Raw genomic sequence first — 57187 nt, forward strand, 5'->3', positions numbered from 1 at the left:
CAGTCGGGGAACAGCTCGGTGATCGCGCGCGGGTCCATCACCGCGCCCGACAGGATGTGCGCGCCGATCTCGGAACCCTTCTCGAGCACGCACACGCCGATCTCGGCGCCTTTCTCGGCGGCCAGCTGCTTGAGCCGGATCGCCGCCGACAACCCGGCGGGGCCGCCGCCGACGATCACGACGTCGTATTCCATCGATTCGCGCGGGCCGTATTGCTCGATGAGGCTTGCGGGGGTCATTGGCGTTCCTCTAACCGTTAGAATGCTTTTATTCGGGAGCGTATTGTCTGCGAAACGAAACGCTTGCCGCAACAACATGCAGGCAGATTAGCACGATCGTTCTATTTTTGTGCTAGGGTAATGCCCCCCGGACTGTGCCGCCGGGGCTGGCGAAACGACATCGAAAGGGGATGGGCAAATGGGTCGATCGATCAATCTGGAAGGCAAGGTTGCGCTGGTCACGGGCGCGTCGAGCGGCCTGGGGCAGCGTTTTGCGCAGGTGCTGTCGCAGGCCGGCGCGAAGGTCGTGCTCGCGAGCCGCCGCGTCGAACGCCTGAAGGAACTGCGCGCGGAGATCGAGGCGGCGGGCGGTGCCGCGCACGTCGTGTCGCTCGACGTGACCGACGTGCAGAGCATCAAGGCGGCCGTCGCGCATGCGGAGACGGAAGCCGGCACGATCGACATCCTCGTGAACAATTCTGGCGTGTCGACGATGCAGAAGCTCGTCGACGTGACGCCGGCGGATTTCGAGTTCGTGTTCGATACGAACACGCGCGGCGCATTTTTCGTCGCGCAGGAAGTCGCGAAGCGGATGATCATGCGCGCGAACGGTGGCGGCAACGGCAAGCCGCCGTGCCGGATCATCAACATCGCGTCGGTGGCCGGGCTGCGCGTGTTCCCGCAGATCGGGCTGTACGCGATGAGCAAGGCCGCGGTCGTGCAGATGACGCGCGCGATGGCGCTGGAGTGGGGCCGCCACGGGATCAACGTGAACGCGATCTGTCCGGGCTATATCGATACCGAAATCAATCATTACCTGTGGGAAACCGAGCAGGGCCAGAAGCTGCAGTCGATGCTGCCGCGCCGGCGCGTCGGCAAGCCGCAGGATCTCGACGGGCTGTTGTTGCTGCTCGCGGCCGACGAGTCGCAGTTCATCAATGGCTCGATTATCTCCGCCGACGACGGTTTCGGCCTCGCGTGAGCGGATGACATTCCGCAACAAAGAAGACTGCAATGAGCGCAACAAGCGATTACTCACCCGTTTTTGAGATGTCGATGCCGATCCGCTGGGGCGACATGGACGCGTTCGGCCATGTGAACAACACGGTCTATTTCCGCTACATGGAGCAGGCGCGGATTTCGTGGTTCGAAGCGCTCGGCATCGCCGGCGGCAACGGCGAGGGGCAGGGGCCCGTCATCGTCACCGCGTCGATGGAATTCCTCAAGCAACTGCACTATCCGGGCGACGTGATCGCGAAGATGTCGGCCGCGAAGCCGGGCCGAAGCAGTTTCGACACCGGTTTCGAGCTCACGCGCGCGGACGATCCGCGGCATGTCTATGCACGCGGCAACGCGCGCTGCGTGTGGGTCGACTATGCGCTCGGCAAGTCGGTGCCGCTGCCGCAACTGCTGCGCGACACGATCGAGCAGGCGCTCGCGACGAAAGTCGGCTGAGCGCGGCTGCCGGCAGGCCGGCACCGGATCGCCGGTGGCGTGCCGTGCCCGGTTTTCCGATGTTCCCCCCGATCGGCCGCCATGCGCGGCCGATCGTCATCCGAGCGCCGTCACGCGATGCGCGTTCACTGCCCGAGCAGGCGCTGCAGCAGCTCCGGCGTATTGTTCGTCCCGTATTTGCGCATCAGCCGCGCGCGGTAGATGTCGACCGTGCGCGAGCTGATGTCGAGCACGCGCCCGATCTGCTTGCTGGTCTTGCCGGTCGCGAGCTGGGCGGCGATCTCGCGCTCGCGCGGGGTCAGCTCGACCGCGACGCGGCGCGTCGCGCTCAAATCCTCGAAGGTCCAGACGCCGGCCGCGAGCGGCGCGGTGCGGTCGAGTGCGCGTCCCGTCACGTGGCACCAGAACAGCTCGCCATCCGCGCGTTTCATGATTCTGTCATCCGAGTAGACGCCGTTCGCGACCATCACGCGTGCAATGCGCTCGCCGATTCGCTGGAATTCGTCCGTCGACGGGTAGAGCACCGCGTACGACTTCCCGATCAGGTCGGCCCGCGCGCAGCGGAAGATCGACGCGAGCGCGTCGTTGCAGTCCTCGATCACGCGATCGCGCGACAGCACGAGGCCGAGCGGCGCGAGGTGGAAGGCGGTCTGGTAATCGAGATCGGGCATGGCGCGGGCAGGCGGAGGCAAATGCTTATGTATTTTTGCGTATTGTGCCGCATCGGCGTCACATCGTACCCTTTCAGGCATCTCGCGGCGGTGTGTCGCGACATAAAAACAGCGTGCCTCGACGCAGGCATTGCCGCACATGCATAGAATGGTGCGGCGGGCTTGCGCCACGTGGCGCGTGAACCGGTTTTGCTGGTTTCCATAGAGGAAGGGACAACTGATGAACAAAGTCTATCCAAGCGCGGCTGCCGCGCTGGAGGGGATCGTCCGCGACGGACAGACCTTCGCGGTGGGCGGCTTCGGCCTGTGCGGGATTCCCGAGGCACTGATCGCGGCGTTGCGCGATTCGGCGGTCAAGGGCATCACCTGCATCAGCAACAACGCGGGCGTCGACGGTTTCGGCCTCGGCCTGCTGCTGGAAACGCGCCAGATCAAGAAGATGATCTCGTCGTACGTCGGCGAGAACAAGGAGTTCGAGCGCCAATACCTGGCCGGCGAACTCGAGCTCGAATTCACGCCGCAGGGCACGCTCGCCGAAAAGCTGCGCGCGGGCGGCGCGGGCATCCCCGCGTTCTTCACGAATACCGGCTACGGCACCGTGATCGCGGAAGGCAAGGAAACGCGCCAGTTCGGCGATCGCCACTACGTGCTCGAGCCGTCGCTGACGGCCGACGTCGCGCTCGTCAAGGCGTGGAAGGCCGACAAGTCGGGCAACCTCATCTACCGCCGCACCGCGCGCAACTTCAACCCGATGTGCGCGATGGCTGGCAAGATCACCGTGGCGGAGGTCGAGGAGATCGTCGAGAACGGCACGCTCGATCCGGACCAGGTTCATACGCCGGGGATCTTCGTGCAGCGCATCGTGCTGAACGCGACGCCTGAAAAACGCATCGAACAACGCGTCGTACGCGCGAAAGGAGACTGACATGGCCTGGAATCGTGACCAGATGGCCGCGCGCGCGGCGAAGGAACTGCAGGACGGCTTCTACGTGAACCTCGGCATCGGCCTGCCGACGCTCGTCGCGAACCACGTGCCGGCAGGCGTCGAGGTGTGGCTGCAGTCGGAGAACGGCCTGCTCGGCATCGGGCCGTCGCCGACCGAAGACGAAGTCGACGCCGATCTCATCAACGCCGGCAAGCAGACCGTCACGACGCTGCCGGGTTCGTCGATCTTCTCGTCGGCCGATTCGTTCGCGATGATTCGCGGCGGCCACATCAATCTCGCGATCCTCGGCGCGATGCAGGTCAGCAAGAAGGGCGACCTCGCGAACTGGATGATCCCGGGCAAGATGATCAAGGGGATGGGCGGCGCGATGGACCTCGTCGCGGGCGTGAAGCGCGTCGTCGTGCTGATGGAGCACGTCGCGAAGGGCGACCAGCACAAGATTCTCGACGAATGCAACCTGCCGCTGACGGGTGTCGGCGTGGTCGATCTGATCATCACCGACCTCGGCGTGATCGAAGTGACGCCGGACGGGCTGAAGGTGCTCGAACTCGCCGATGGCGTGAGTGCGGAAGAGATCCAGGCGAAGACGGGCGCGCCGCTCGACGTCAGCGCCGTGGCATAAGTTCACGCACGGGCGCGCATTCGACGCCCCGCATGCCGGACGACGGCGTGCGGGGCGTTTGTCATTGCGCATCGACGGCTAGCTTATTGGGTGCCCCCGATGGGCCGACCCGTCCGGCGGAAGCGGTTTACAATCGTTTGCATCGGGCGTCGCAAGCGTTGCCCCGCGCGTCGCCCCTCGTTCGACAGGATGCCAACGATGCCAACGACTTCAGCGAATTCCCCGGTTCCCCGTCAGCGACGCGTGCAGTGTGCGAGCGCCGCCGGCCTTCACCACGTTGCCTATACGGAATGGGGCGATCCCGCGAATCCGCGCGTGCTGGTCTGCGTGCACGGCCTGACGCGCTCGGGGCGCGATTTCGACCGGCTGGCCGCCGCGCTGTCCGATACGTATCGCGTCGTCTGCCCCGATGTCGCCGGGCGTGGCCGCTCCGACCGGCTGGCCGATCCGCGGCTCTACGCGATTCCGCAGTACGTGGCCGACATGGTGACGTTGATCGCACGGCTCGACGTGGAATCGGTCGACTGGTTCGGTACGTCGATGGGCGGCCTGATCGGCATGGCGCTCGCCGGGCTGCCCGGTTCGCCGCTGCGGCGGATGATCGTCAACGACGTCGGCCCGCGCATCGAGCCCGATTCGCTGACGCGCATCGGCGAGTATCTCGGCGTGCAGCCGCGCTTTGCGACCGAGCAGGAGGGGATCGACTATCTGACGTCGCTGTCGCTGCCGTTCGGTGCGCTGAGCGCCGACGAGTGGCGCGAGATCAACGGGCCGCTGCTGCACCAACTGCCCGAAGGCGACTGGACGATGCGCTACGATCCGCGCATCGCCGAGCCGTTCAAGGCGACGACGCCGGAGCTGGCCGCGCTCGGCGAGGCCGCGCTGTGGCGCGCGATCGAGACGACGGATGCGACGCTGCTCGTCGTGCGCGGCGAGACGTCCGACTTGCTGTCGCGCGAGACGGCGGCCGAAATGGTCCGTCGCGGCCGGCATGTGACGCAGGTCGAGATCCCGGGGGCGGGCCACGCGCCGGCGTTCGTCAGCGCCGACCAGATTGCGCTCGCGCGGCGGTTTTTCGTCGAAGGCGGCGCCTAAACGCGTCATAATATGCGGTTCGGCGGCACGCGGGCCGTGCCGCCCGATTCCTCACTCATCACGACCGGAACATTTCATGGCAGTCATTCGTCACCACGTCGGGGCCCGTCTCTCCGAAACCGCGATCCACAACGGCACCGTGTATCTGGCCGGCCAGATCGCCGAAGACACCACGCAGGACATCCGCGGCCAGACGCGCGAAGTGCTCGGCCACATCGACCGTCTGCTCGCCGAAGCGAACAGCGACAAGGCGCATCTGCTGTCGGTGCAGATCTACATCTCGGATCTCGCGAATTTCGAAGGCATGAATGCGGAGTGGGACGCATGGGTCGCGCAGGGCAACACGCCGCCGCGCGCCACCGTCGAGGCGAAGCTCGCGGATCCGGCGCTGCTCGTCGAGATCGTCGTCGTCGCCGCGCAGCGGAGCTGAGCGTTATCCGACGATGATCGTATTCCGGCAGGCCGTGCAATGACCGAATCCGTTTCCGCATCCTCCGTCGCGGCGCCGTCGTTCGACGACGTGCTCGCGTTCGTGCGCGAGCGGGCCGGCGATGCGCGCCTGTCGTCCGGCGAGCTGCTCGCCGATCACTCGGCGGGCACGGCGGCGATCATGCGCACGCTGAACGTCGATCCGTCCGCGATGCAGGCCGCCGCGCTGTTCGTGCTGACGCCGCACCTGAGCGACCCCGAACGCGAGCTGACCGAGCGTTTCGGCGACGAAGTCGCGCGGCTCGTATTCGACGTGCGCAAGCTGTTGCGGCTCGGCACCGTCAGCCTGCGCGTCGCGCAGAACGCGAAGCCCGACGCCGGGCGCGACGCGGCGCAGGAGCGGCGTACGCAGATCGAGGCGCTGCGCAAGATGCTGCTCGCATTCGCGCAGGACATCCGCGTGGTGCTGATCCGGCTCGCGTCGCGGTTGCAGTCGCTGCGCCACTACGCGGCCGCGAAGATCGACCCGCCGCCGGACGTTGCGCGCGAGACACTCGAGATCTATGCGCCGCTCGCGAATCGTCTCGGTATCTGGCAACTGAAGTGGGAGCTCGAGGATCTCGCGTTCCGCTTCGAGGATCCCGTCACCTACAAGCGGATCGCGAAGCTGCTCGACGAGAAGCGCATCGAGCGCGAGGCGTACGTCACGCAGGCGATCGCGCGGCTGCAGCACGAGCTCGCGGAGGCGAACATCCAGGCCGACGTCAGCGGCCGGCCGAAGCATATCTACAGCATCTGGCGCAAGATGCGCGGCAAGGAGCTCGATTTCTCCGAGCTGTACGACGTGCGCGCGTTTCGCGTGATCGTGCCGGACATCAAGGATTGCTACGCGGTGCTCGGCATCGTGCATCACCTGTGGCAGCCAGTGCCGAAGGAGTTCGACGACTACATCTCGCGGCCGAAGCCGAACGGCTACAAGTCGCTGCATACGGTCGTGATCGGCGACGACGGCCGTGCGTTCGAAGTGCAGATCCGCACGCAGGAGATGCATCGTTTCGCCGAGTATGGCGTCGCGGCACACTGGCGCTACAAGGAGGCCGGCGCGCGCGGCTATGGCGGCCAGTTCTCGGCGAGCGACAAGTACGACGAGAAGATCGCGTGGCTGCGCCAGTTGCTCGCGTGGAAGGACGACGTCGAGGACGGCGCCGAAGTGTCGGGCGACCAGGCGTGGGCGCAACTGCGCGAAACGTCGCTCGACGACGACCACATCTACGTGCTGACGCCGCAGGCGCGCGTGATCGCGCTGCCGCAAGGCGCGACGCCGGTCGATTTCGCGTATCACCTGCACAGCGAGCTCGGCCATCGCTGCCGTGGCGCGCGCGTCGACGGCGTGATGGTGCCGCTGAACACGTCGCTCGCGAACGGCCAGACGGTCGAGATCGTCGCGGTGAAGGAAGGCGGGCCGTCGCGCGACTGGCTGAACCTCCAGCTCGGTTACCTGAAGAGCTCGCGCGCGCGGCAGAAGGTGCGTGCGTGGTTCAACTCGATCGAGCAGGAAGAAAACGTCGCGCACGGCCGCGCGCTCGTCGAAAAGACGCTGCAGCGCGAGGGCAAGACGTCGGTCAATCTGGACCATCTCGCCGCGAAGCTCGGCTTCAAGTCGCCCGAGGAGCTGTTCTCGGTCGTCGGCAAGGAAGAATTCAGCCTGCGCAACGTCGAGCACGCGCTGTCCGATGCGCCGCCGCCGGAACCGGCGCCCGAGGCCCCGGCCGATTTCGAGAAGCGCAGCAGCGGCGCGAGCGTCGCGCATGGCGCGTCGACCGGCGTGCTGGTGGTGGGCGTCGACGCGCTGCTGACGCAACTGGCGCGTTGCTGCCGTCCGGCGCCGCCCGATCCGATCAGCGGTTTCGTCACGCGCGGCAAGGGGATGTCGATCCACCGCACCGACTGCCCGACGTTTCGCCGGATGGTCGAGCGCGCGCCGGAGCGCGTGCTGCAGACGACCTGGTCGGCCGACGTGCTGGGCGGGCGCGGCGCGTCCGTCTATCCGGTCGACCTGATGATCGAGGCGAGCGACCGGCAAGGGTTGCTGCGCGATATCTCCGAAGTGTTCGCGCGGGAAAAGATCAACGTCGTGGGCGTGAAGACGCAGAGCCGCCGCAATGCGGCATTCATGCAGTTCACGGTCGAGGTATCGAATTCGGCGCAGGTGCAGCGCGCATGCACGCTGCTCGGCGAGGTGCAGGGCGTCGTGCGGGCAGGACGAAAATCGTGATGGGGTTGGAACAGCGTTATTTTGCTGCAACCGCATAAAACGCTTGCCAAGCCGGTAGCAACTCCATATAATCTTAGCTTCTCTAGGCTCGTAGCTCAGCTGGTTAGAGCACCACCTTGACATGGTGGGGGTCGTTGGTTCGAGTCCAATCGAGCCTACCAACGAATTGAGAATGCCCGGCCTCCGGGCATTCTATGCAGTACACAACTCAACGCGAACAAGGCGAATACGGTTATGACACCGCGAACGTTGACCGAAACCACTTCGGAGCGACGCTAGTCGAGGAACGTTTTCGCCCTTTCAGTTGAGTGAAGTATCGAATGCGGCCCCTCGAAAGCGGGGCCGCATTTTTTTTGTCGCGAATTTTCCCGCGTGAGTTTGACTCGCGTACCTGGTCTGCCGCCCACTGTCGGCATCACGGAGATTGCTATGGTTTCGATACGCTTGCCTGACGGCTCAGTTCGACAATACGAGCATCCGGTGACAGTTGCCGAGGTTGCGGCCTCCATCGGTCCCGGCTTGGCGAAGGCTGCGCTGGGCGGCAAGCTCGACGGCGAGCTCGTCGATACGTCGACGGTGATCGATCGCGACGCGTCGCTCGCGATCGTCACGGACAAGGATGCCGACGGCCTCGACATCATCCGTCACTCGACCGCCCACTTGCTCGCATACGCGGTGAAGGAACTGTATCCGGACGCGCAGGTGACGATCGGCCCGGTGATCGACAACGGTTTCTATTACGACTTCTCGTACAACCGCCCGTTTACGCCGGAAGATCTGGAAAAGATCGAAAAGCGCATGCAGGAACTCGCGAAGAAGGACGAGCCGGTCACGCGCCGTGTCGTGTCGCGCGACGAGGCCGCCGGTTACTTCCGCAGCATCGGCGAGAAGTACAAGGCCGAGATCATCGAATCGATTCCGCAAAGCGACGAAATCAAGCTGTACTCGCACGGCGGCTTCACCGATCTGTGCCGCGGCCCGCACGTGCCGTCCACCGGCAAGCTGAAGGTCTTCAAGTTGATGAAGGTCGCGGGCGCGTACTGGCGCGGCGATTCGAAGAACGAGCAGCTGCAGCGCATCTACGGCACGGCCTGGACGAAGAAGGAAGACCAGGATCAGTACCTGCACATGCTCGAGGAAGCGGAAAAGCGCGACCACCGCAAGCTGGGCAAGCAGCTCGACCTGTTCCACATGCAGGAAGAGTCGCCGGGCATGGTGTTCTGGCATCCGAAGGGCTGGGCGCTGTGGCAGCAGGTCGAGCAGTACATGCGCCGCCGCGTCAACGAAGCCGGCTATCTCGAGATCAAGACGCCGATGATCATGGACCGTTCGCTGTGGGAGGCGTCGGGCCACTGGCAGAACTATCGCGAAAACATGTTCACGACGGAGTCGGAGAAGCGCGACTACGCGATCAAGCCGATGAACTGCCCGGGCCACGTCCAGGTGTTCAAGCATGGCCTGCGCTCGTACCGCGACCTGCCGCTGCGTTACGCGGAATTCGGTTCGTGCCACCGCAACGAGGCATCGGGCGCGCTGCACGGCCTGATGCGCGTGCGCGGCTTCGTGCAGGACGATGCGCACATCTTCTGTACGGAAGAGCAGTTCATCGCCGAGTCGATCGCGTTCAACACGCTGGCGATGAGCGTGTACAAGGATTTCGGGTTCGAGCACATCGACATCAAGCTGTCGCTGCGCCCCGAGCAGCGTGCGGGCACCGACGAAACGTGGGACCGCGCCGAGCAGGGCTTGCGCGACGCGCTCACGGCGTGCGGTCTGTCCTGGGAGGAACTGCCGGGCGAGGGCGCGTTCTATGGCCCGAAGATCGAGTACCACATCAAGGACGCGCTCGGCCGCTCGTGGCAATGCGGCACGCTGCAGCTCGACATGGTGCTGCCGGAGCGCCTCGGCGCCGAGTACGTGGCGGAAGACAACAGCCGCCGCCGGCCGGTGATGCTGCATCGCGCGATCGTCGGGTCGATGGAGCGGTTCCTCGGCATTTTGATCGAGCACCATGCTGGTGCAATGCCGGTCTGGCTCGCGCCGTACCAGGCAATTGTGCTCAATATCGCCGAAAGTCAGGCCGAATATGCGCAGTCTCTGGCCCAATCGTTGCAAAAACAAGGGGTTAGAGTGGCGGCCGATTTGCGCAACGAGAAGATTAGCTATAAAATACGCGAGCACACGCTGGAAAAGGTGCCTTATCTCCTCGTCGTGGGCGATAAGGAGCGTGATGCACAAACGGTAGCCGTGCGTGCCCGTGGCGGCGTCGACCTTGGCGTAATGCCGGTCGAAGCCTTCGTTGAGCGTCTGCAGGAAGACCTGCGCTCGTTCAAGTAACCGCCCTGGCAGCGCGGCTCGTTTTTTTAATTTTTAGAGGAAACGTAACATCGCTACTGATAAGTCGTCGCACCGCATCAACGGTGAAATCACTGCGCCGGAAGTGCGCCTGGTCGGGATCGAGAACGAACCGCTCGGTATCGTAAAACTCGCTGATGCTTTCCGTAAATCGGAAGAACTGGATGTTGACCTGGTGGAAATCGCGCCGCAAGCGGTGCCGCCGGTTTGCCGTCTGATGGATTACGGCAAGTTCAAGTACCAGGAATCGAAGAAGCAGCACGAAGCGAAGCTGAAGCAGAAGGTCATCCAGGTGAAGGAAGTCAAGTTCCGCCCGGGTACCGATGACGGGGATTACAACGTCAAGCTCCGCAATCTCGTGCGCTTCCTCGAAGAGGGCGACAAGACGAAGATCACGTTGCGTTTCCGCGGCCGCGAAATGGCTCACCAGGAAATCGGTATGCGGATGCTCGAGCGTCTGCGCACGGATCTCGAGGAAGTCGGCCAGGTCGAGCAGATGCCGAAGATGGAAGGGCGCCAGATGATCATGGTGCTCTCGCCGAAGAAAAAGAAGTAACGAGCCCGCGCGCATCGCGCGCAGGTTCGACAGTGGTTCGGCGCGCTGCCCGGTCGGGCAGCGCGCCAACAACGACGGCGGCTGCGCAAGCGGGTCGCCGTACACAAGTGGACTGGGTTTCGAAGGGCGGGTCAAGGGCGCAAGCCAACCGCACACCCATCGCCATCTAATAAACTGGAGTTGTTCGTCATGCCTAAGATGAAGACCAAGAAGAGCGCTGCAAAGCGCTTCGTGGTGCGTCCGGGCGGTACCGTCAAGCGCGGTCAAGCCTTCAAGCGCCACATCCTGACCAAGAAAACCACGAAGAACAAGCGCCATCTGCGCGGCGCAACGGCAGTTCACGATTCCGATCTGAACTCCGTCCGCGCGATGCTCCCGTTCGCGTAACCCCTCAACTGATACTCCAAGGAGAGAAACATGCCTCGAGTCAAACGTGGGGTAACCGCACGGGCCCGCCACAAGAAGATCATCAACCTGGCCAAGGGTTATCGCGGCCGCCGCAATAACGTCTACCGCATCGCCAAGCAGGCGGTGATGCGCGCTGGTCAGTACGCGTACCGCGATCGCCGCAACAAGAAGCGTGTGTTCCGCGCACTGTGGATCACGCGTATCAACGCGGCAGTTCGCCAGCACGACATGACCTACAGCGTGTTCATCAACGGCCTGAAGAAGGCGTCGATCGAACTCGACCGTAAGGTGCTGGCCGACATGGCGGTGTTCGACAAGGCTGCTTTTGCTGCGATCGTCAAGCAGGTGAAAGCCGCCGTTGCAGCCTAATTGCGAAATTAGCACTGCGTGGTTAGTTGCAGCGAGGTTCCGGTAGTCTCGGCCGCTGCAGCGAAAACGGGGCTCTTCCGAGCCCCTTTTTTGTTTGGTGGGCGGTTTCGCTCGCCAAGACCGAATGACGTTGGAAATGATGGGATCTATGGATCTGGACCAGATTGTCGCCGACGCGCAGCAGTCCTTCGAACAGGCTGCCGACATCACCACGCTCGAAAACGAGAAAGCGCGATTTCTCGGTAAATCGGGTGCGCTGACCGAGTTGCTGAAGGGCCTCGGCAAGCTCGATCCCGAAGCACGCAAGACCGAAGGCGCACGCATCAACGTCGCGAAGCAGCAGGTCGAAGCCGCGCTCACCGCCCGTCGCCAGGCACTGGCCGACGCGCTGCTGAATCAGCGCCTCACCGCCGAAGCGATCGACGTGACGTTGCCGGGCCGTGGCGCCGGCGCCGGCAGCCTGCACCCGGTGATGCGCACGTGGGAGCGTGTCGAACAGATTTTCGGCTCGATCGGTTTCGACGTGGCCGACGGCCCCGAAATCGAGACCGACTGGTACAACTTCACGTCGCTGAACAGCCCGGAGAACCATCCGGCGCGTTCGATGCAGGACACCTTCTACGTCGAAGGCAAGGATGCCGACGGCCGCCAGCTGCTGCTGCGCACGCACACGAGCCCGATGCAGGTGCGTTATGCGCGCATGAACCGTCCGCCGATCAAGGTGATCGCGCCGGGACGCACGTATCGCGTCGACAGCGATGCGACCCACTCGCCGATGTTCAATCAGGTCGAGGGGCTGTGGATCGACGAAAACATCAGCTTTGCCGATCTCAAGGGCGTCTATACCGACTTCCTGAAAAAATTCTTCGAGCGCGACGACATCCTCGTGCGCTTCCGTCCGTCGTATTTCCCGTTCACGGAACCGTCGGCCGAGATCGACATGATGTTCGAGCAAGGCAAGAACGCCGGCAAGTGGCTCGAAATTTCCGGCTCCGGGCAGGTGCATCCGACCGTGATCCGCAACATGGGCCTCGACCCCGAGCGCTACATCGGTTTCGCGTTCGGCAGCGGCCTCGAGCGCCTGACGATGCTGCGTTACGGCGTCCAGGATCTGCGGCTGTTCTTCGAGAACGACCTGCGTTTCCTGCGCCAGTTCGCATAACGCCGCTCGCCGCGCCGACCTGTGCCCGCGCACGCCCCGACGGACGTTTCCGAGGGGCCCGGGCGTCGATCTAACCTGTTTCGAACGTAGACATCCATGCAATTCCCTGAATCCTGGTTGAGAACCTTTGTCGACCCGCAGCTGACGACCGACGAACTGTCGCACGCGCTGACGATGGCGGGGCTCGAAGTCGAATCGCTGAGCAAGGCTGCGCCGCCGACGTCGAAGATCGTCGTCGGCCGCGTGCTCGAAGTCGTCAAGCATCCGGATGCGGACAAGCTCAATGTCTGCCAGGTCGACGCCGGCACCGGCGCGACGCTGAACATCGTCTGCGGCGCGCCGAACGTGGCGCCGGGCATCAAGGTGCCGGTCGCGCTGGTCGGCGCGGAACTGCCGCCGGCGGAAGAGGGCGGCAAGCCGTTCGCGATCAAGCTGTCGAAGCTGCGCGGCGTGGAAAGCCAGGGGATGCTGTGCTCGGCGCGCGAGCTGAAATTGTCCGAGGATCACAGCGGGCTGCTGATCCTGCCGGAAGACACGCCGGTCGGCCAGGACATCCGCGAAACCCTCAATCTCGACGACACGATCTTCGAAATCAAGCTGACGCCGAACAAGGCCGACTGCCTGTCGGTGTTCGGTATCGCCCGCGAGACGGCCGCGATCACCGGCGCGCCGCTGACGCCGGTCGATATTCGCCCGGTGCATGTCGAGCTCGACGAAACGCTGCCGGTGCGCATTGCCGCGCCCGATCTGTGCGGCCGCTTCTCGGGCCGCGTGATCCGCGGCGTGAACGCGCGCGCAAAGACGCCGCAATGGATGGTCGAGCGCCTCGAGCGCGCGGGCCAGCGCAGCGTGTCCGCGCTCGTCGACATCTCGAACTACGTGATGTTCGAACTCGGCCGCCCGTCGCACGTGTTCGATCTCGACAAGATCCACGGCGGCATCGAAGTGCGTTGGGGCAAGCGCGGCGAATCGCTGAAGCTGCTCAACGGAAACACGGTCGAACTCGACGAAACGGTCGGCGTGATTGCGGACGCCGCCCAGGTCGAAAGCCTGGCAGGCATCATGGGCGGCGACAGCACGGCCGTCACGCTCGATACGACCAACATCTACCTGGAAGCCGCGTTCTGGTGGCCGGACAGCATCCGCGGCCGCGCGCGCAAGTACAACTTCTCGACCGATGCGGCCCATCGCTTCGAGCGCGGCGTCGATTACGCGACGACCGTCGAGCACGTCGAGCGCATCACGCAACTGATCCTCGAGATCTGCGGCGGCAAGGCCGGCCCGGTCGACGATCAGGCGGTGAACCTGCCGCAGCGCGCGCCGGTGAAGATGCGCGTGTCGCGCGCGAACCGCATCATCGGCGTGAAGATCGATGCCGACGAGATCGCGAACATCTTCACGCGCCTCGGCCTGCCGTTCGAGCGTGAAGACGACGCGTTCCTCGTCACGCCGCCGTCGCACCGCTTCGACATCGAGATCGAGGAAGACCTGATCGAGGAAGTGGCGCGCATCTACGGCTTCGAGAAGATCCCGGCGCGGCCGCCGGTCGCGACGAGCGAAATGCGCGCGACCAACGAGACGCGGCGTTCGATCCACGATATCCGTCACGCGCTCGCCGCGCGCGACTACGCGGAAACCGTCAACTTCAGCTTCGTCGATGCGGAGTGGGAGCACGATTTCGCGGGCAACGACAACCCGATCCGGCTGCTGAACCCGATCGCGAGCCAGCTTTCGGTGATGCGCACGACGCTGTTCGGCAGCCTGATCGCCGTGCTGCGTCACAACCTGAACCGCCGCGCCGATCGTGTGCGCGTGTTCGAATCGGGGCGCGTGTTCGTCGCCGATCCGTCGGTGAAGGCCGGCGAGCTGGCGGTCGAAGGTCACGCGCAGCCGAAGCGCGTCGGCGCGCTGGCGTATGGTCCGGCACTCGACGAGCAATGGGGTGCGGCGACCCGCGCGGTCGATTTCTTCGACGTGAAGGGCGATCTCGAAGCGCTGCTCGCGCCGGCGGTTGCACGCTTCGTGAAGGCCGAGCATCCGGCCCTTCATCCGGGCCGCAGCGCACGCATCGAGGTCGATGGCCGCGCGGTCGGCTGGATCGGTGAGCTGCATCCGCGCCTGATGCAGAAGTACGAGCTGCCGCACGCGCCGGTGATGTTCGAGATCGATGCCGACGCGCTGACTACGCGTGCGCTGCCCGCGCCGACCGACGTGTCGAAATTCCCGCCGGTCCGTCGCGATATCGCGGTTGTCGTCGATCAGGCGGTCGAGGTTCAGGCACTTTTCGACGAAATGAAGAAGGCGCTTGCCGAAGAGGCCTGCCGATTCGTTCAGAAGGTTGTACTCTTCGACGAATTTCGTGCAAAATCAAACACTTCCGGTGGTCTTGCCGCGAACGAGAAGAGCCTTGCCTTCCGCGTGACGCTGCAGGACGCGGCCGGCACGCTGCAGGACGAGATCGTCGATCAGGCGATCCAGACGCTGGTCGCGCGGATGGCTCGTGCCGGCGCGCGCCTGCGCGGCTGAGGAGAGGGGCCGGCCCGTTCGCGGGCGGCTTGTTTCCATCGTAAGTTTTGATTCAACGCGCTGTATGGCAGATATGAACGACATGACCTCGAGTGAATTCGAAGCCCTCCTGACGGCGCAACGCAGCGCGATGAACCGCGACGCTTCGGCGCCGGCGTCCACCGAGACGCCGACGCTGACGAAGGCGGAGCTGGCGGAGCTGCTGTTCGACAGCGTCGGGCTGAACAAGCGTGAAGCGAAGGACATGGTCGAGGCGTTTTTCGAAGTGATCCGCGACGCGCTCGAAAACGGCGAAAGCGTCAAGCTGTCGGGGTTCGGCAATTTCCAGTTGCGCGACAAGCCGCAGCGTCCGGGCCGCAATCCGAAGACGGGCGAGGCGATTCCGATCGCGGCCCGCCGGGTGGTAACCTTCCACGCGAGCCAGAAGCTGAAGGCGCTGGTCGAAAACGGCGCGGAGTAATACGCGCGCCCACGCCCCGCGCGGCCGCCGCGCACCCTTTACCGACGGTTAACCGACGATGACCACCACGGTTGAGAAAGTCGTCTTGCCTCCGATTCCCGCGAAGCGCTACTTCACGATCGGCGAAGTCAGCGAACTGTGCGGGGTCAAACCACATGTGCTGCGTTACTGGGAACAGGAGTTCACTCAGTTGCGGCCGGTGAAGCGGCGCGGCAATCGTCGGTATTACCAGCATCACGAAGTGCTGCTGATCCGGCGGATTCGCGAGTTGCTGTACGAGCAGGGCTTCACGATCAACGGTGCGCGCAACCGGCTCGATTCGCCGGGCAGCGAGCGGGCCGCGGCGGAGCCGGTCGAACCCGATGCGCGGGCCGTCGATGCGCGCGGGGCGATCAAGCCGGGCGCGACCGTCGACGTCATCGCGTTGCGGCAGGCGTTGCTGGACGTGATCGACGGACTGAAACGCGATTGAGCGCACGGCGCGCAAGATGCATTGGAAAGCCCGGTTGGCGACCTGCCACCGGGCTTTTTTTCATGCGTGCCCTGCACGCGGATCAGCGCGACGCGAGCGGATTCTTTAGCCCCATGTCGACGACCAGCGTGCCGTCCGGCAGCATCCGCACCGAGCCTTGCGCGACCTGGCTGCGATACCCGTACAGGTCGAACCGCATCGGGCCGGCCTCGGCCGAATTCCGGATCAGCGCGCGCACGTTCAGTTCGAGCACGTTGAACATCTTCATGTCGCCGCCTTCCATCCACATGTAGCTCGGCGCGTCGATCTGCGGCCGCTTCGGCGCGGGCGCACTTGCGGCGCGCCGGAATGTGAGCCGCAATCCGTCGCGCTCGACCGTTGCCTGGCCGAGCTTGCCGTTCAGCACGGGCGGCGGGAACACCGTGTACTGGTCGAGCACGAGCGTGTCGCCGCGCAGTTCCGCGCCGCGCCGCTGCAACGGCGTCAGCGACGCGAGCTCGATGCCGAGCGAGCGCAGCAGCGTCGCCTGCGGGATGCCGAGCACCGACACCTGCGACGGCTTGAATGCGAGGTGGCGGTCGTCGAGCACCGTCAGCGAGCCCTTCATGTCGGTCGGCAGCCAGACGCCCGGCACATGATTCCACAGCTTGATGCCGCCCCGGACGCGCAGGTTCTGGCCGTCCGCGCTCAATTGCAGGTCGTTCAGCGAACGCGGCGAATAGTCGAGCAGATAGTCGTTGAAGAGCGCCGACATCGCCTTCCACGACTCGACGACCGTGCCGCCGAGAATGCGGATGTCGTATTGGTTGGGATCGTCGAGATCGACGGGTTCGCCCGGGCGCTTCGACACGAGCTCCACGTCGAGATCTTCGACATGAAAGCCGATATCGCCGGACAGGTTGAAGTCGACGTTGCGCAGGTGGATCGTCGGGTTGCGGTTCGACACGTGCCGTTCGTTGAACGGCGTCGTCGACGTGCGCCGCATCGCGACCTTCTGCATGCCGGGCCGCGCCGCGTCCGCCGCGAGCGCGTACGCTTCCCAGTGCTGCCGCACGTCGCGCAGCGTATTCTGCTGCGCGGCGAGGAAGCTGTCGTTCAGGCGCGCCGCGGCGTTGCCGAGCAGCGCGCCGCTCGCCGGGCCCGTATACGATGGCATCCGGATCGCCATCGCGCCGCTTTCGTCGAAGTTGAAGTAGCCGGCCGACACCTGGTCTCGATAGTGATACAGGTCGAACACGAACGTCTGGTCGCGCCTCGACGAGTCGATCGGACCGATCAGGATATCCGCGTTCATCGGCATCGAGCGCATGAATTTCACGTCGCCGCCGCGGATATACATCGCCTGCTGCGGGGCATTCGCGGGCATCGCGAAGCCGGCACGCGTGCCGTCGTCGAGCTTCAGGTCGAGGCCCGCCGGCGTCACGCGCACGGCGGTGATCGTGAGTTTCAGGCGCGGCGGCGGCATCAGCTTGTCGACCGCCATCACGAGATCGTCGCCGGCGAGTTGCGCGATCGGTGTCTGCACCTTCAGCAGGTCGGCCATTTTCACGTTGGCCGCGCGCATCACCGGCTGAGCGTCGATGCCCGACACGCGCACGCCGGTCGGGTGGAACACGAGCTGGCTGCCGTCGCGGATCGCGAGCGTGCCGGTCAGCGAGAACGGTACCCAGCCGTCGCGCTGCATCTCGCCTTGCAGATGGATCACGCCGTCGCCGGCCGACACCGCGAGCTTGCGCAGCGGCGCGTTGCGATAGCCGAAGATGTAGGTGTTGAAGAGGGCGGTCAGCTTCGCGTTGTCGAGCGTGACCGTGCCTTCGTGCACGTCGATCTCGAAGCTCGTCGGGTCGTCGAACACGATCGGCGCGCCGGCCTGCGTCGGTACGAGCGTGGCGGACAACTGATGGATGAAGAAGCCGAGGTTGTTGACGACGCGGAAATCGACGTCGCGCAGGAACGTCATCGCGCCGTTCTGGCCCGAGTCGCGCAGCGTGAACGGGCGCGATTGCGTGAGGCTGATCGATGCGAGCGACGGCACGGTACGCGCGATCTGCTGCTCGCGCGCGAGCCGCTCGGCCTTGGTGCGCTCGATCTTCGTCGACGCGATGGATGTATTGCTGTCGCGTTGCGCGGCCGATTCCGCGCAGCCGGTGCAAAGCAGCGCGAGCGCCAGCGCGCTGCAGCCGAACACGCGGGATGTCGTGCGCGACCCCGCGGCGGCCGTGCGTCGCAGGCCGGAAACCCAGTCGAAAATTGCCAAAGGCGAGCGATGGCCGTGTCGGACCGCATTCCGCATCGTCTGTCTCCATGTCTTGTCTTGATCGACGGCGACGCGCTACTGCACGGCGCGGGCGTCGATGCCGTGCAGTGTGTCATAGCGTGCTAGAGCGGCGTTACCAAACAACGGGCATACCGGTGCGGCGCGCCGGCGGGCGGCCAGACAATGGATTCGCGGGGGATGGACGGCTGGTTCAAACGGTCGTTTGGTTTGTCCGGCGCGGCGGTCTGCGTCTGTCGAAGCGGCCCTGAAAACCCGCGACCGGCCTTGGCCGGCGCGGGTTTCACCCGATGCCCGAGCGGCGCGGCCCCCGGGCATCGACGGATACGATCGACGCTGGCGGCGAGGTAAGATCGGCATCAATGGCTGGTTCGGCGTCACAACACGGCAGCCATCACGGGGAAGCGCCATGGACCTGAAGGAAGTCGACGTACTGGGTGCGGGGGTGGGCGACCACTGGTACTACGCGTCGAAGGCGAGCGCAATTCGCCGGTTCCTGGGCGCGTCGGGCGCGAACCGCATACTCGACGTCGGTGCGGGTTCCGGCTTTTTCTCGCAGCATCTGCTCGAGCGCACGCAGGCGACGGAAGCATGGTGCGTCGATACGAGCTACGCCGACGACAGCGACGGCGAGGCGGCCGGCAAGCCCATCCACTTTCGGCGGTCTGTCGATCGATTCGATGCCGATCTCGTGTTGCTGATGGACGTGCTCGAACATGTCGACGACGATGTCGGGCTGCTGATGCAGTATGTGAAGGGTGCGCCTCCGGGCAGCCGGTTCCTGATCACGGTGCCGGCGTTCCAGTTCCTGTGGAGCGGCCACGACGATTTCCTCGAGCACAAGCGCAGATATACGCTCGGCGGCCTCGAGGACGTGACCCGGCGTGCGGGGCTCGACGTCGAGCACGGCGCCTATTATTTCGGTCTCACGTTTCCGCTCGCGGCCGCGTTGCGGCTGGGCGAGCGCGCGCGTTCGCATCCGCGCGAGCCTGCGTCGCAATTGCGTCGTCATCATCCGTTCGTCAACGGCTTGCTCAAGACGATCTGCCGCATCGAGTTGCCGATGTTCCGCTTCAATCGCGTCGCCGGCCTGACGGTCATCTGCGTCGCACGCAAGCGGTGACGCAGGCGGGGAACCGGCGCCGCAGATTGCTTGCATCGGCACCGTCGCGCCAAAAAATTTCACGAGAACATTCACAAAATGCATGCGCCCCGTTCTAAATCGAGGAACTGTCTGTTATAATTTTTTTCTTTCGGGGCGTAGCGCAGCCTGGTAGCGTACCTGCATGGGGTGCAGGTGGTCGGAGGTTCAAATCCTCTCGCCCCGACCAGACAAGAACCCGCGTCAGCTCAGGCTGGCGCGGGTTTTTTCTTGGCCGTCGCTTTTTTGCACATCGCGGCGCGGCCCCGGTAAAATGCAAGGTTGATCCACGGAAAGCGCCGTGATTTAGCGGAAGAGGATTCCCCGAACATGACTGATCTTCGTCTTACCATGCGGTTCGCTGCAGTGCTCGCCACCGGCGCGCTCGTCGCCGGTTGCGGTACGTCGTCGCCCACGAAAGTGGACTACAAGAGCGATTCGAAATCGAAGGAAGCGTCGCTCGCAGTGCCGCCCAACATGCTCGACGAGACGGCCGATCAGCGTTCGCTGCCGCCCCAGGGCGGCGCGACTTCCCTGTCCGCGCTCAAGCAGGTCCAGCAGGCTGCGCCCGCGCTGGACACCGTCGCGCCGGCCGTGGCCGGCATGCATATCCAGCGCGACGGCACCGAAAGCTGGCTCGTGATCGACGGCAAGCAGCCGGCCGCGATCTGGCCGCAGGTTCGCCGTTTCTGGCAGGAGCAGGGCTTCCTGCTCGTCGTCGACCAGCGCGACAAGGGCGTGATGGAAACCGACTGGAACGAAACCCATCCGCAGATCAACGACGGCCTGATCCGCAGCGTGATCTCGAAGGCGATGGGCAATTCGTACGTGACGGCCGAGCGCAACAAGTACCGCACGCGTCTCGATTCGGCGCCGAACGGCGGCACTTACGTGTTCATCAGCCAGAAGGGGATGCGCGAGGCGATCACCGGCGCGAACAACGATTCGAGCAAATGGGAACCGAAGCCGAACGATCCCGCGCTCGAGACGGAATACCTGAAGCGGCTGATGGCCGTGCTCGCGCAGAACGAGCAACGCGCGAAGAACGGCGAACCGCCGATCGCGAACATCAAGGACAACGCGGTCCCGAACGACAAGAAGGCCGATGCCGATGCGTCGTCGAAGGCTGCCGCGGCGATCGCTGCGCAGAACGTCTCGCGCACGTCGGCGCAAGGCAATGACGCGGCCGAAGCGGCCGTGCCGTCCGAAGTCACGCTCGGCGAGCCGTACGACCGGTCGTGGCTGCATGTCGGTCTCGCGCTCGATCGCGCGAACTTCACGGTCGACGATCGCGATCGCTCGAAGGGCCTGTATTTCGTGCGCTACGTCGATCCGAAGGATTTGAGCTCGGCGGAGCAGGGTTTCTGGAGCCAGCTGTTCCACGGCAAGAAGGAAAAGCAGGCGAAGCAGTATCGCGTCAACGTGAAGGCGCTCACGGCCGATCAGACGCGCGTCGCGGTCGTCGACGATTCGGGCGCGATCGATACGTCGTCGCCGGCTCGTCAGATCATGGGGTTGCTCGTGAATCAGCTCCGCTGATCCCGGCGTTTCCCGCACCCTTGAAAAGCCCGCCTTCCGGCGGGCTTTTTTCATGGTCGCTCGCTGTCGCGTGCGGCGGGAGCGTGGTTCGACCCCGCCTCGTGACGTTACGTAACATCCGGGCGTTACGACGACAAAACAAGTGTCACATTGTCGCCGATCTAAAAAATTGTCCTTATAAATCAACGGAATGTCGGGTGTTCGACGCCTGGCACGCAACCTGCTTTATAGGTTGGAATCGTTAGAACAGGGAGGATGGCGTCAGAGCCCGGGGAATGCGCCGCGAGCGCCCGAACAACGGTCTCGACGCCTTCACATGCCGACGCGACAAGCGTCGGCACAACAGATGACGATCCGCGCCAGCGTGCGGATCTCGATGGCCCCGTCGCCTATCCTCGTAGGGCGACGGTTTCGCCCGCGCTTCTCTGAAGCGCGGGCTATTTTTTTTGGTGCCGTCGTCATGCCGTCTCGGCGTAGCCGATGCGCGGCGCGAGATTCGCGTATTCTCGGACTTTTTCGGAAGAGGGAGGCGGGAATGGCGGAAATTGCAGTCGTGGCGCTGATCGTGGCGAAGCCCGGCGCCGAGGAAAAACTGCGCGCCGCGCTCGAGGGAATCGTCGAGCCGACCCGAAACGAAGCCGGCGCATTGCAATACGACCTGCACAGGGATCTGAAGGAGCCCGCGCGGTTCGTATTCATCGAGCGTTGGGAGAGCGAGGAGGCGCTGGCCGCGCATGCGCGTTCCGCGCATATTCTCGCTTATCGCGAAGCGGCCGCGGACTGGATCGAACGTTCCGAAATCCGCGTGCTGTCGAAGCTCGTCTGAGTCGAGCCGGGTGGAGCGACCGGACGTGTCCGGTCGCGGCCGCGCGTCAGTGCGACGCGCTGGGTACGTCGAGGATCAGGATGATCGTCCAGTCGGCGTCGCCGTCATGGTGATACTGGCGCTCGGCAACGATGAACGGTTGCTGCTTGCCTTGCGGGCCGAGGAACAGCACGTCGCCCTCCATCGGCAGGCACTCGATCGGCGGCAGCGCGAGAAACGCGTCGTCCGAGCCGCGGGGCATCAGTTGCTTGATCCGGCGAGTGGCGGCTTCGGTCCACTCGATGTCGAGTTGAATGTTACTCATGCTGTCCTCCGCACCGGGGTGCGCACGGGTGGAAAATTTCGGTGCGCGACTTTAGCACAGCGCGGGCGCCGCAACCAAAAAAGCCGAACCCGGTTGCCCGGATTCGGCTTGTCGCTGGTACGGTGCCGCCGAACTTACTGGCTGGCAGCGTCTGCAGCCTTCGCCTTCTTGCCGGCCTTCTTCGCTGCCTTGTGATGCGCAGCCTTCTTGCCGTGGTGATGCTCTTCCTGCGCCGCCGGCTGAGCCGCTTCGGCCGCTTGCTGCTGTTGCAGCGCTTGTGCACGCTGCTCGATCTCGGCGATCTTGGCCGGATCGGTGATGGTCTGGATCTGCGTGCTCTCTTGCGCATACGCTGCGCCAGTCAGCGCCGACATCGCTACCAGGATAGCCAGGGACGTCTTCTTCATTGCTTTACCTCCGCTAAGTGGTGATGAACCCGAGTGTGCCGTTTTGTCTGGCGACTGCAATCGAGTGCGTGTCGAGTGTAACAAAAGTGACGGATCAATGTGCATCGGATCGGCGCACGACGCAAGGCCCCGTTGAAGTCGCGCAACACTTCGCGCACTGCGTCACGCATCTGCCATGCGGGGTGGTGCAGCGATTTTCGCGGTATCGTCAGAACCAGCCGAGCCAGCGATACACGTGGAATTGCGAGATTCCGACCAGCTCGTGCAGCGCCTGCTCGGCGTTCGCCACATTGCGCCAGCGCGGCAACCAGCCCGTTTGCGCACGTCGGAGGTTCGCATAAACGGGCTGCGGATCGATGCCGAAACGGCGGAAATCGAGCAGCGCCCGGCGCATCTGATACGACGACGTGACGAGAACGCGCGCGTCGTCATACTGTGAGCGTAGTATAGATGCAGTGAATTTCGCGTTTTCGTAGGTTGTGCGGCTGTTCGGTTCGAGCACGAGGTCGGCCGGCGCCACGCCCTGTGCGACGAGCTGGCGCCCGTAGACGGCCGCCTCGGTGTCGCCGTGATGCTGTGGGTCGCCGCCCGACATCACCACGGTGCAGCGTTCGGCCTGCTGCCGGCACGTGCGATAGAGCGCAGCAACCTTGTGGATGCGCGCGACGCCGTCGGGCGGCGGCTGCAATCCCGTGTCGGTGCGGCGCGTGCCGGCGCCAAGGAGGATCAGCGTGGTTCGCCCGTGCATGTCGGGGTGTTCGACCGGCGTGACGCCCGCCTCGGTCCAGGCGATGAGCGGCGCCGCGAGCCAGCCCGTCGCCAGTAGCCAGAACAGCGCGGCGGCGGCGATGGAAATGGTTCGACGCTGCTTGCGGCAGAGCATGAAACCGATGAAGAGAAGTACAAATGAATCGAACAGAATCAATTTGATTGGGGTATGGTGTCTTTTTATGGACGGCTGACGATACGGCCCTGACGCGACGCCGAACAACGTCGGCCTCCAGAATCGGTGGCGGTTTCGGCGGGCGGAGACCCCGCCCGGCTCGCCGCTTCGCATTGTCGCTGCACTTTAAGAAAGAATCGAGATGGCCACGTATTCCAACGAAGCGGTGCTCGACGCATTGAGACGAGTGCAGTACCGCCAGGTACCGTGGGCACGCCGCCCGGGCGTGTTCGAGTATCTCCGTTCGCTCGGCCTGATGGACACGGTCAGGCAGAAAACCGTTGCCCCCGCACCGGGCTTTCATGCACCGGTCGACATCGCCGTACTGACCGACAGCGGCCGCGCCGAATTCTCGCGCCTCGAGCGCGACGAGAAATTACTTTCCTGGACTGATCGCCGCATGGACGACTACGCATTGAGCGAAGCGAGCGCCGTGGCGATTCTTGAAAGTCGTCTTTAGCGGCTCTTCATCCCGTTCCGTGCATCGCCGCACGGGACGGCGATGCAAAAAAAAGCCCGTATCGCGAGGATACGGGCGTACCGGATACTTTTGCTGCTGCCACGCTGTGCTCATGGCAACGATGTGACTCGTCGCATGCGGCGCAGTTCCCGGATGCGGGCATTTTCTTTGGCGAAATCTCGAAATCGGCAGGGCTAAGGATGACGCGGCACGCCCGGCGGCTGTGAGCCGATTCGCGCCCGCGCATTGCTGGCTATGTCGCCGCGCAAGTCGCCGCGCGGCACGGTTTGCCGGCTGGACGGGTTCGCGGACGGCGGCTGTCGAAAGGTGTTCCTGTGATCCTGCTGGCGGTGGGGTGGCTTCGCGCGATCGTCGGCATGGACGGGAGTGCTCAGCGCCACGGAAACGACAATGCCGCATGCAACGAGCAGTGACATTGTTTTCATGGCGGGGCTCCCTTCAAGCCGTCAGTGCGGCCTGTTGATATGTCGCTAAGGTAAGCGTGGGAGTGCAGGCTTGCTGTAAATATTGGTAAATAGTTGTTTCGCGGCACGACAACGGTAATCGACGGCAAGGCATGCGTCGCGAAAAGGTCGCGTCACAGAAAGAAACCGGGCGGCCGAAGCCGCCCGATCGAGCATTCGTTACGCCATCTTGACGGGTGCGCGCCAGGATTCCGGGTTGGTCCAGAAGGCGCCGCGCAGCCGGTCGCGGCTCGGCGGGGCGGGCGGCTTTGCCGCGCTTGCGCCGATGCGTCCGCGCAGCGAGATCTGCCGGCCGCTCGTGCCGAGTCGCTTCACGATTTCGGCGAGCGTACCGTCCGCCTGCCATTCGTCGAAGCGGCGGCGGCAGGTCGGCGGGGACGGATAGCGGCCCGGCAGTTTCGACCAGCCTTCCCCCGTCGACAGCACCCACAGCACGGCGTTGACCACCGAGCGGGCTTCCACGCGGGGACGGCCGCGCCGCTCACTCCGTGCGGGCTCCGAGCAAAACAAACCCTCGACCAGCGCCCATTCGTTATCTCTCAAATCGTCGAACAGCATCATGTCCTCACCTCAGCGAAGCTAACTCCGGTGCGCTGCCCTGCGCCGCGCACTCTTCAAGCACTCGATCGTCGAGTGCCGGGTGGGGGCGTCCGGTTGGCCGGCAGCGGCGTTTCTGCTCTTCCGTCCGACGAAACCTGCACCCTGTGCGCAAGGTAATGCACGAAGCGTGCCATGTCGGAGGTGAATCCCTCGAGAGCCGCTTGGCAGCGAGCTAACGGCTAAGTCAGCTAGGGGCGTATAAGACGCCAAAATAACCCGTGAGCAAATCGGGACAATCACCAATCTTGTGCAATTCGCCCATGTCACGTGCGTTTGCGAATGTATTGCACCGCAGCGAAACATGGGCGGCGGGTGCCGATTCGTTCGCCGAAGCCGGTTTCGCACATTAGAATCCCGCATCGATATCGATGATTGATGAGGTCGGGACATGAACGTTACGCTGCGCCAGCTTCGCGTATTCATCGAAGTCGCGCGGCTCAAGAGCTTCAGCCGGGCGGGTGACGAGATCGGGCTCACCCAGTCCGCCGTCAGCCGTTGCGTGCGAGAGCTCGAGGCCGAACTCGGGCTGAAGCTGATCGACCGCACGACGCGCGACGTGCAACTGACCGACGTCGGTGCGAACCTGATCGCGAGCGTGTCGCGCTTGCTCGCCGATCTCGACGACACGCTGCGCGAGATTCGCGAGATCGGCGAGCAGCGCCGCGGGCGCGTGGTCGTCGCGGCAAGCCCGACGATCGCATGCAGGCTGATGCCGCGCGTGGTGGCGTCGTGCGAGCGCCAGTTCCCGTTCGTCACGCTCGGCCTGCGCGACGACGTGCAGAGCGACGTGCTGCGCAAGGTGAAATCGAGCGAAGTCGACTTCGGCGTCGTGATCGGGCCGCTGACGGTCGCCGATCTCGTCTGCGAGCCGCTGATGACCGATTCGTTCTGCCTTGTCGCGCGCGCCGACCATCCGCTCGCGGCACGGGCCGAGGTGCCGTGGACTGCGCTGGACGGCGAGCGCCTCGTATTGCTCGATCACGCATCGGGCAGCCGGCCGCTGATCGATGCGGCGCTGGTCACGCATCGCGTCAACGCGACGGTCATGCAGGAACTCGGGCATTCGGCGACCGTGTTCGGGCTGGTCGAGGCCGGTGTCGGCGTGAGCGTGCAGCCGTGGCTGTCGCTGCCGCTGCCGGCCGGCTCGACGCTCGTCGCGCGGCCGCTCACGCCGCGTACCGAACGCACCGTCGAACTGGTGCGCCGCCGCGACCGGTCGTTGTCGCCCGCCGCGCAGGCGATCTGGGAGCTCGTGCGGCAGATGCCGGCGAGGGCCGAGGATCTCGACTGACGTTGCGCCGGTCCGGCTTGCCGGCCGGTACACTACGCGGACCGTGTTCCTGGGGCGATGGTTCTCGATGACGCATTCCGCAGGTTTTTTCCCGGCGAACGATGAGCCGGCGGCGCGCGCCACGGTGCACGCGCTGCGTCCGTCGCTGATCCGCGAGGTCGCAAACGCCGGTTTCGGCGTGCCGGACATGCTGCCGTTCTGGTTCGGCGAATCCGACCGCGTGACACCGGATTTCATCCGCGACGCCGCGGCGGCGGCGCTGCGCGACGGTGCGACCTTCTACACGCACAATCTCGGCACGGCGGCGCTGCGCGACGCGATCGCCGCCTATGTCGGCGCGCGTCACGGTGCGACGGCGGCCGATACGGTGGCCGTGACGAGTTCGGGCGTGAGTGCGCTGATGCTGACTGCCCAGATGCTGGTCGGGCCGGGCGAGCGTGTCGTCGCGGTCACGCCGCTGTGGCCGAATCTCGTCGAGATTCCGAAGATCCTCGGCGCGCAGGTCGAGTGCGTGCCGCTCGGCTACGGCGATGCGGGATGGCGGCTCGATGTCGGACGGTTGCTCGCGGCGCTGACGCCCGATACGCGGATGCTGCTGATCAATTCGCCGAACAACCCGACCGGCTGGACGATGTCGCGCGACGATCAGCGGGCCGTGCTCGCCCATTGCCGTCGTCACGGCATCTGGCTGGTCGCCGACGAGGTGTACGAGCGGCTTGCATTCGACGAGGGCGGCGCGCCGTCGTTCCTCGATATCGCGTCTCGCGACGAGCGTGTCGTGGTCGTGAATTCATTCTCGAAGGCGTGGGCGATGACGGGCTGGCGGCTCGGATGGCTGGTTGCGCCGGCATCGGTGATGGCCGACCTGTCGAAGCTCGTCGAATACAACACGTCGTGTGCGCCGGGCTTCGTTCAGGCTGCGGCCGAGGTCGCGTTGCGAGACGGCGAGCCGTTCGTGCGGTCGTTCGTCACGGCGCTGCGCGACGCGCGCGATCACCTGGTCGCCGCGCTGCGGACGCTGCCGGGCGTCGACGTGCCGCCTCCGCCGGGCGCGATGTACCTGTTCCTGCGACTGCCGGGCGCGGCCGACAGCCTGGCGTTCTGCAAGACGCTGGTGCGCGACGCGGGGCTCGGCCTTGCGCCCGGTCGTGCGTTCGGCCCGGAGGGAGAGGGGTTCGTGCGCTGGTGTTATGCGTGCGATCCGGCGCGGCTCGACGCGGGCGTCGAGCGGCTACGCCGGTTCCTTGCGCACGGCGCGGGCGCCCGCTGAAGCAGGGACGGAGCGGGCGCCGCGCCGTGCGGCGGCCTGTTCCGCTCATCTTTACGCACCGGGCAATTTTGCGTAATATGGCGTTCAGTCACGCGGTTCCGTCGTTGAGCCGTGCTGTTCCGTCCGGTTTGGGCCTGGCCTGAAGTTGGTTCGCCGCCCCCGGTTCGTGCTCCCATCAATATGACCGATCAGAATCGGGCGAGCGCGTCTTCCGTTCCTTTCGTCTGTTTGTTGATCCGGTTCGTTTGACCACAGGGTCTGGCCTAGCTGCATGAATACCCAAGAGGCGAAGATCGTCCTCGAGACTGCTTTGATCTGTGCGCAGGAACCGCTGAAGCTCGGCGATTTGCGCAAGCTCTTTGCCGACGGCGTGTCGGCTGACACGGTCCGCACGTTGCTCGAAGATCTGAAACAGGATTGGTCCGGTCGCGGTGTCGAACTGGTGGCGCTGGCGACCGGATGGCGCTTTCAGAGCAAGCCGGCGATGCGTCATTATCTGGATCGGCTGCATCCTGAGAAGCCGCCGAAATATTCGCGCGCGGTGCTCGAAACGCTCGCGATCATTGCGTACCGGCAGCCCGTCACGCGCGGCGACATCGAGGAGATTCGCGGCGTCACGGTCAACACGCAGGTGGTCAAGCAGCTCGAGGATCGCGGCTGGATCGAGGTGATCGGTCATCGCGACGTGCCGGGGCGTCCGGCGCTGTATGCGACGACCAAGCAGTTTCTCGACGATCTCGGCCTGAAGGCGCTCGACGACCTGCCGGCGCTCGAAGAGCCGGCCGCGAACATCGAGGCCGCGCTGCTCGCGCAGCAGGCGATGGATTTCGACGGTGACATGCCGGTGGCCAGCGATGCGGCGGCCGACATGCCGCAGGCGCTTGCGGATGAAGCGCCCGACGGCCAGTCGGCCGAGGTGCCGGCCGACGTCGCGTCGACGCACGAAATTCCGAGTCGCGATACGCTCGACGCCGATCGCGGGCAAACGGAACATACGGAGCAGGTCGGCGCCGAAGCAGTGCCGACCGGTGTGCAGCCCGAGCCGCAGCGTGCGGATTGGAGCGAGGAAGATCGCAAGCCGGCCGCCGAAGCGGCTGCCGGAGACGGAGCGGAAGCGGCCGGCGACATGCCCGGCGAGGCCGATCGGGCCGACGCCTCCCGTTCCGGTCCCGCGGACGACGAGACGCTGGACGACACGTCCGACAGTCTCGCGGATGCCGTACGAAGCGCCAGTGCGCCCATCGGCGCCGACGCGCTGCCGGACGACGAAGCAGAACCCAAACAGCGTCGCGCCTGATCGCGGCCAACTTCTTGCCGCGCCCGCGCCGGGCGCGAGACCTGACATTTTGAGGTTGTTTTGACAGATATCCACGATATTGAATCGTCCGCGCCTGCCGTGCAGGCAGCGCGTGCCGACGATGCGCCGGAGCAGGATGCTTCGGCCGCGGGTGGCGACGAGCGTCCCCGCCGCGGTCTGCGGCGCGGCCCGCGCAGCCTGATCGCGCGGCGTCGCGCGGCGGCCAAGTCGAAGGGCGCCGAAGGCGAGCAGCAGGGCGCCGAGGGCGCGGATGCGCAGCCGGCCGACGCTGCCGACGCGCAGCCGGCGCGTGCGCCGCGCAAGGAAGGCGCGGCCAAGGGCGGCCGCAAGCCCGCCGGCAAGCGTGAAGGCGCGGCCAAGGGCGGCCAGGGCGGCCAGGGCCGTCGCGGTGCATCGAAGGCCGAAGGTGGCTCGGCGAAAGCCATGGAAGGCGATGCGTCCGAGGACGAACTGTTCGCGTACGTGACGTCGCCCGCGTTCGACGCGGACAACTCCGCGGGCGGTAGCGGCGTGCGAGCGCCGATGCTGCGCCGTGGCCGCAATCAGCCTGCGAACAAGCGTGTGCTGTCTCCGGACGACGATGCGCCGAAGCTCCACAAGGTGCTGGCGGAAGCCGGCATGGGTTCGCGCCGGGAAATGGAAGAACTGATCGTCGCCGGCCGCGTGTCGGTGAACGGCGAACCCGCGCACATCGGCCAGCGGATCATGCCGACCGACCAGGTGCGGATCAACGGCAAGCCGGTCAAGCGCAAGCTGCCGAACAAGCCGCCGCGCGTGCTGCTGTATCACAAGCCGACGGGCGAAATCGTCAGCCACGCGGATCCGGAAGGCCGTCCGTCGGTGTTTGACCGCCTGCCGCCGATGAAGACGGCGAAATGGCTTGCGGTGGGCCGTCTCGACTTCAATACCGAAGGTCTGCTGATGCTGACGACCTCCGGCGACCTCGCGAACCGCTTCATGCATCCGCGTTACAGCGTCGAGCGCGAGTACGCGGTGCGCGTCGTCGGCGAGCTGTCCGAAGGGATGCGGCAGAAGCTGCTGCACGGCGTCGAGCTCGACGACGGTCCGGCGAATTTCCTGCGCATCCGCGATGGCGGCGGCGAAGGCACGAACCACTGGTATCACGTCGCGCTGGCCGAAGGCCGCAACCGCGAAGTGCGCCGGATGTTCGAGGCGGTCGGCCTGATGGTGAGCCGGCTGATCCGTACGCGTCACGGCCCGATTCCGCTGCCGCGCGGCCTGAAGCGTGGCCGTTGGGAAGAGCTCGACGACGCGCAGGTGCGCAAGCTGATGGCGACCGTCGGCCTGAAGGCGCCGTCCGAGGAGAAGGGCAAGCGCGGCAGCGCCGGTCCGGCCGAGCGTCGCCAGCCCGATCCGATGCAGACGTCGATGGGTTTCATCAGCCGCGAGCCGGTGCTGACGACGCACGGGCAACTCGACCAGCCGCGTCGCGGCGGTGGCCGACGCGGCGCGCCGGGCCTGCCGGGCTTGAGCGGCTACGGTAGCCTGCCGGTTGCGCCGTCGGGCTACGGTAGTCGTCCGGGTGGCGGCCGTGATGGCAATCGCGTAGGTGGCGGGCGCGACGGCAATCGCACCGGCGGCGGTCGCGATGTCGACGGCAATCGCATGTCGTATGGCGCCGGCCCCAAGCGCGATGGCGCGGGCGGCAAGCGCGGCGGAAGCAAGGGTGGCGGCAATCGCAATCCGAACGGCAATCGCGCCGACGGCGGCAACGGCGGCGGCCCGCGCGGCGGTCAGCGTCCGCAGCGCAGTCGTACGCGTAGCCGCTAAGCGTCTATTGACTGGATTGGCGTGCGGCGGCGCGAGGCTGCCGGCTCGCCGGTCCGACCGGCGTTCGGCCGGTTTTGTCGACGCGACGCATTGCATTGATGGATTTCGGCTGCATCTATGATGTCGCGTACCGCGACAACGGCGATCACCGGTTCGATAGTTGGTTTCGGTCGATCGGGCGGCCCGATTTCGCATTTTCGGTCCGTAAAGGCGGCCGGCGCGCTGCTTTTACCGGCTGGCTTGGCGTTTGCGCCAAAAATCGCTATAATCGCGGAGTCGCTGGGCGTACGGATTCAATGTGCGGCTCAGGTGCGACCACCAGTAAGAAGATGGGCGTTCCGCCCATTTTTTTTTGCTGAAACGGTTAGGCATCTCGGGTAGCGCTTCCTGCGCCGGCTAAGGCGCGCGCCCGCGGGTGAATCGCGAGCGGCGGGCGCGAACACCTGAGAGGACACTGTGCAACTGACGGAACTGATAGAAACCACGGTCACCGGGCTCGGCTACGAGCTGGTGGATCTCGAGCGCACCGGGCGCGGCATGCTTTGCATCTATATCGATCAGCCTGCCGGCATCTCGCTCGAAGATTGCGAAAAGGTCACGCGTCAGCTCCAGCACGTCTTGACGGTCGAAAACATCGATTACGAACGGCTCGAAGTCTCGTCCCCGGGGCTCGACCGCCCGTTGAAGAAGCTGGCCGACTTCGAGCGCTTCGCCGGCAGCGAAGTTTCCGTGACCTTGAAAAAGCCGCTGGACGGGCGCAAGACGTACCGGGGCATTCTGCACGCGCCGAATGGCGAAACGATCGGTTTGGAATTTGAGGGGAAGAAGGGCGAGGCAGCCATGCTGGATTTCACGCTGGCCGATATCGACAAAGCCCGCCTGATTCCGCAAGTTGACTTTAGGAGCCGCAAATAATGAGTCGCGAAGTGTTGATGCTGGTGGATGCGCTGGCGCGCGAGAAAAACGTCGACAAGGATGTGGTGCTGGGCGCCCTCGAGGCTGCGCTCGCGTCCGCTTCCAAGAAGCTGTTCGACGAAGGCGCCGAAATCCGCGTCCATATCGATCGCGAAAGCGGCGAGCACGAAACCTTCCGTCGCTGGCTCGTCGTGCCCGACGAGGCAGGCTTGCAGGAGCCGGATCGCGAGATCCTGCTGTTCGAGGCTCGTGAGCAGAACCCCGACGTCGAAGTCGGCGAGTATGTCGAGGAACCCGTTCCGTCGATCGAGTTCGGTCGCATCGGCGCGCAGGCCGCGAAGCAGGTGATCCTGCAGAAGGTGCGCGACGCGGAGCGCGAGCAGATCCTGAGCGACTACCTCGAGCGTGGCGAAAAGATCATGACGGGTACGGTGAAACGCCTCGACAAGGGCAACTTCATCGTCGAATCGGGCCGTGTCGAGGCACTGCTGCGCCGCGATCAACTGATCCCGAAGGAAAACCTGCGCGTGGGCGACCGCGTGCGCGCCTACATCGCGAAGGTCGACCGCACCGCGCGCGGCCCGCAGATCGAGCTGTCGCGCACGGCGCCCGAATTCCTGATGAAGCTGTTCGAGATGGAAGTGCCGGAAATCGAGCAGGGCCTGCTCGAGATCAAGGCGGCTGCCCGCGATCCGGGCGTGCGCGCGAAGATCGGCGTCATCGCATACGACAAGCGGATCGATCCGATCGGCACCTGCGTCGGCATCCGCGGCTCGCGCGTGCAGGCCGTGCGCAACGAGCTCGGTGGCGAAAACATCGACATCGTGCTATGGTCGGAAGATCCCGCCCAGTTCGTGATCGGCGCGCTCGCGCCGGCTGCCGTCCAGTCGATCGTCGTCGATGAAGAAAAGCATTCGATGGACGTCGTCGTCGACGAAAACGAACTGGCTGTCGCGATCGGCCGCAGCGGTCAGAACGTTCGCCTTGCCGGCGAGCTGACCGGCTGGCAGATCAACATCATGACGCCGGACGAATCCGCCCTGAAGCAGGGTGAAGAGCGCGACCGGCTGCGTGCACTGTTCATGGCGCGTCTCGACGTCGACGAGGAAGTTGCCGACATCCTGATCGACGAAGGCTTCACGAGCCTCGAAGAGATCGCGTACGTGCCGCTCAACGAAATGCTCGAAATCGAAGCGTTCGACGAGGACACCGTGCACGAACTGCGCAACCGCGCACGCGACGCGCTGTTGACGATGGCGATCGCGAACGAAGAAAAGGTCGAGAACGCAGCGCTGGATCTCAAGAGCCTCGACGGCATCACGCCGGAGCTGCTCGCGAAGCTGGCCGAACACGGCGTGCAGACGCGCGACGATCTCGCCGAGCTGGCTGTAGATGAACTGGTCGACATGACCGGGATGGAAGAGGATGCCGCTAAGGCGTTGATCATGAAAGCACGTGAACATTGGTTCCAGTGAGAAATGACCATGGCGCACTGATTTGATGGCGGCCGTATGGCCTGACCCGATGCTAACCGCAAGGAATCGGTCCTTGCACTAAGAGGAATGAATGGCGAGTAACAACGTAGCCCAATTTGCCGCGGAACTGAAAATGCCTGCTGGTGTGCTGCTCGAGCAGCTGCAGGCAGCGGGCGTCCAGAAAGCGAGTGAAGACGATGCGCTGTCCGAAACGGACAAGGCGCGTCTGCTCGATCATTTGCGCAAGTCGCACGGCGCAACCGACGGCGACAAGCGCAAGATCACGCTGACCCGCAAGCATACGTCGGAGATCAAGCAATCTGACGCGACGGGCAAGGCTCGCACCATTCAGGTCGAGGTTCGCAAGAAGCGTACGTTCGTCAAGCGCGACGACGTGAGCGAAGGTGCGGAACAGGGTCAGGCGCAGGTCGCCGAAGCGGACGACGATGCGGAGCTGAAGCGTCGCGAGGAAGAAGCGCGCCGCGAGGCCGAGTTGCTCGAGAAGCAGGCGCAGGAGCTGCGCGAGCGTCAGGAGCGCCTCGAGCGCGAGGAAGCCGAACGTCGCGCCCGCGAGGAAGCGGCGGAAGCCGAGCGCCGTCGCGCCGAGGAAGAAGCGGCGGCGAAGCGTGCCGCGGCGGAAGCCGCTGCGGCACGGCAGCAGGCGGCCGCGCAACAGGCCGCCGCAGCCGAGTCGGAAGCACCGAGTGCGCAGTCCGCGCAGGACGAAGCGCGTGCGGCCGCCGAACGCGCGGCGCAGCGCGAAGCGGCGAAGAAGGCCGAGGATGCTGCTCGCGAGGCGGCCGACAAGGCGCGCGCCGAGCAGGAAGAGATCAGCAAGCGTCGCGCGGCGGCGGAAGCCGAAGCACGCGCGATTCGCGAAATGATGAACACGCCGCGCAAGGCCGTGGTCAAGGCACCCGAACCGCCGAAGCCGGTCGAGGCGCCGAAGCCGGCCGAAGCGAAGGGCACGCTGCACAAGCCGGCGAAGCCGGAGGGTGCGCAGGCGCGTCCGGCCGTGAAGAAGCCGGTCGGTGCCGCGGCACCGGCCACGACGCAGGCGCCGGCAGGCGCGGGCGACCGTAACAAGAAGCCGGGCGCAGGCAAGGGCGGCTGGCAGGATGACGCATCGAAGCGTCGCGGCATCAAGACGCGCGGCGACTCGAGCGGCGGTGTCGACCGCGGCTGGCGCGGTGGCCCGAAGGGTCGCGGCCGTCACCAGGACAGCGCATCGTCGTTCCAGGCGCCGACCGAACCGATCGTCCGTGAAGTGCACGTGCCGGAAACCGTGTCGGTTGCGGATCTCGCGCACAAGATGTCGATCAAGGCCTCCGAAGTCATCAAGGTGATGATGAAGATGGGCCAGATGGTCACGATCAACCAGGTGCTGGACCAGGAAACGGCGATGATCATCGTCGAGGAGCTGGGCCACCGCGCGGTTGCCGCGAAGCTGGACGATCCGGAAGCGCTGCTCGTCGAAGGCGAAACTGGTACCGATGCGGAGCAACTGCCGCGTCCGCCGGTCGTCACGGTGATGGGTCACGTCGACCACGGCAAGACCTCGTTGCTCGACCACATCCGCCGCGCGAAGGTTGCCGCGGGCGAAGCGGGCGGCATTACGCAGCACATCGGCGCGTATCATGTCGACACGCCGCGTGGCGTCATCACGTTCCTCGACACGCCGGGTCACGAAGCGTTCACGGCAATGCGTGCGCGCGGCGCGAAGGCGACCGACATCGTCGTGCTGGTGGTGGCGGCCGACGACGGCGTGATGCCGCAGACGAAGGAAGCCATCGCCCACGCGAAGGCGGGTGGCGTGCCGATCGTCGTCGCGATCAACAAGATCGACAAGCCGGAAGCGAACCCCGATCGCGTCAAGCAGGAACTGGTCGCGGAAGGCGTCGTGCCGGAAGAATACGGTGGCGATTCGCCGTTCGTGCCGGTGTCGGCAAAGACGGGCGCAGGTATCGACGATCTGCTCGAGAACGTGCTGCTGCAGGCCGAAGTGCTGGAACTGAAGGCACCGGTCGAAGCGCCGGCCAAGGGCATCGTGATCGAAGCGAAGCTCGACAAGGGTAAAGGCCCGGTCGCGACGATCCTCGTGCAGTCCGGTACGCTGAACCGCGGTGACATCGTGCTGGCGGGTACGGCCTACGGCCGCGTCCGTGCGATGCTCGACGAGAACGGCAAGCCGACGAAGGAAGCCGGCCCGTCGATCCCGGTCGAAATCCAGGGTCTGTCGGAAGTGCCGGGTGCGGGCGAGGAAGTGATCGTGCTGCCGGACGAGCGCAAGGCGCGTGAAATCGCGCTGTTCCGTCAGGGCAAGTTCCGCGACGTGAAGCTCGCGAAGCAGCAGGCCGCGAAGCTCGAAAGCATGCTCGAGCAGATGGGCGAAGGCGAAGTGCAGAACCTGCCGCTCATCATCAAGGCAGACGTGCAGGGTTCGCAGGAAGCGCTCGTGCAGTCGCTGCTCAAGCTGTCGACCGACGAAGTGCGCGTGCAGATCGTGCACAGCGCGGTGGGCGGCATCAGCGAAAACGACGTCAACCTCGCGACGGCATCGAAGGCGGTCATCATCGGCTTCAACACGCGTGCGGATGCTCAGGCACGCAAGCTGGCCGAGGCGAACGGCATCGATATCCGCTACTACAACATCATCTACGACGCAGTGGACGAGGTGAAGGCGGCGATGTCGGGCATGCTGGCGCCGGAGAAGCGCGAAGTCGTCACCGGCATGGTCGAGGTGCGCCAGGTCTTCAAGGTACCGAAGGTCGGCACGGTCGCAGGCTGTATGGTCACGGACGGCATCGTCAAGCGCTCGTCGTCGGTGCGCGTGCTGCGCAACAACGTCGTGATCTTCACGGGCGAACTCGAATCGCTGAAGCGCTTCAAGGACGACGTGAAGGAAGTGAAGCAAGGCTTCGAGTGCGGTATGTCGGTGAAGAACTTCAACGACATCATCGAAGGCGACCAGTTCGAAGTCTTCGAAGTGACCGAAGTCGCACGTACGCTGTAATCGTCGCGTATCGGCTCATGGGCGGGGCAGGCTTGGGCTTGCCCCGCCCATTTTCATGGTGGCGTGCCGAAAATGGCCGCCGCTTCATCCTGATAAACGGATCACGGATCGATCATGTCCAGGAAACGTACTTCCCCCAATCGCAACGTTCAGATCGCCGATCAGATTCAGCGCGATCTGTCCGAACTCATCATGCGCGAGGTCAAAGATCCGCGCATCGGCATCGTGACCATCCAGAGCGTGGAACTCACGCCGGACTATGCGCACGCGAAGGTCTACTTCACGGCGCTCACCGGCGATCCGGAGAAGACGCAGGAGGCGCTGAACCATGCGTCGGGTCACCTGCACAACCTGCTGTTCAAGCGCCTGCACATTCATACGGTGCCGACGCTGCATTTCCATTACGACCAGACGATCGAGAAGGCCGTCGAAATGTCGCGCCTGATCAAGGAAGCGAACTCCACGCGCGCGAAGGACGACGACGAGGCCGACGTGCCTGCCAAGGACGACTGAGCTCGACCGGCCTATGACGAATGCTGCACCCCAACGTCCGCGCGTGCCCCGGCGCGTGCTGGACGGCGTTCTTCTGCTCGACAAGCCGGTCGGCCTGTCGAGCAACGATGCGCTGATTCGTGCGAAGCGCCTGCTGCTCGCGAAGAAGGCCGGTCACACCGGCACGCTCGATCCGTTGGCCTCGGGCCTGCTGCCGCTGTGTTTCGGCGAAGCGACCAAGTTCTCGCAGGACTTGCTCGACGCCGACAAGACCTACGAAGCGACGATGCGTCTCGGCCAGCGCACGGCCACCGGCGACGCCGAAGGTGACGTGATCGACACACGCCCCGTCGAATGCGATCGTGCGGCGGTGGAAGCCGCGCTCGTGCGTTTCACCGGCGATATCGTGCAGGTGCCGCCGATGTATTCGGCGCTCAAGCGCGACGGCAAGCCGCTGTACGAATATGCGCGGGCCGGCCAGACCGTCGAGCGGGAAGGCCGCAACGTGACGATCCACGCGCTGGAACTGCTAGCCTGCGAGCTGCCCGACGTGACGTTTCGCGTGACCTGCAGCAAGGGCACGTATGTGCGCACGCTGGCGGAGGATATCGGCGAGGCGCTGGGTTGCGGCGCGCATCTGACGATGCTGCGTCGCACGGGCGTCGGTGCGCTGACGCTCGAGCACGCGGTGACGCTCGACGCACTGTCGGACGCTGCCGAATCGGTGCGCGATGCATGGCTTCAGCCGGTCGACGCGTTGCTGTCGACGTTTCCGGCCATTCGGCTCGACGACGCGTCCGCGAAGCGGTTCCTGCACGGCCAGCGCCTGCCGCTGTCGGCGCTCGAGTCGATCGACGCGGCCGACGGCGAGCGCGTGCGGGTGTACGACGCAACGCGATTGCTCGGCGTGGCACGCAAGGCGAATGGCGTGCTCGCACCGGAACGGCTCGTCGTGACGGCGCAATGACGCAGCGACGCACGCACGTGCACGCAGCGGAATGAAAAAGGCCCGGTCATTTTCGACCGGGCCTTTTGTTTGGCGTGATCGCGCCGTGATGCTGCTGCCGGGTGGCGCTCAGTGTGCCGCCGACGCCGCCGCACCGGCATCGCCGCCGCCCGCGCGTTCGGGCTTGGTGATCCAGATCAATCCGATCAGCAGCACGAAGATCGCGGCGGAAATGTAGAACAGATCGTTCACGCCGAGCTGCGCAGCCTGCTGCGTGGCCATGTTGTTGATCAGGCCGTGTGCCTGTTCCTGCGTGAGCCCGAGATTACCCATCTGAGTGACGGCCTGATTGAACGTCGGGTTGTACGGATTCGTCTGTTCGACCAGTTGCGCGTGGTGGAAGTTGTTCCGATGATCCCACGCGGTCTGGAAGATCGACGTACCGATGCCGCCGCACATGATCCGCACGAAGTTCGACAGGCCGGACGCCGCTGGAATGCGGTGGCCGGGCAGCCCGGACAACGTGATCGACACGAGCGGGATGAAGAAGCCCGCCATCGCGATACCCTGCACGAGCGTCGGCAGCGTCAGCGACCATTCGTCGACGCCGGTCGTGTAGCGCGAACGCATCCAGAAGCACAGCGCGAACGTGAGGAATGACGCCGTCGAGATGAAGCGCGGATCGGTGCGCGGCAGGTACTTCCCGGTGAGCGGCGACAACAGGATGGCGAACAACCCGACCGGCGCCATCACGAGGCCGGCGTCGGTTGCGGTGTAGCCGATTTGCGTCTGCAACCACAGCGGTAACAGCACGAGATTGCCGAAGTACAGGCCGTAGCCGATCGACAGCGCGACCGTGCCGCCGGTGAAGTTTCGTATGCGGAACAGCGACAGGTCGACGACCGGGTGCTCGGCGGTCAGTTCCCAGATCACGAAGAACGCGAACGCGATGACGGCGGTCAGCGCGAGCACGATGATCGTCGTCGACGCGAACCAGTCCAGATCCTTGCCTTTGTCGAGCATGATCTGCAGCGAGCCGACCCAGACGACCAGCAGCGCGAGACCCACGCCGTCGATCGGCGCACGGCGCACGGCCGACTCCCGACTCCGGTAGATCACCCACGTCGCGGCGGCGGCGGCGATGCCAACCGGGATGTTGACGTAGAAGATCCACGGCCACGAATAGTTGTCCGAGATCCAGCCGCCGAGAATCGGGCCCGCGACGGGGGCGATCAGCGTCGTCATCGCCCATAGTGCGAGCGCCATCGGCGCTTTCGCGCGTGGATAGCTCGACAGCAGGAGCGCTTGCGACAGCGGAATCATCGGGCCCGCGACGGCACCCTGGAGCACGCGCGACGCGAGCAGGAATGGCAGGCTCGGCGCCAGCCCGCACATCCACGACGAGATGACGAACAGGATGATCGACGCGAGGAACAGGCGGACTTGCCCGAAACGCTCGGTCAGCCAGCCGGTCAGCGGCACCGAGATTGCGTTCGCGACCGCGAACGACGTGATGACCCACGTGCCCTGATCGGACGACACGCCGAGGTCGCCCGAGATGGTCGGGATCGCGACGTTCGCGATGGACGTGTCGAGCACGTTCATGAACACCGCGAGCGATACCGCGATCGTCCCGAGCAGGAGTTGTCCGCCCTGCAGGGGCGGATGGGAGACAGGAGCCTGTGCCATGTCGGTTGTCTTTCCGGAGTCGGAACGGTTACATCATTTTCGCGGCGCTGCTCTGCTTCGCCGCGACCGGCGCCGACGCGTTGCCGCCTGCATTTTCGGCGATGATGCGCGCGATTTCGGCATCGGCTTCGTCGCCGTATTTCGCGAAAACGTTGGTCTCGTAGACGGTGTTCGGTGCGTTGACGAGCTGGTCGCCGCGTTCGTCCTTGATGTCCACGTCGACCTGCATCGACAGGCCGATGCGCAGCGGGTGCTTCTCGAGATCCTTCGGGTCGAGCTCGATCCGCACGGGCAGGCGCTGCACGACCTTGATCCAGTTGCCGGTCGCGTTCTGCGCGGGCAAGAGCGAGAACGCCGAGCCCGTGCCGGCCGAGAAGCCGACGACCTTGCCGTGGTACGTGACCGACGAGCCGTAGATGTCGGCCGTCATCTCGACCGGCTGGCCGATGCGCATGTGCTTCAACTGGACTTCCTTGAAGTTCGCGTCGACCCACACGGCATTGAGCGGCACCACCGACATCAGCGGGTTGCCGGGCGACACGCGCTGGCCGACCTGCACCGAGCGCTTCGCGACGTAGCCGGTGACCGGCGCCGGCAGCACGTTACGCGCGTTCGCGAGGTACGCGTCGCGCACCTTCGCGGCGGCGGCCATCACGTTCGGGTGCGATGCGATCGTCGTGTTCGCGGTCAATGCGCGATTCGATGCGAGCTGCTGTTGTGCGGCGTCGACCGATGCCTGCGCGGCCTTCACCGCGTCGCGGGCGTGCGAGATTTCTTCCTGCGATACGGCGCCCGTCTGCGCGACGGCCAGGCGGCGACGCAGGTCGTCCTGGGCCTTCGACAGGTCCGACTGGCGCAGCGCGACTTGCGCGCGGTACTGGTCGTCGTTGACGAACAGGCCGCGCACCTGGCGCACCGTCTGCGCGAGGTTGGCTTCCGCCTGCTGCAGCGCGACCTGCGAATCGGCCGGGTCGAGCACGACGAGCGGATCGCCGGCCTTGACCGTTTGCGTGTCGTCCGCCTTCACGGCGATCACGGTGCCGGTGACCTGCGGCGTGATCTGCACGACGTTGCCGTTTACGTACGCATCGTCGGTGTCTTCATGGAAGCGGGCGACGAGGAAGTAGTACAGGCCGTATGCGATGGCCGCGATCACGATGACCGCGACGAGCAGCGTCATCATTCGTTTGCGCTTGCCGTTGTTCTGCGGCTGCGCGCTGGCGGCGTTTTGTTGGTCGCTCATGGCGATTTTCTCCGTCCTTTATTTCGAGTGTCTGCGTAGTGGTGGCGCCGGATCAGTTGGCGGCCTGTTTGGTCGGCGTGGCCGCATCGGGCGCGGCGAGCGGCGTGCCGGTCGCGTCGAACCCGCCGCCGAGCGCCTTGATCAGGGCAAGCTGCATGTCGCGCCGGCGCATTTTCAGGTTGGTCACCGTCTGTTCCGATGCGAGGCGGTTGCTGTCCGCCGTCAGCACCTGCAGTTGCGGCGACAGGCCGGCCTTGTAGCGGATGACCGCGAGATCGTACGCACGCGTCGAGGCGTCGAGCGCACGCTGGGCGTCGCCCATCTGGCGATCGATCGCGCGGATCGACGCGACTTGCGTCGCGACGTCGTTCAGCGCGCTGATCAGCGTCTGGTTGTAGTTCGCGACCGACAGGTCGAAGTCGGCGTAGCGGCCCTTGAGCTGGGCGCGCAGCGCGCCGGCATCGAAGATCGGCAGGTGGATCGCGGGGCCGAATTGGGCCTGGCGACTCGCGAAGTTCAGGAATTTGCCCCAGCCGAACGCATCGAAGCCGAACCCGGCCGCGAGGTTCACGTCCGGGAAGAACTCGGCCTTCGCTTCCTTCACGTCGTGCATCGCGGCTTCGACCTGCCAGCGCGCGGCGACGATGTCGGGGCGGCGCGACACGAGATCGGCCGGCAGGTTGCCGGGCAGCGTGACGTTGCCGCTCGGGTTCATCACGGGCGCCGCGATCTGCAGCCCGCGATCCGGGCCCTTGCCGAGCAGCGCGGCGAGCTGGTAGCGCACCGTCGTGATCTGGCCGTCGAGGTCCGACAGAGAGGCCTGGGTGGTCGCGATGTTGCCGCGGGCCGTCTGGCGTTCGACGTTGGTATCGAGGCCGGCCGATACGCGGCCGTCGGTGATCTTGCCGACCGTCTCGCGGTTGGTGATCTCGCGTTGCGCGATGTCGCGCAGCGCATAGAGCTGTGCGAGCGAGTTGTAGGTGCGTGCGACCGACGACGCGAGCGTGATGCGCGCCTGTTGCATGTCGGCTTCGGCGGCCTTTTCCTGCGACACGGCCGTGTGCAGGCGCTCGCGGTTCTTGCCCCACAGGTCGAGTTCCCACGAGGCGCTCGCCAGCGCGTTGTTTTCGCTGTACCACTGGCCGCCGTACGGGGGCGGGAACAGGCCGTTCGACGAATACAGTTCACGCGTCCACGAATAGCTGGCTTCGGCCTTCGGCATCAGGTTCGAGCGCGACGATTCGATATACGACGACGCTTTCGCGATGCGCGCCTGCGCCTGCGCGATCGACGGGTTGCCCTGCAGCGCTTCGTCGATCAGCTTCGGCAATTGCGGATCGCCGAACTGGCTGGCCCAGTCGAGTGCCGGCCATTGGCCACCCTGGGCCGGCAGGCTCTGGGCGGATTCGAATTGCGACGCGGGGGCGATCTGCTTGTCGCTCTTGATGCCGATGTAATTCGCGCAGCCCGCCAGCGCCAGCGCGGCGACCGCGGCAGCGACGGCGGCGCGGCACGACCCGGCGCGCACGGACAACGGGGAGGATTTCATCGCGCTAACCCCTGACTCGGAATGAATGATGGACACTGCAAGGATTTCCTTACATTAATCTGTCAAAAGTAATTGTCATGGCAACTATTACGTGATGCTACCGCCGGCCGTCTCGCAATAGTTGCTGAGAATGCGGCGCAGCATGCTCTTCAGGAACCCGACTTCTTCCGGCGTAAACCCGTCCAGCACCTGGTCGAGCACGCTGCGAAAAATGGGCGGGAGCCGTTCGGCCAGCGCCCGGCCTTCGTCGGTGAGCTCGAGGCGCACGACGCGTCGGTCCTCGATGCTGCGCACGCGCGACAGCAGGCCGCGTTTCTCGACCCGGTCGAGCAAGCGCGTGACCGCGCTTGCGTCGATCCCGTATTCGCGCGCGAGTTCGGCGGCCGTCGAGCACTTGCCGACCGCGATCATGAACAGCATGCTCGCCTGTGTGCCCGTGATGCCGAGCTCTTCCTGCGTGCGCTGCGTGACGAGGTTGGTCATCACCGACTTCACGCGCGACATCAGATAACCGACGCTGTCGTTCATCTGATACGAAGACAACTGCGAAACGGGCGGAGGAGTAGGAGAATCCGACATAAAACCCTGAAGCTGCAATAGTTGACTAGGCAGCAGTATAGGCACAATTGCTTGCCGCGGCAAATGTTAATCGAACGGCAAAACCCGCGCTGTGTATCGCGAGAATCCCTTATCTCGATAAGGTTTTTGGGGCCGGCCGGCAAGGGTGAGGAAGCGGGTTCGTCTGTTCGGTAGAGGAAGGCGGAGCCGCCCGTTTTGCTGCATTGCAATGCGCGGGTCGGCTCTCGACACTCGCACGTGCTATAATTTGAGGCTTTCCAAGCTGCAACGCGCGCGCCCGTGAAAAACGAGCGCGCGCGTTTGCGCGTTCAAACGATTTCCAGGTTTCTATGACCCGCGCCCTTCGCAATATCGCCATCATCGCCCACGTCGACCACGGCAAAACCACGCTCGTCGACCAACTGCTCCGCCAGTCCGGCACCTTCCGCGAGAACCAGCAGATTGCGGAGCGGGTGATGGACTCGAACGACATCGAAAAAGAGCGCGGGATCACGATTCTCGCGAAGAACTGCGCGGTCGAATACGAAGGCACGCACATCAACATCGTCGACACGCCGGGGCACGCGGACTTCGGCGGCGAAGTCGAGCGCGTGCTGTCGATGGTCGACTCGGTGCTGCTGCTCGTCGATGCGGTCGAAGGCCCGATGCCGCAAACGCGCTTCGTCACGAAGAAGGCGCTCGCGCTCGGCCTGAAGCCGATCGTCGTCGTCAACAAGATCGATCGTCCGGGCGCGCGGATCGACTGGGTCATCAACCAGACCTTCGACCTGTTCGACAAGCTCGGCGCGACCGAAGAGCAGCTCGACTTCCCGATCGTGTACGCATCGGGCCTGAACGGCTACGCGTCGCTCGACCCGGCTGCTCGCGAAGGCGACATGCGCCCGCTGTTCGAGGCGATCCTCGCGCACGTGCCGGTTCGCCCGGCCGATCCGGAAGCGCCGCTGCAGCTCCAGATCACGTCGCTCGACTATTCGACGTACGTCGGCCGGATCGGCGTCGGTCGCATCACGCGCGGCCGCATCAAGCCGGGCCAGCCGGTCGCGATGCGTTTCGGCCCGGAAGGCGACGTGCTGAACCGCAAGATCAACCAGGTGCTGTCGTTCAAGGGCCTGGAGCGCGTGCAGGTCGAGTCGGCCGAGGCGGGCGACATCGTGCTGATCAACGGTATTGAAGACGTCGGCATCGGCGCGACGATCTGCGCGGTCGACACGCCGGAAGCGCTGCCGATGATCACCGTCGACGAGCCGACGCTGACGATGAACTTCCTCGTCAACTCGTCGCCGCTCGCCGGCCGCGAAGGCAAGTTCGTGACGAGCCGCCAGATCCGCGACCGCCTGATGAAGGAACTGAACCACAACGTCGCACTGCGCGTGAAGGATACCGGCGACGAAACGGTGTTCGAAGTGTCGGGTCGCGGCGAACTGCATCTGACGATTCTCGTCGAGAACATGCGCCGCGAAGGCTACGAGCTGGCCGTGTCGCGTCCGCGCGTCGTGATGCAGGAGATCGACGGCGTGCGTCACGAGCCGTACGAGCTGCTGACGGTGGACGTCGAGGACGAACACCAGGGCGGCGTGATGGAAGAGCTGGGCCGCCGCAAGGGCGAGATGCTCGACATGGCGTCGGACGGCCGCGGCCGCACGCGTCTGGAGTACAGGATCTCGGCGCGTGGCCTGATCGGCTTCCAGAGCGAATTCCTGACGCTCACGCGCGGCACGGGCCTGATGAGCCACATCTTCGACTCGTACGCACCGGTCAAGGACGGTTCGGTCTTCGAGCGCCGCAACGGCGTGCTGATCTCGCAGGACGATGGCGCCGCGGTGGCGTACGCACTGTGGAAGCTGCAGGATCGCGGCCGCATGTTCGTGAAGCCGGGCGATGCGCTGTATGAGGGCATGATCATCGGCATCCATAGCCGCGACAACGACCTCGTCGTGAACCCGATCAAGGGCAAGCAGTTGACCAACGTGCGCGCGTCGGGCACCGACGAAGCCGTGCGTCTCGTGCCGCCGGTCCAGATGTCGCTGGAGTACGCGGTCGAATTCATCGACGACGACGAACTCGTCGAAGTGACGCCGCAGTCGATCCGCCTGCGCAAGCGCTTCCTGAAGGAGCACGAGCGTCGCCGCGCGAGCCGCGAAGGCGCGGTCGACTAAGCATCGATCGTTCCCGCATCACGGAAAAGGCCGCCTTCGGGCGGCCTTTTTTGCATTCGCGCGACCGGCAACCGGGCCGGTTGCAAAACACTGTTCCCGCAGGCCGCGGCAATCCGGCAAAACCCCGCCGCGCGGTGCTTTCGCGCGCATTGCGCCGTGAACTCCGGTATCGGTTCTGTGATATGCTGCGCGCACGCAAGTTTTAGGTCCTTCCAAGCAAGACTTGATTCGCAATCCGCTAAACGGTCAGGCCGTGTCGCGGAAGGTTGAGTAACCCGCTATTTCTCGAGAAGCTCGAAGAAAGGTGAGCGTAAAATGTCAGATGTAATGAAGCAGTTTCAGCTGAACTCCTATCTGTTCGGCGGCAATGCTTCGTACGTTGAAGAACTGTACGATGCATACCTCAACAATCCGGCATCGGTGCCGGAGAACTGGCGAGAGTATTTCGACGCGCTGCAGAACGTGCCTGCGACGGACGGCTCGAATGCCAATGACGTCGCTCACTTCCCGATCGTCGAATCGTTCGCCGAGCGTGCGAAGGCCAATGCCTTCATTCCGCGCGAAAGCACCAGCAATCTCGCGACCGCACGCAAGCAGGTGCACGTCCAGTCGCTCATCAGCGCCTATCGCTTCCTCGGCTCGCAATGGGCCAACCTCGATCCGCTGAAGCGTCGCGAGCGTCCGGCCATTCCCGAGCTCGAACCCGCGTTCTACGATTTCTCCGAAGGCGACCTCGACCAGACGTACAGCGCAAGCAACTTGTACTTCGGTTTCGACCAGGCTTCGCTGCGCGACATCGTCAAGGGCCTGCGCGACACGTACTGCGGCACGATCGGCGCCGAGTACATGTACATCAGCGATCCGGAGCAGAAGCGCTGGTGGCAGGAGCGCCTGGAATCGACCCGCGCGACGCCGGCCTTCTCGGCCGACAAGAAGAAACACATTCTGAATCGCCTGACGGCCGCCGAAGGCCTCGAGCGCTACCTGCACACCAAGTACGTCGGCCAGAAGCGCTTCTCGCTCGAAGGCGGCGAAAGCTTCATCGCGGCGATGGACGAAGTCGTCCAGCACGCGGGCAAGCGCGGCGTGCAGGAAATCATCATCGGCATGGCTCACCGCGGCCGCCTGAACGTGCTGGTCAACACGCTGGGCAAGATGCCGGCCGACCTGTTCGCCGAATTCGAAGGCAAGCACGTCGACGACCTGCCGGCCGGCGACGTGAAATACCACAAGGGCTTCTCGTCGGACGTGTCGACGGAGGGCGGCCCGGTCCACCTGTCGCTCGCGTTCAACCCGTCGCACCTCGAAATCGTGAACCCGGTGGTCGAAGGTTCCGCGAAGGCGCGGATGGACCGTCGCGGCGACGAAGACGGCCTGCAAGTGCTGCCGGTGCAGATCCACGGCGACGCGGCGTTCGCCGGCCAGGGCGTCGTGATGGAAACGCTGAACCTCGCGCAGACGCGCGGTTACGGCACGCACGGCACGCTGCACATCGTCATCAACAACCAGATCGGCTTCACGACGTCCGACCCGCGCGACGCGCGCTCGACGCTGTACTGTACCGACGTCGTCAAGATGATCGAAGCGCCGGTGCTGCACGTGAACGGCGACGATCCGGAAGCCGTCGTGCTCGCGATCCAGATCGCGATCGACTACCGGATGCAGTTCCACAAGGATGTCGTGATCGACATCGTCTGCTTCCGCAAGCTGGGTCACAACGAGCAGGACACGCCGGCCGTCACGCAGCCGCTGATGTACAAGAAGATCGCGCAGCACCCGGGCACCCGTGCGCTGTATGCCGAGAAGCTCGTGCAGCAGGGCGTGATCACCGCGGAAGACGCCGACAACTACGTGAAGGCGTACCGCAAGGCGATGGACGACGGCCACCACACCGTCGATCCGGTGCTGTCGAACTACAAGAGCAAGTACGCGGTCGACTGGGTGCCGTTCCTGAACCGCAAGTGGACGGACGCAGCCGACACGGCCGTGCCGCTCGCCGAACTGAAGCGCCTGGGCGAACGCATCACGACGGTCCCGGAAAACTTCAAGGTTCACCCGCTCGTCGAGCGTGTGATCAACGACCGCCGCAACATGGCGCGCGGCGATCAGCCGCTCGACTGGGGCATGGGCGAACACCTCGCATTCGCGTCGCTCGTCGCATCGGGCTACTCGGTGCGCCTGACGGGCCAGGATTCGGGCCGCGGCACGTTCACGCACCGTCACGCGGTGCTGCACGACCAGAACCGCGAGCGCTGGAACGACGGCACGTACGTGCCGCTGCAGAACATCGCCGAAGGCCAGGCGAAGTTCACGGTGATCGACTCGGTGCTGTCGGAAGAAGCGGTGCTGGGCTTCGAATACGGTTACTCGACTGCCGAGCCGAACACGCTCGTGCTGTGGGAAGCGCAGTTCGGCGACTTCGTCAACGGCGCGCAGGTCGTGATCGACCAGTTCATCTCGTCGGGCGAAGTGAAGTGGGGCCGCGTGTCGGGCCTCACGATGCTGCTGCCGCACGGCTACGAAGGCCAGGGTCCGGAACACTCGTCCACGCGTATCGAGCGTTTCCTGCAACTGTGTGCCGACCACAACATGCAGGTCGTCCAGCCGACGACGCCGGCGCAGATCTTCCACCTGCTGCGTCGCCAGATGATCCGCCTGTTCCGCAAGCCGCTGATCGTCGCCACGCCGAAGTCGCTGCTGCGCCACAAGGAAGCGGTGTCGGACTTGTCGGAACTCGCGAAGGGTTCGTTCCAGCCGGTACTGGGCGAAACCGACGGCGGCATCGACGCGAAGAAGGTCAAGCGCGTGCTGGTGTGCTCGGGCCGCGTGTATTACGACCTCGTCGCGCATCGCCGCGAAGCGAAGGCGAACGACGTCGCGATCATCCGTATCGAGCAGCTGTATCCGTTCGCGCACAAGCAGTTCGAAGCCGAAATGAAGAAGTACGAGAACGCGACTGAAGTGGTCTGGGTGCAGGACGAGCCGCAGAACCAGGGCCCCTGGTTCTACGTCGAGCACCACCTGAAGGAAGGCATGAAGGAAGGGCAGAAGCTGGCATACAGCGGCCGTCCGGCTTCGGCCTCGCCGGCGGTTGGCTACTACGCGAAGCACTACGAGCAGCAGAAGGCCCTGATCGAAGGTGCATTCGGCCGCCTGAAGAGCGCATCGATCGCGAAATAATCGACGTCAAGCGAAACGGGAAGGCGCGCGGCGCTTTCCCGTTCCTTTTGGCCTGCCGGGCGCGTCGCGCGCCGCACCGGCCGAAGGAATCGCACGAACCTCGTCATACCCCAGATTAAGCATCCAGGAAAATCACATGGCTATCGTAGAAGTCAAAGTCCCCCAGCTTTCGGAGTCGGTGTCGGAAGCCACCATGCTGCAGTGGAAGAAGAAGCCGGGCGAAGCAGTCGCGCAGGACGAAATCCTGATCGAACTCGAGACCGACAAGGTCGTCCTCGAAGTGCCGGCGCCGGCCGCGGGCGTGCTCGCGCAAGTGCTGCAGAACGACGGTGACACGGTGGTCGCCGATCAGGTGATCGCGACGATCGACACCGAAGCGAAGGCAGGTGCTGCCGAAGCAGCGGCAGGTGCCGCCGAAGTCAAGCCGGCGGCAGCGCCTGCTGCAGCCGCACCGGCCGCACAGCCGGCCGCCGCGACCGCATCGAGCTCGGCCGCCGCATCGCCGGCCGCAGCGAAGCTGCTGGCCGAGAAGGGCCTGTCGACGGGCGACGTCGCAGGTTCGGGCCGCGACGGTCGCGTCACGAAGGGCGACGCGCTGGCCGCAGGCAGCGCACCGAAGGCCGCTCCGGCCGCCGCGCCGGCGAAGACCGCCGCTGCGAAGCCGGCGCTGCCGGAAGTGAAGGTGCCGGCGTCGGCGGCGACGTGGCTGAACGACCGTCCGGAGCAGCGCGTGCCGATGTCGCGCCTGCGTGCGCGTATCGCCGAGCGCCTGCTCGAATCGCAGCAGACCAACGCGATCCTGACGACGTTCAACGAAGTGAACATGGCTCCGGTCATGGAACTGCGTAACAAGTACAAGGACAAGTTCGAGAAGGAACACGGCGTGAAGCTCGGCTTCATGTCGTTCTTCGTGAAGGCGGCCGTCCATGCGCTGAAGAAGTTCCCGCTCGTGAACGCGTCGATCGACGGTAACGACATCGTCTACCACGGCTACTTCGACATCGGTATCGCGGTCGGTTCGCCGCGCGGCCTGGTCGTGCCGATCCTGCGCAACGCGGATCAGCTGAGCCTCGCCGAAATCGAGAAGAAGATTGCGGAATTCGGCCAGAAGGCGAAGGACGGCAAGCTGTCGATCGAGGAAATGACGGGCGGTACGTTCTCGATCTCGAACGGCGGCGTGTTCGGTTCGATGCTGTCGACCCCGATCATCAACCCGCCGCAGTCGGCCATTCTCGGCGTGCACGCGACGAAGGAGCGCCCGGTCGTCGAAAACGGCCAGATCGTGATCCGCCCGATCAACTACCTTGCGCTGTCGTACGACCACCGCATTATCGACGGCCGCGAAGCCGTGCTGTCGCTCGTCGCGATGAAGGATGCGCTGGAAGATCCGGCACGCCTGCTGCTCGACCTGTAAGCCGAGTCTCACTGCATCGACCCGTTCGCAGGTTCGCGCGCACGCGTGAACCTGCGGGCGTACAAGTAGAAAGGATTGTCATGTCCAAGGAATTTGACGTCGTCGTGATCGGCGCCGGCCCCGGCGGCTACATTGCCGCGATTCGCGCTGCGCAGCTCGGCAAGACCGTTGCCTGTATCGAGAAGTGGAAGAACCCGGCCGGCGCGCTGAAGCTCGGCGGCACCTGCCTGAACGTCGGCTGCATCCCGTCGAAGGCGCTGCTCGCGTCGTCGGAAGAGTTCGAGAACACGTCGCATCACCTGGCCGACCACGGCATCACGGTCGACGGCGTGAAGATCGACGTCGCGAAGATGCTCGGCCGCAAAGACGCGATCGTCGAGAAGATGACGAGCGGGATCGAGTTCCTGTTCAAGAAGAACAAGATCACCTGGCTGAAGGGCCATGGCAAGTTCACCGGCAAGACCGATGCCGGCGTGCAGATCGAAGTGAGCGGCGAGGGTGAAACCGAAGTCGTCACCGCGAAGAACGTGATCATCGCGACGGGTTCGAAGGCGCGTCACTTGCCGAACATCCCGGTCGACAACAAGATCGTGTCGGACAACGAAGGTGCGCTGACGTTCGATTCGGTGCCGAAGAAGCTCGCCGTGATCGGCGCGGGCGTGATCGGCCTCGAGCTCGGCTCGGTGTGGCGTCGCCTCGGCGCCGACGTGACGGTGCTCGAAGCGCTGCCGGCATTCCTCGGCGCAGCCGACGAAGCGCTTGCGAAGGAAGCGGCGAAGCTGTTCAAGAAGCAGGGCCTCGACATCCATCTCGGCGTGAAGATCGGCGACGTGAAGACGACCGCGAACGGCGTGTCGATCGCTTACACGGACAAGGACGGCAACGCGCAGACGCTCGACGCCGACCGCCTGATCGTGTCGGTCGGCCGCGTGCCGAACACCGACAACCTCGGCCTCGAGGCCATCGGCCTGAAGGCGAACGAGCGCGGCTTTATCGACGTGGACGACCACTGCCGCACCGCAGTGCCGAACGTGTACGCGATCGGCGACGTGGTGCGCGGCCCGATGCTCGCGCACAAGGCGGAAGACGAAGGCGTGCTGGTCGCGGAAGTGATCGACGGGCAGAAGCCGCACATCGACTACAACTGCATTCCTTGGGTGATCTACACGTACCCGGAAATCGCATGGGTCGGCAAGACGGAGCAGCAGCTGAAGGCCGAAGGCCGCGAGATCAAGACGGGCAAGTTCCCGTTCTCGATCAACGGCCGCGCGCTCGGCATGAATGCGCCGGACGGTTTCGTGAAGATGATCGCGGACGCGAAGACCGACGAACTGCTCGGCGTGCACGTGATCGCCGCGAACGCGTCGGACCTGATCGCGGAGGCCGTGGTGGCGATGGAGTTCAAGGCGGCGTCGGAAGACATCGCCCGCATCTGCCATCCGCACCCGTCGATGTCGGAAGTGATGCGCGAAGCGGCGCTCGCGGTCGACAAGCGCTCGCTGAACAGCTGAGCACGGTATAGCGCCTGCCGGCCGTCGGCCGGCGCAGCCGTCTCATGACGAAGGCGGGCGGGGTTTCCCGCTCGCCTTCGTTCTTTCCGGTTTGCCCGATGAACGTCACCGAATACTACACGCGCGAACTGACCACGCGCGGCTATCAGTCCGATCCCGCTCAGCGCGCGGCCGTCGATCGCCTGCAGCGCTGTTTCGACGAATGGGTCGACTACAAGGCGCGCCGCTCGAACGCTTTCAAGAAGCTCATCAATCACCCGGATCTCCCGCGCGGCGTCTACATGTGGGGCGGTGTCGGTCGCGGCAAGAGCTTCCTGATGGACAGCTTCTACGCAGTCGTACCCGTGCAGCGCAAGACGCGCCTGCATTTCCACGAATTCATGCGCGAAGTGCACCGCGAGCTGGAGGAACTGAAAGGGCAGGCCGATCCGCTCGACGAACTCGCGCGACGCATCGCGAAGCGTTACCGGCTGATCTGCTTCGACGAGTTCCACGTGTCGGACATCGCCGACGCGATGATCCTGTATCGCTTGCTCGATCGCCTGTTCAACAACGGCGTGCAGTTCGTGATGACGTCCAATTACGATCCCGACGACCTGTACCCGGACGGCCTGCATCGCGACCGCATGCTGCCGGCGATCGCGCTGATCAAGGAAAAGCTCGACGTGCTCAACGTCGACGCAGGGGTCGACTATCGCCAGCGCACGCTCGCGCAGGTGAAGATGTATCACACGCCGCTCGGCTCGGAAGCCGATCGCGAACTGCGCCATGCATTTGGCAAGCTGGCGGCCGTGCCCGACGAGAGCCCGATCCTGCATATCGAGAAGCGCGAACTGAAGGCGCTGCGCAAGGCGGACGGCGTCGTGTGGTTCGATTTCGCGACGCTGTGCGGCGGTCCGCGTTCGCAGAACGACTACCTCGAACTGGCGAGCCGTTTTCATGCGATCGTGCTGTCCGAGGTGCCGCAGATGTCGCCGCGGATGGCGTCCGAAGCGCGCCGCTTCACATGGCTCATCGACGTGCTCTACGATCACAAGGTCAAGCTGCTGATGTCCGCGGCGGTGCCGGCCGAAGCGTTGTACGTCGAAGGCCCGATGGCCAACGAATTCGCGCGTACGGTCTCGCGCATCGTCGAGATGCAGTCGAAGGAGTATCTCGAAACGCCGCGCCGCATCGTCGATACGTCGTTGACCTGAGCGGGTGGCGGGTGCTCGCAACCGGCGTAATTTAAACGTCAATTTCGGTTAGATTCAGGCAATCTTCGGGTATTTTCGGATTTGTCTTATATTCATCGTTGAGGTGAGCCGATATTGTGGTGTCATGGTTATTAAGGCTGGAGATGTCCATGACACCGTATCGCGATTTGACCGACCACGAATGGCGCTGCGTCGCGCCGCTTCTGCCCGAAATGCAGCCACGCACCGAATTGCGCGGCCGGCCGTTAGCCAATACGCGGGCCGTGCTGAACGGTGTGCTTTGGGTGATCTACAGTGGCGCAACATGGTCGGCCATGCCGCGCCGTTACCCGTCGTATCAGACATGCCATCGCCGCTTCAAGGTGTGGCACGAAACGGGCACGCTGATGAACGTGATGCGTGAGCTCTACGGCGACGCCGGCATGAATCTGTGCAACGAACTGTCCGCGCGGATGCGCAAGCATACGCAATCGAAGGCGGCAGAGGCGCGTAGCAACGCGGCGCCCGCGTATCGTGCACCGGGTAGCTATGCATCGGATGCGATGAAGCACGCGGCGTGAAGTCCATCGGTTTTCGTTGCGCACGCCCCAAAGGAAATCGGCCTGACGACGTCGTCGCAGGCCGATTTTTTTATTGAGCCGCGCGTTTCGGCGCGTGCTGCGTTATTGCTGGCGCACCCACGTCTGCGACCGGCCCAGCAGCGACACGCCGATGTACCCGCGCACCACGAGCTTCTGGCCGCCGTCTTCAAGCGTCATCTTGCACTTGTAAACCTTGCCGTTCTCCGGGTCGAGAATGTTGCCGCCGTCCCAGTGGTCGCCGTCCTTCTTCATCGCCTTGATGATCGTCATGCCCTTGATGAGCTGGTCCTTGCGCTCGTCCGTGCACGCGGTGCAGCGGCGATCGGGCGTATCGTTCGCACCGAGGCCCTTGACGACCTTGCCCGTCAGCGAGCCGTCGCCGTCCTCGGCGATTTGCACGAGTGCCTTCGGTTGATGGGTGTTGTCGTCGATCGTCTGCCACATGCCGACGGGGCTGTCGGCTTGCGCGAACGTGGGAGCTGCACACGCGAGCAGGGCGCCGGCAATGGCGATCGCACGCAACGGGCGGGTCAGTTGAATCATTGTCATCCTCCTTGTTTTGCATGTCTGTTCGATTTGCCCGCACGACCGTCTACATGGGGCGGGCCTGTTGCGAGCCTCGCCAGAATACGTGAAACCGTGCGCCACGTTTGATAGAGGGGACTCTAATCGAAACAGCCCGCGTGACGCGGGCTGTGGGGCGGCTTTGGTGACCGATCAGTTGAGCTGATACGAGAACGCGGCGTTGATGCGCGGGCTGCGTGACGCGCTTTCGACCGGTGCGTCGCCCACCGGTTTGGCGACGTTCAGGTCGAGACTGTAGTAGCGGCTGTCCGTGAGCCGCACGCCGATGCCGACCGACGACATGCGGTTCGGCGATGGCGTGCCCGAGTGCAGATACACGCGCGCCATGTCGTAGGCGATGTACGGCGTGATCGATTTCAGATACGTCCAGCCCGGTGTGAAACCGCGATTGACTTCGAGCGACATCCCCCAGCCCGAGTCGCCCGACGTTTCGCCCGGCTGGTAGCCGAGCGCGTAACGGGTCGAGCCGAACGAGATCTGTTCGGATGTCGGCAGCGAGTCGGGACTGTATTGCCCGGTCAGCGAAACCGACGTGCCGATCCGGAACGGCCATTCGTTCGTCTGCGTGAAGGTTGCGCCGGTGCGGACGAAGGTCAGCGAGATCGGGCTGTCTATCGAGGTCGTCGCCGTGCCGACGGTGATGTCTTGCGCTTTCGACGCGCCGAGGATGTTGAAGCCCTTTGCAACGTTGACGCTCAGCTTCTGTACCTGTTTCGGCTGGACACTCGTGTAGTCGAGCTGCATTTGCAGCACGCGGACCTGCGAGCGCGTGTCGATACTGTTGCCGTTGAGCTTGCTCTGATAGCGGTCTTCGTTGTGCGACGCATAGCCCGACACGGTACCGAGCAGGCTGCGCTGGTTGTTCAGCAGTATCGGATAGGATGCCGAAAGACCGAGTTTCTCGTTCTTGACGGTGCGCTCGACGGTCGACGGCAACCCCGGGTTATCGGTCGGTTTGCCGCGATACGTGCTGGCATCGAGGCGCGTGATCAGGCCGCTGCTGCCGACGGGCACCGCGCCGCTGAACGCGAAGTAGGTCTGCTTGTCGCGTCCCGGCGGCGCGAGCGCCGAGATGCTCAGTTGCTCGCCGAACCGCGTCAGGCCGTTTTCGGTTGCGGTGATGAGGCCCTGGACGCCCGGGTGGTTGAAGTCGATACCCGTGCTGACGTTGAACGGCTTGCGATCCACCGCAAGTTCGAGCGTCGTCGCGCCGTCGGTGGTTTGCGGCGGCGGGACATTCGCTTTCACCGTAAGGCCGGGCAGCAGGCCGAACGTGTTCACGTAGCGCTCGAACGTCGCGCGGCGCAGCGGTCGGTCTGCCGTGATGTGCGCGGCGATCGCGCGAATCTTCGGTTCCATCGCGCCGGGTTTGCCGGTGACCTTGACGTCCGCCACGTAGCCTTCGACCACCGTGATGCGCACGACACCGTTCTCGAACGTCTGCGCGGGAACGAACGCGAACGACAGCGCGTAGCCGCGTTCCTGGTACAGCTTCGTCACGCCGTTGGCGGTTTCGATCAGCTCGCCGATCGTGATGTCCTTGCCGACGAGCGGTGTGAAGCGGCGCGTGATTTCCTCGAACGGCACCGACTTCACGCCTTCGACCTGGAACGTCGTCGGCGTCAGGTGTCGCGACAGCAACTCCTGCAATTGCGGCGCCTGCGGTGCGACCTGAACGGTGACGTTCGGGCCCGTCTTCGGTGCGTTGATCTGGGGAAGGGAGTCGAGCGGATTGCCGCCGACGCGCGTTTGTGCCTGTGCCGTGCCTGCTGCCGCGATGGCGAGCAGCATCATCCATCTGTCGAGTCTGGATTTCATTGTTCTTCCTCGTAGGCCTTGCTTTTCGTCTTCTTCGTAATGCCGGCGCACGACACCAGGGTGTCGCGCGCCGCGTGCCGCAATGCCGGTTGTGTTTGTACGGCCGCGTCATTCGCTCCGGCTGCGATGACGCGACCGTCCTCCTTACTTGCCAACGCTACCCAACGTACCCAGCAACCCCGTGACCGGTGCCAGCAGGCCCGTCGAACCGCTGCCCGACGACGCCGTACCCGACACGCTGCCGACCAGCGACGTGACCGGCGCGAGCGGGCTCGAGCCCCCGGACCCTGCTGCACCGCCAACCGCTCCGGTGACAGTATTCAGCAAACCGGTGACGGGCGCGAGAGGGTTTGCACCGCCTGCGCCACCCGTTGCGCCGCCGAGCGTGCCGGTGACCGTCGAAACAAGATTCGTGACGGGCGCGAGCGGGCCGCTGCCCGAGCCGCCCGTTGCACCGCCGAGCGCACCCGTGAGCGAGCCGAGCGGCGTCGAGCCGAGACCCGACAGCAGGCCGCCGAGCGGGTTCGTCGAACCGGAACCCGACGACGAGCCGTTCTGGACGGTTGCCGTCGAGCCGCCGACGAGGCTCGTGATCAGGCCGGGGATCGGTGCTGCGCCGTTCGGGCCGTTCGGATTGACGAGGCCGCCCGCGTTGGTCACGGTATTGCCGACCGCGGTCACGAGTTGGCCGACGTCGCCGACGAGCGGCTGGCTCGACGTGCCGCCGACCTGTTTGCCGGCCGAGCTGATTGCGCCGCCGATCTGGCCGAGCAGGCCCGAGACGGGTTGGCCGAGGCCGGTCGTCGTGCCGACCTGCTGCGTGACCTGGCCGGCGGTGATCACGAGCGGCGTGATCGCCGAGCTGATCGGTTGCGTGACCTGCTGGACGGCGCCCGACGACAGCGTCGAGCCGATCGTCGTGCCGGCGGCCGTCAGGCCGTTGGCAACCGTATCGAGCACGGTGCCGACCGGCGTCGTGACCGGCGCGAGCGGTGCCAGCGGGCCGGTGCCCAGCGCCTTGACCGTCGAGCTCAGGCCGGACACCGTGTTGCTGGTCGCGCCGACGACGTTGCCGAGACCGGCAACCGTGGTGCCGACCGGGTCCTTCGTCGAGCCGATCTGCCCCAGCCCGTTGCTCACCGCATCGGCGGCCGCGCCGACGATCGTGCCGGTGCTGGACAGCGTGCTGCCGACGCCCTTCGTCACACCGTCGCCGAGGCCCGGCAGGCTGATGTTGCCGACCGTGCTGCCGAGGTCGGTAGCCGTCTGGCCGACCGTGCTGATGACGCCCTTGGTGCCGGTCGGCGAGCCGCTGGTGCCGCTCGTGCCGGGCGTGCCGCTCGTGCTCGGGTTGTTGTTGTCGTTGCTGCTGGTCGGCGGCGAGCTGACGCCGCCACCGCCGCAGGCGGCCAGCAGGCACGCTGCGGCGAAGGCGGTGAGGGGCACGCGCCAGTGGCGCAGGGCGACCGTCGTGATGGAACGTTGCTGGGACATGATGGACTCCTCGCTGTCTTTTCGATGAATGGGTGTCGGATTACTTGCCGTGCGTGCCGCCGAGCAGGCCGCCGATCAGCGACGTGACGGGTGCAAGCAGATTCGACGACGAGCCCGAGTTCGTGACGGCACCCGTGCCGCCGCTCAGTGCCGGTACGCCGACCGTGCTCGTGACCGTGGAGACGGCATTCGTCACCGGGGCGAGCGGGCTGCTGCCGCCTGCGCCACCCGTCGCGCCGCCGAGTGCGCCCGTGACTGCGCCGAGCAGACCGGTGACCGGTGCGAGCGGGCCGCCGCTGGTACCGCCCGTTGCGCCGCCGAGCGCGCCGGTGACCGTCGAGACGAGGCCCGTGACCGGTGCGAGCGGGCCGCCGCTGCCGCCTGCTGCGCCGCCGAGCGCGCCGGTAACCGTCGAGACGAGGCCGGTGACCGGTGCGAGCGGGCCGCCGCTGCCGCCCGCTGCGCCGCCGAGTGCGCCCGTGACAGTCGAGACGAGGCCGGTGACCGGTGCGAGCGGGCCGCTGCCGCCACCCGTTGCGCCGCCGAGTGTGCCGGTGACCGTCGAGACGAGACCGGTGAGCGGGGCGAGCGGGTTGGTCACGCCGCCGGTGCCGCCCGTGAGCAGGCCGCCGACGGCCTTCACGGTGTTGCCCGTCGACGAGACGGTGTTGCCGAGGCCGGT

The 57187-nt window shown here is 65.0% G+C and carries 49 protein-coding genes, 2 tRNA genes and 1 pseudogene (1 of these 52 cut by a window edge); 36 read left to right on the top strand and 16 right to left on the bottom strand.

All coding sequences use genetic code 11. The annotated features are described in order from the left end of the window. Positions 1-311 (bottom strand): NAD(P)/FAD-dependent oxidoreductase (locus WT97_RS27335; protein WP_373558483.1); only part of this gene is annotated, 311 nt, incomplete at its 3' end. Between the two features lie 106 nt (positions 312-417). Here WT97_RS27335 and WT97_RS27340 point away from each other — a divergent pair. Further along, positions 418-1200 carry an SDR family oxidoreductase gene (locus WT97_RS27340; RefSeq protein WP_011545236.1) on the top strand — a complete coding sequence of 261 codons (783 nt, stop codon included), beginning with the start codon at positions 418-420 and terminating at the stop codon, positions 1198-1200. Positions 1201-1232: 32 nt separating this feature from the next. Further along, positions 1233-1673: a thioesterase family protein gene (locus WT97_RS27345; protein WP_034207097.1), complete on the top strand. Its 441-nt coding sequence runs from the start codon at positions 1233-1235 to the stop codon at positions 1671-1673. A 125-nt stretch (positions 1674-1798) separates the two neighbouring features. Here WT97_RS27345 and WT97_RS27350 read toward each other — a convergent pair whose 3' ends face one another. Next, positions 1799-2344 carry a LuxR C-terminal-related transcriptional regulator gene (locus WT97_RS27350; RefSeq protein ID WP_012328362.1) on the bottom strand — a complete coding sequence of 182 codons (546 nt, stop codon included), beginning with the start codon at positions 2342-2344 and terminating at the stop codon, positions 1799-1801. A 220-nt stretch (positions 2345-2564) separates the two neighbouring features. Between WT97_RS27350 and WT97_RS27355 the strand changes: the two genes are divergently transcribed. The 14 genes from WT97_RS27355 to WT97_RS27420 all read left to right on the top strand — a co-directional run bounded on the left by WT97_RS27355 (position 2565) and on the right by WT97_RS27420 (position 16019). Next, positions 2565-3269, top strand: coding sequence for a CoA transferase subunit A (locus WT97_RS27355; protein ID WP_012363722.1), 705 nt, complete (start codon positions 2565-2567; stop codon positions 3267-3269). Between the two features lies 1 nt (position 3270). After that, a complete protein-coding gene (locus tag WT97_RS27360) occupies positions 3271-3912 on the top strand; it encodes a CoA transferase subunit B (protein WP_059785420.1) in 642 nt (213 codons plus the stop codon). A gap of 198 nt (positions 3913-4110) precedes the next feature. Then, positions 4111-5007: an alpha/beta fold hydrolase gene (locus tag WT97_RS27365; RefSeq protein ID WP_059499074.1), complete on the top strand. Its 897-nt coding sequence runs from the start codon at positions 4111-4113 to the stop codon at positions 5005-5007. Between the two features lie 76 nt (positions 5008-5083). After that, entirely contained in the window at positions 5084-5437 is a 354-nt protein-coding gene (locus WT97_RS27370) for a RidA family protein (protein WP_027784253.1), read from the top strand. A 39-nt stretch (positions 5438-5476) separates the two neighbouring features. After that, entirely contained in the window at positions 5477-7711 is a 2235-nt protein-coding gene (locus tag WT97_RS27375) for a bifunctional (p)ppGpp synthetase/guanosine-3',5'-bis(diphosphate) 3'-pyrophosphohydrolase (protein WP_059499073.1), read from the top strand. 84 nt (positions 7712-7795) lie between these two features. Then, positions 7796-7872: transfer RNA gene (locus WT97_RS27380), tRNA-Val, on the top strand. Between the two features lie 268 nt (positions 7873-8140). Further along, complete coding sequence (gene thrS, locus WT97_RS27385) at positions 8141-10048, top strand: threonine--tRNA ligase (protein WP_059789756.1); 1908 nt, start codon at positions 8141-8143, stop codon at positions 10046-10048. Between the two features lie 49 nt (positions 10049-10097). Then, on the top strand, positions 10098-10622 hold the full coding sequence (gene infC, locus WT97_RS27390) for a translation initiation factor IF-3 (protein WP_071734130.1): 525 nt from the start codon (positions 10098-10100) through the stop codon (positions 10620-10622). A gap of 189 nt (positions 10623-10811) precedes the next feature. Beyond that, on the top strand, positions 10812-11009 hold the full coding sequence (gene rpmI / locus WT97_RS27395; RefSeq protein ID WP_004191477.1) for a 50S ribosomal protein L35: 198 nt from the start codon (positions 10812-10814) through the stop codon (positions 11007-11009). 30 nt (positions 11010-11039) lie between these two features. Next, positions 11040-11399, top strand: coding sequence for a 50S ribosomal protein L20 (gene rplT / locus WT97_RS27400; RefSeq protein WP_004192938.1), 360 nt, complete (start codon positions 11040-11042; stop codon positions 11397-11399). Positions 11400-11547: 148 nt separating this feature from the next. Next, on the top strand, positions 11548-12561 hold the full coding sequence (gene pheS, locus WT97_RS27405; RefSeq protein WP_006486107.1) for a phenylalanine--tRNA ligase subunit alpha: 1014 nt from the start codon (positions 11548-11550) through the stop codon (positions 12559-12561). A gap of 96 nt (positions 12562-12657) precedes the next feature. Further along, on the top strand, positions 12658-15087 hold the full coding sequence (gene pheT / locus WT97_RS27410) for a phenylalanine--tRNA ligase subunit beta (RefSeq protein WP_060354770.1): 2430 nt from the start codon (positions 12658-12660) through the stop codon (positions 15085-15087). A gap of 73 nt (positions 15088-15160) precedes the next feature. Beyond that, complete coding sequence (locus WT97_RS27415) at positions 15161-15547, top strand: integration host factor subunit alpha (protein WP_006486093.1); 387 nt, start codon at positions 15161-15163, stop codon at positions 15545-15547. Positions 15548-15605: 58 nt separating this feature from the next. Then, on the top strand, positions 15606-16019 hold the full coding sequence (locus tag WT97_RS27420) for a MerR family transcriptional regulator (protein WP_059499070.1): 414 nt from the start codon (positions 15606-15608) through the stop codon (positions 16017-16019). Positions 16020-16101: 82 nt separating this feature from the next. Here WT97_RS27420 and WT97_RS27425 read toward each other — a convergent pair whose 3' ends face one another. After that, positions 16102-18312, bottom strand: a complete 2211-nt coding sequence (locus WT97_RS27425) for a hypothetical protein (protein ID WP_060354771.1) — start codon at positions 18310-18312, stop codon at positions 16102-16104. A gap of 391 nt (positions 18313-18703) precedes the next feature. On the opposite strand from WT97_RS27425, the gene WT97_RS27430 reads away from it, so the two are divergent. The 4 genes from WT97_RS27430 to WT97_RS27445 all read left to right on the top strand — a co-directional run bounded on the left by WT97_RS27430 (position 18704) and on the right by WT97_RS27445 (position 21800). Next, positions 18704-19417, top strand: coding sequence for a bifunctional 2-polyprenyl-6-hydroxyphenol methylase/3-demethylubiquinol 3-O-methyltransferase UbiG (locus WT97_RS27430; RefSeq protein WP_059789759.1), 714 nt, complete (start codon positions 18704-18706; stop codon positions 19415-19417). 131 nt (positions 19418-19548) lie between these two features. Continuing rightward, positions 19549-19625: transfer RNA gene (locus tag WT97_RS27435), tRNA-Pro, on the top strand. Positions 19626-19765: 140 nt separating this feature from the next. Beyond that, a complete protein-coding gene (bamC, locus tag WT97_RS27440; protein ID WP_059499067.1) occupies positions 19766-20974 on the top strand; it encodes an outer membrane protein assembly factor BamC in 1209 nt (402 codons plus the stop codon). 535 nt (positions 20975-21509) lie between these two features. After that, positions 21510-21800, top strand: a complete 291-nt coding sequence (locus tag WT97_RS27445) for a putative quinol monooxygenase (protein ID WP_059499066.1) — start codon at positions 21510-21512, stop codon at positions 21798-21800. Between the two features lie 46 nt (positions 21801-21846). On the opposite strand, the gene WT97_RS27450 is transcribed toward WT97_RS27445, so the two are convergent. The 3 genes from WT97_RS27450 to WT97_RS27460 all read right to left on the bottom strand — a co-directional run bounded on the left by WT97_RS27450 (position 21847) and on the right by WT97_RS27460 (position 23436). Then, positions 21847-22104, bottom strand: a complete 258-nt coding sequence (locus WT97_RS27450) for a hypothetical protein (RefSeq protein ID WP_059499065.1) — start codon at positions 22102-22104, stop codon at positions 21847-21849. Between the two features lie 134 nt (positions 22105-22238). Then, entirely contained in the window at positions 22239-22511 is a 273-nt protein-coding gene (locus WT97_RS27455; protein WP_034207109.1) for a hypothetical protein, read from the bottom strand. 208 nt (positions 22512-22719) lie between these two features. After that, complete coding sequence (locus tag WT97_RS27460; RefSeq protein ID WP_060354772.1) at positions 22720-23436, bottom strand: YdcF family protein; 717 nt, start codon at positions 23434-23436, stop codon at positions 22720-22722. Positions 23437-23596: 160 nt separating this feature from the next. Between WT97_RS27460 and WT97_RS27465 the strand changes: the two genes are divergently transcribed. Then, the gene (locus WT97_RS27465; protein ID WP_006495354.1) at positions 23597-23914 is read left to right on the top strand and encodes a hypothetical protein; all 318 of its coding nucleotides are present in this window, start codon (positions 23597-23599) and stop codon (positions 23912-23914) included. Positions 23915-24108: 194 nt separating this feature from the next. On the opposite strand, the gene WT97_RS35020 is transcribed toward WT97_RS27465, so the two are convergent. Further along, positions 24109-24360 carry a hypothetical protein gene (locus WT97_RS35020; RefSeq protein ID WP_027784266.1) on the bottom strand — a complete coding sequence of 84 codons (252 nt, stop codon included), beginning with the start codon at positions 24358-24360 and terminating at the stop codon, positions 24109-24111. Between the two features lie 201 nt (positions 24361-24561). After that, positions 24562-24957 (bottom strand): annotated as a pseudogene (locus WT97_RS27470) (transposase); the annotation flags it as partial. A gap of 430 nt (positions 24958-25387) precedes the next feature. Between WT97_RS27470 and WT97_RS27475 the strand changes: the two are divergent. The 9 genes from WT97_RS27475 to truB all read left to right on the top strand — a co-directional run bounded on the left by WT97_RS27475 (position 25388) and on the right by truB (position 37531). Continuing rightward, positions 25388-26290: a LysR family transcriptional regulator gene (locus tag WT97_RS27475; RefSeq protein ID WP_060354773.1), complete on the top strand. Its 903-nt coding sequence runs from the start codon at positions 25388-25390 to the stop codon at positions 26288-26290. A gap of 67 nt (positions 26291-26357) precedes the next feature. Then, entirely contained in the window at positions 26358-27560 is a 1203-nt protein-coding gene (locus WT97_RS27480) for a pyridoxal phosphate-dependent aminotransferase (protein WP_060354774.1), read from the top strand. 271 nt (positions 27561-27831) lie between these two features. Continuing rightward, positions 27832-28857, top strand: coding sequence for an SMC-Scp complex subunit ScpB (gene scpB / locus WT97_RS27485; RefSeq protein ID WP_060354775.1), 1026 nt, complete (start codon positions 27832-27834; stop codon positions 28855-28857). 60 nt (positions 28858-28917) lie between these two features. After that, on the top strand, positions 28918-30669 hold the full coding sequence (gene rluB, locus WT97_RS27490) for a 23S rRNA pseudouridine(2605) synthase RluB (RefSeq protein WP_060354776.1): 1752 nt from the start codon (positions 28918-28920) through the stop codon (positions 30667-30669). A gap of 456 nt (positions 30670-31125) precedes the next feature. Further along, positions 31126-31584, top strand: coding sequence for a ribosome maturation factor RimP (gene rimP / locus WT97_RS27495; RefSeq protein WP_011351796.1), 459 nt, complete (start codon positions 31126-31128; stop codon positions 31582-31584). Then, positions 31584-33059, top strand: a complete 1476-nt coding sequence (nusA, locus tag WT97_RS27500; protein WP_060354777.1) for a transcription termination factor NusA — start codon at positions 31584-31586, stop codon at positions 33057-33059. The genes rimP and nusA overlap by 1 nt, the downstream gene beginning before the upstream one ends. A 91-nt stretch (positions 33060-33150) precedes the next feature. Continuing rightward, positions 33151-36072, top strand: a complete 2922-nt coding sequence (infB, locus tag WT97_RS27505) for a translation initiation factor IF-2 (RefSeq protein ID WP_059499057.1) — start codon at positions 33151-33153, stop codon at positions 36070-36072. Positions 36073-36186: 114 nt separating this feature from the next. Next, the gene (gene rbfA / locus WT97_RS27510; protein ID WP_053525271.1) at positions 36187-36585 is read left to right on the top strand and encodes a 30S ribosome-binding factor RbfA; all 399 of its coding nucleotides are present in this window, start codon (positions 36187-36189) and stop codon (positions 36583-36585) included. Between the two features lie 13 nt (positions 36586-36598). Further along, a complete protein-coding gene (gene truB, locus WT97_RS27515) occupies positions 36599-37531 on the top strand; it encodes a tRNA pseudouridine(55) synthase TruB (protein ID WP_060354778.1) in 933 nt (310 codons plus the stop codon). 108 nt (positions 37532-37639) lie between these two features. Here the strand turns inward: truB and WT97_RS27520 are convergent, their stop codons facing one another. The 4 genes from WT97_RS27520 to WT97_RS27535 all read right to left on the bottom strand — a co-directional run bounded on the left by WT97_RS27520 (position 37640) and on the right by WT97_RS27535 (position 42570). Continuing rightward, entirely contained in the window at positions 37640-39199 is a 1560-nt protein-coding gene (locus tag WT97_RS27520; protein ID WP_060354779.1) for a DHA2 family efflux MFS transporter permease subunit, read from the bottom strand. A gap of 28 nt (positions 39200-39227) precedes the next feature. Beyond that, the gene (locus WT97_RS27525) at positions 39228-40442 is read right to left on the bottom strand and encodes an HlyD family secretion protein (protein ID WP_059789765.1); all 1215 of its coding nucleotides are present in this window, start codon (positions 40440-40442) and stop codon (positions 39228-39230) included. 52 nt (positions 40443-40494) lie between these two features. After that, positions 40495-41991, bottom strand: a complete 1497-nt coding sequence (locus WT97_RS27530) for an efflux transporter outer membrane subunit (protein WP_060354780.1) — start codon at positions 41989-41991, stop codon at positions 40495-40497. Between the two features lie 87 nt (positions 41992-42078). Further along, a complete protein-coding gene (locus WT97_RS27535; RefSeq protein WP_059499052.1) occupies positions 42079-42570 on the bottom strand; it encodes a MarR family winged helix-turn-helix transcriptional regulator in 492 nt (163 codons plus the stop codon). A gap of 329 nt (positions 42571-42899) precedes the next feature. Between WT97_RS27535 and typA the strand changes: the two genes are divergently transcribed. From typA to WT97_RS27565, 6 genes are all read left to right on the top strand, one after another. Then, positions 42900-44726 (top strand): translational GTPase TypA, encoded by a 1827-nt coding sequence (typA, locus tag WT97_RS27540; RefSeq protein ID WP_059499051.1) that lies wholly within the window; start codon positions 42900-42902, stop codon positions 44724-44726. A gap of 315 nt (positions 44727-45041) precedes the next feature. Then, positions 45042-47906, top strand: a complete 2865-nt coding sequence (locus tag WT97_RS27545) for a 2-oxoglutarate dehydrogenase E1 component (RefSeq protein ID WP_059499050.1) — start codon at positions 45042-45044, stop codon at positions 47904-47906. 136 nt (positions 47907-48042) lie between these two features. Then, on the top strand, positions 48043-49320 hold the full coding sequence (gene odhB / locus WT97_RS27550; protein ID WP_059785457.1) for a 2-oxoglutarate dehydrogenase complex dihydrolipoyllysine-residue succinyltransferase: 1278 nt from the start codon (positions 48043-48045) through the stop codon (positions 49318-49320). An 80-nt stretch (positions 49321-49400) separates the two neighbouring features. After that, a complete protein-coding gene (gene lpdA, locus WT97_RS27555; protein ID WP_059499048.1) occupies positions 49401-50831 on the top strand; it encodes a dihydrolipoyl dehydrogenase in 1431 nt (476 codons plus the stop codon). 98 nt (positions 50832-50929) lie between these two features. After that, positions 50930-52027 carry a cell division protein ZapE gene (gene zapE / locus WT97_RS27560; RefSeq protein ID WP_060354781.1) on the top strand — a complete coding sequence of 366 codons (1098 nt, stop codon included), beginning with the start codon at positions 50930-50932 and terminating at the stop codon, positions 52025-52027. 149 nt (positions 52028-52176) lie between these two features. Beyond that, positions 52177-52587 (top strand): transposase, encoded by a 411-nt coding sequence (locus tag WT97_RS27565; RefSeq protein ID WP_034207126.1) that lies wholly within the window; start codon positions 52177-52179, stop codon positions 52585-52587. Positions 52588-52689: 102 nt separating this feature from the next. Here the strand turns inward: WT97_RS27565 and WT97_RS27570 are convergent, their stop codons facing one another. The 4 genes from WT97_RS27570 to WT97_RS27585 all read right to left on the bottom strand — a co-directional run. Next, a complete protein-coding gene (locus WT97_RS27570; protein ID WP_059499045.1) occupies positions 52690-53151 on the bottom strand; it encodes a DUF2147 domain-containing protein in 462 nt (153 codons plus the stop codon). 174 nt (positions 53152-53325) lie between these two features. Continuing rightward, the gene (locus WT97_RS27575) at positions 53326-55011 is read right to left on the bottom strand and encodes a ShlB/FhaC/HecB family hemolysin secretion/activation protein (RefSeq protein ID WP_059499044.1); all 1686 of its coding nucleotides are present in this window, start codon (positions 55009-55011) and stop codon (positions 53326-53328) included. 144 nt (positions 55012-55155) lie between these two features. After that, positions 55156-56505: a collagen-like triple helix repeat-containing protein gene (locus WT97_RS27580; RefSeq protein ID WP_059499043.1), complete on the bottom strand. Its 1350-nt coding sequence runs from the start codon at positions 56503-56505 to the stop codon at positions 55156-55158. A gap of 40 nt (positions 56506-56545) precedes the next feature. After that, positions 56546-57187, bottom strand: the 3' end of a protein-coding gene (locus WT97_RS27585) for a collagen-like triple helix repeat-containing protein (protein ID WP_060354782.1). Its footprint extends 963 nt past the window's final position; only the last 642 of its 1605 coding nucleotides appear in the window; its start codon lies off the right edge, out of view; its stop codon occupies positions 56546-56548.

Source organism: Burkholderia sp. MSMB1459WGS, from assembly GCF_001534535.1.
Classification (GTDB): domain Bacteria; phylum Pseudomonadota; class Gammaproteobacteria; order Burkholderiales; family Burkholderiaceae; genus Burkholderia.

What these genes read in the sequence shown, in the direction of transcription:
- WT97_RS27365 (WP_059499074.1), top strand. Translation starts at nt 4,111, where the DNA reads ATGCCAACGACTTCAGCGAATTCCCCGGTTCCCCGTCAGCGACGCGTG.
- WT97_RS27375 (WP_059499073.1), top strand. Translation starts at nt 5,477, where the DNA reads ATGACCGAATCCGTTTCCGCATCCTCCGTCGCGGCGCCGTCGTTCGAC.
- rbfA (WP_053525271.1), top strand. Translation starts at nt 36,187, where the DNA reads ATGTCCAGGAAACGTACTTCCCCCAATCGCAACGTTCAGATCGCCGAT.
- WT97_RS27360 (WP_059785420.1), top strand. Translation starts at nt 3,271, where the DNA reads ATGGCCTGGAATCGTGACCAGATGGCCGCGCGCGCGGCGAAGGAACTG.
- WT97_RS27575 (WP_059499044.1), bottom strand. Translation starts at nt 55,011, where the DNA reads ATGAAATCCAGACTCGACAGATGGATGATGCTGCTCGCCATCGCGGCA.
- WT97_RS35020 (WP_027784266.1), bottom strand. Translation starts at nt 24,360, where the DNA reads ATGAAAACAATGTCACTGCTCGTTGCATGCGGCATTGTCGTTTCCGTG.
- thrS (WP_059789756.1), top strand. Translation starts at nt 8,141, where the DNA reads ATGGTTTCGATACGCTTGCCTGACGGCTCAGTTCGACAATACGAGCAT.
- WT97_RS27545 (WP_059499050.1), top strand. Translation starts at nt 45,042, where the DNA reads ATGTCAGATGTAATGAAGCAGTTTCAGCTGAACTCCTATCTGTTCGGC.
- bamC (WP_059499067.1), top strand. Translation starts at nt 19,766, where the DNA reads ATGACTGATCTTCGTCTTACCATGCGGTTCGCTGCAGTGCTCGCCACC.
- WT97_RS27370 (WP_027784253.1), top strand. Translation starts at nt 5,084, where the DNA reads ATGGCAGTCATTCGTCACCACGTCGGGGCCCGTCTCTCCGAAACCGCG.
- WT97_RS27430 (WP_059789759.1), top strand. Translation starts at nt 18,704, where the DNA reads ATGGACCTGAAGGAAGTCGACGTACTGGGTGCGGGGGTGGGCGACCAC.
- WT97_RS27580 (WP_059499043.1), bottom strand. Translation starts at nt 56,505, where the DNA reads ATGTCCCAGCAACGTTCCATCACGACGGTCGCCCTGCGCCACTGGCGC.
- WT97_RS27520 (WP_060354779.1), bottom strand. Translation starts at nt 39,199, where the DNA reads ATGGCACAGGCTCCTGTCTCCCATCCGCCCCTGCAGGGCGGACAACTC.
- pheT (WP_060354770.1), top strand. Translation starts at nt 12,658, where the DNA reads ATGCAATTCCCTGAATCCTGGTTGAGAACCTTTGTCGACCCGCAGCTG.
- WT97_RS27345 (WP_034207097.1), top strand. Translation starts at nt 1,233, where the DNA reads ATGAGCGCAACAAGCGATTACTCACCCGTTTTTGAGATGTCGATGCCG.
- WT97_RS27450 (WP_059499065.1), bottom strand. Translation starts at nt 22,104, where the DNA reads ATGAGTAACATTCAACTCGACATCGAGTGGACCGAAGCCGCCACTCGC.
- nusA (WP_060354777.1), top strand. Translation starts at nt 31,584, where the DNA reads ATGAGTCGCGAAGTGTTGATGCTGGTGGATGCGCTGGCGCGCGAGAAA.
- WT97_RS27465 (WP_006495354.1), top strand. Translation starts at nt 23,597, where the DNA reads ATGGCCACGTATTCCAACGAAGCGGTGCTCGACGCATTGAGACGAGTG.
- WT97_RS27425 (WP_060354771.1), bottom strand. Translation starts at nt 18,312, where the DNA reads ATGCGGAATGCGGTCCGACACGGCCATCGCTCGCCTTTGGCAATTTTC.
- WT97_RS27355 (WP_012363722.1), top strand. Translation starts at nt 2,565, where the DNA reads ATGAACAAAGTCTATCCAAGCGCGGCTGCCGCGCTGGAGGGGATCGTC.
- truB (WP_060354778.1), top strand. Translation starts at nt 36,599, where the DNA reads ATGACGAATGCTGCACCCCAACGTCCGCGCGTGCCCCGGCGCGTGCTG.
- rplT (WP_004192938.1), top strand. Translation starts at nt 11,040, where the DNA reads ATGCCTCGAGTCAAACGTGGGGTAACCGCACGGGCCCGCCACAAGAAG.
- WT97_RS27415 (WP_006486093.1), top strand. Translation starts at nt 15,161, where the DNA reads ATGAACGACATGACCTCGAGTGAATTCGAAGCCCTCCTGACGGCGCAA.
- zapE (WP_060354781.1), top strand. Translation starts at nt 50,930, where the DNA reads ATGAACGTCACCGAATACTACACGCGCGAACTGACCACGCGCGGCTAT.
- pheS (WP_006486107.1), top strand. Translation starts at nt 11,548, where the DNA reads ATGGATCTGGACCAGATTGTCGCCGACGCGCAGCAGTCCTTCGAACAG.
- WT97_RS27565 (WP_034207126.1), top strand. Translation starts at nt 52,177, where the DNA reads ATGACACCGTATCGCGATTTGACCGACCACGAATGGCGCTGCGTCGCG.
- WT97_RS27475 (WP_060354773.1), top strand. Translation starts at nt 25,388, where the DNA reads ATGAACGTTACGCTGCGCCAGCTTCGCGTATTCATCGAAGTCGCGCGG.
- WT97_RS27445 (WP_059499066.1), top strand. Translation starts at nt 21,510, where the DNA reads ATGGCGGAAATTGCAGTCGTGGCGCTGATCGTGGCGAAGCCCGGCGCC.
- rpmI (WP_004191477.1), top strand. Translation starts at nt 10,812, where the DNA reads ATGCCTAAGATGAAGACCAAGAAGAGCGCTGCAAAGCGCTTCGTGGTG.
- typA (WP_059499051.1), top strand. Translation starts at nt 42,900, where the DNA reads ATGACCCGCGCCCTTCGCAATATCGCCATCATCGCCCACGTCGACCAC.
- WT97_RS27530 (WP_060354780.1), bottom strand. Translation starts at nt 41,991, where the DNA reads ATGAAATCCTCCCCGTTGTCCGTGCGCGCCGGGTCGTGCCGCGCCGCC.
- WT97_RS27525 (WP_059789765.1), bottom strand. Translation starts at nt 40,442, where the DNA reads ATGAGCGACCAACAAAACGCCGCCAGCGCGCAGCCGCAGAACAACGGC.
- WT97_RS27570 (WP_059499045.1), bottom strand. Translation starts at nt 53,151, where the DNA reads ATGATTCAACTGACCCGCCCGTTGCGTGCGATCGCCATTGCCGGCGCC.
- WT97_RS27350 (WP_012328362.1), bottom strand. Translation starts at nt 2,344, where the DNA reads ATGCCCGATCTCGATTACCAGACCGCCTTCCACCTCGCGCCGCTCGGC.
- WT97_RS27455 (WP_034207109.1), bottom strand. Translation starts at nt 22,511, where the DNA reads ATGAAGAAGACGTCCCTGGCTATCCTGGTAGCGATGTCGGCGCTGACT.
- WT97_RS27420 (WP_059499070.1), top strand. Translation starts at nt 15,606, where the DNA reads ATGACCACCACGGTTGAGAAAGTCGTCTTGCCTCCGATTCCCGCGAAG.
- lpdA (WP_059499048.1), top strand. Translation starts at nt 49,401, where the DNA reads ATGTCCAAGGAATTTGACGTCGTCGTGATCGGCGCCGGCCCCGGCGGC.
- WT97_RS27535 (WP_059499052.1), bottom strand. Translation starts at nt 42,570, where the DNA reads ATGTCGGATTCTCCTACTCCTCCGCCCGTTTCGCAGTTGTCTTCGTAT.
- scpB (WP_060354775.1), top strand. Translation starts at nt 27,832, where the DNA reads ATGAATACCCAAGAGGCGAAGATCGTCCTCGAGACTGCTTTGATCTGT.
- infB (WP_059499057.1), top strand. Translation starts at nt 33,151, where the DNA reads ATGGCGAGTAACAACGTAGCCCAATTTGCCGCGGAACTGAAAATGCCT.
- WT97_RS27340 (WP_011545236.1), top strand. Translation starts at nt 418, where the DNA reads ATGGGTCGATCGATCAATCTGGAAGGCAAGGTTGCGCTGGTCACGGGC.
- WT97_RS27480 (WP_060354774.1), top strand. Translation starts at nt 26,358, where the DNA reads ATGACGCATTCCGCAGGTTTTTTCCCGGCGAACGATGAGCCGGCGGCG.
- odhB (WP_059785457.1), top strand. Translation starts at nt 48,043, where the DNA reads ATGGCTATCGTAGAAGTCAAAGTCCCCCAGCTTTCGGAGTCGGTGTCG.